Source organism: Erwinia aphidicola, assembly GCF_014773485.1.
GTDB lineage: Bacteria > Pseudomonadota > Gammaproteobacteria > Enterobacterales > Enterobacteriaceae > Erwinia > Erwinia aphidicola.
Genome location: NZ_JACXBP010000003.1, coordinates 459,765 through 517,435, shown reverse-complemented (window position 1 = coordinate 517,435; position 57,671 = coordinate 459,765). Strand labels below are relative to the sequence as shown.

The following is a 57,671-nucleotide window of genomic DNA, read 5'->3' as shown; positions in this document are numbered from 1 at the left end:
GCCAGCTATGCCAGCCTGAAAGTGGTGCAGGTGGACATGCTGAAGATCGACGGCAGTTTTATCCGCAACATGCTGAATAACAGCCTTGATTACCAGATTATCGAGTCAATCTGCATGGTGGCCCGCCTCAAGCGCATGCAGATCGTTGCCGAATCGGTGGAAAACGAGGAGACCGCAAGCGCGCTGCGCAAGCTGGGCGTGGATTATCTGCAGGGCGTCGCCATCGGTGAAGCGCTGCCGTTGCAGGATCTGGCGACGTCCGCCCTGAGCAAGTAATTACGCTTTCACGCTGGCCTTCTGCGCCAGCAGGGTGGCAAAGCGCAGGGAGATGCGCTGACCATTCTCATCCTTGCGGTGCAGCTGCCCGACATGCTCGTTGTATTTCACGATGTGCCACTTGCGGTAATAGTGGCTCAGTTCACCGGACTTAAAGGCAAAGGGGAAACCCTGATCGCATGGGTAGTCCTGGGTATCCATCGCGGCGACGATCAGGTTGTAACCGTCGCGCACCGTGCTGGCCTGCATGTCGGCAATCAGCTGTGGGATCGTTTCCGGCTGTAGAAACATCATCACCACCGTCGACAGCACCAGATTATAGGCGCCGTTAAAACGATGCTGGTTGAGATCCTGAATAGAGGGATGGATACCGCTAAGGTTTTCCGCGCTGATAATCTGCTCCAGCCGCGCCAGCGAAGCCGGGTTAATGTCCCAGGCCGTGACGTCAAAGCCGCGATTGTTGAGATAAAGCGTGTTGCGACCGCTGCCGCAGCCGACGTCCAGGGCTTTGCCGCCATCCAGATACGGCATGGCTGCGACGACTTCGGAATGCGGCGCGGTGAGCGAGTATTTTTCGCTAAAGTAGCTGTCTGTACGTAAGGTCATAGGATCAATTTTGCGTGGTCATTTAAGCCTGAGCGAAAAAAAGTTTACATGTAGGGGCCGATCCTCTGTTCCGATCGGCCCTGGTTCTGTCGGGGCCGATCTTCTGTTCCGATCGGCCCCGTCAACGGTTACGCTTCTTCCTGAATGGTCAGCTGCCAGCCGGTGATGTCATTCCAGTAAGTCTGTTCGCGCTCAAGGTCGAGCTGAACCAGGTTGTTCTGGCTGAAGTAGTCACGCGGGAACGTCAGGGTCCAGTGACCCTCATCGGTTTCCAGCTTCAGATCCTCAGGTTTCGAGGTCGCCTGGCGCTGGTTATTCAGCAGCGTACCCAGGCGCAACAGGAACACCAGCGGCAGAAACTGTTTACGTTTAAACAGCGTCAGGCGCGGCATCTCATCCACTTTCACCGCCTTACGGTGATAGCGTACCAGCGTGGCCAGCAGCGTCTGCTGATCCTGATTAAACCCCGGCATATTGGTGTTTTGCAGGATATAGGCGGAGTGGCGCTGCATGCCGCTGTGGTTAATCGTCAGACCCACTTCGTGTAGCATCGCCGCCCACTTCAGCAGCGCATCCAGCTGCGGATTGGCCTGCTTGCTGTTCTGGTCGCGCCACTGGTTGTAGAGCAGTTCAGTGGTTTCCAGCACGCGGCGCGCCTGATCGCTGTCGATGGCGTAGTGGTTTGCCAGGCTCTGTGCGGTACGGCTGCGGATATCCTGATGGCGGAAGCGGCCTTCCATTTCATACAGCACGCCTTCGCGCAGCGCACCGTCGGACAGGCGCAGTTCGCGGATCGCCAGCGCATCGAATACGCCACAAAGAATGGCGAGACCCGGCACAAACACCCCTTTACGCTCTTCCGACAGGCCCGGCAGGCTAAGGGCATCAAACGATTTGTGCTTGATCACCTCGTCATACAGCTTTTCCAGCCGCTCCGGCGTAATCAGCTTGTCTTTCTCGCCCATTGCCTGCAGCACTTCACAGGTGGCCTTAATGGTGCCGGAGGCACCGAGCGCATACTGCCAGCCCATCAGACGGTACTGCCATGCCAGCGTTTCCAGTTTCTGCACCGCAGCCAGGCGCGCCCGGCGGAAGTTCTCTTTGCTGATGGCGCCGCCCGGGAAGTAGAGATTGGCAAAGCTGACGCAGCCCATGCGGCGGCTTTCGACCAGTTTTGGCTCGAAGTCTTCACCAATCACCAGCTCGGTTGAGCCGCCGCCGATATCGATCACCAGCTTGCGGCCTTTTTCCGGCTGGGTATGTTCCACACCCATAAAGATCAGGCGCGCTTCTTCGTGGCCGGAGATCACCTCAATCGGGTAGGGGATAACGTCGGCGGCACGCTGCAGGAAATCTTCGGCGTTAACCGCCTGGCGCAGGGTATGGGTGCCGACGATGGTGACATTGGCCGGGCTGAAGCCCTGCAAACGTTCGGCAAACAGCGCCAGGCAGGTCAGTCCGCGCTCGATGGCTTCTTCGCTCAGCACGTTGTTACTGTCCAGCCCGTCAGCCAGGTGCACGCGCTGCTTCAGACGGCCAAGCACCTGCATCGCCCCGTCCACTACGCGGGCAATCACCATGTGAAAACTGTTCGAACCCAGGTCGATGGCAGCAAATTCCTGCGGTTTCGGCGTACTTTTATGGGAAATTGGCATAGTGATTAATCAGGTTGCTCAAGTGATTTAATGTAATCGTAGATGGCCAGCTGGGCGCGCACCTTGCGGCGGTTACCGCGTGGAACATAGCGGTTGCTCAACTCTTTATCGACGAAACGGGCCTTCAGCGTATCACTTAACAGGATGGCGATAATATCCAGGATGCGCTGTTTCAGAATAGGGTCAAGGATGGCGACGGCCACTTCGATGCGATAATCGATGTTGCGCGTCATCCAGTCAGCGGACGAGAGGAACACTTTTTTATCGCCGCCGTTATCAAAAATATAGACGCGATCGTGTTCCAAATAGCGGTCGACAATACTAATAACGCGAATATTTTCGCTGATGCCTTCCAGATTCGGGATCAGCGAGCACATGCCGCGCACCAGCAGCTCGACCTTCACACCGACGCTGGACGCGGTATAAAGGCGGTCCACCAGGCCTTTGTCGACCAGGTTGTTAATCTTCAGGGTGATACCGGCAGGAATGCCTTTCTGCGCATTGGCGATCTCATTATCAATCAGCTGATACAGCATCTTGCGCGAGTTCTGCGGCGAGACCATCAGATGTTCGAAAGTCACCGGGCGATACGGGTTTTCGATAAAGTTAAACACCCGGCGCACTTCGTTGGTGATACGCGCATCGGCGGTCAGCAGCGAGTAGTCGGTATAAATACGCGCGGTTTTTTCGTTAAAGTTACCGGTGCCGATATGCGCATAGCGCGCAATCTCGCCGTTTTCATGGCGCGAAATGAGGAACAGCTTGGCGTGAATCTTCAGGCCGGGCGCGGAGAAGATCACATGCACGCCGGCTTCGGTCAGCCGCTTGGCCCAGTGAATATTGGCCTCTTCATCGAAGCGCGCCTGAAGCTCCACCACCACGGTGACTTTCTTGCCGTTATAGGCGGCGTGGATCATCGCATCGATAATGCGTGAGTCCTTCGCCACGCGGTAGATATTGATTTTGATCGCCAGCACCGCTGGGTCAAAGGAGGCCTGGCGCAGCAGCTCCAGCACGTGCTCAAAGGTGTGATAAGGGTAGTAGAGCAGCACATCGCGATTACGGATGGCGTCAAAGCCATTGCGGAAGCGGTCAAACCAGATATGGCGCAGCTGCGGCAGCGGTTTATTGACCAGGTTCGCTTTGCCCACGTTCGGGAAGCCAATAAAGTCTTTAAAGTTATGGTAGCGGCCGCCGGGAACAATCGAGTCATAGTTGGTGATGTTGAGCTTTTTACCCAGCATTTGCACCATGGCATCCGGCATATCGCGCTGATAAACAAAGCGCACGGGTTCGGCCGTCAGGCGCTGCTTCAGGCTGGAAGACATCAGCTCCAGCAGGCTCGACTCCATCTCGGTGACCAAATCATATTCCGCATCGCGCGTCATCTTCATCGAGTAGGCGTTAAGCGCGTCGTAGTCGAAGAAGCCACGGAAAATATCGCCCAGGCAGTAGCGCAGAATGTTATCCAACAGGATCATCGGCTTGCGGCGGCGCGGCGTCTCCGGCGGCAGGTTAACGAAGCGCGGCACTTTATCGGAGGGGATCTCCAGCAGCGCATAGCGAATATCTTCGCCGCGAATAATCTCCACTGCCAGATAGGTGTAGTCGTCTTTCAGGAACTCAATCAGGTCAGTGTCGTGGTTAATCAAGATCGGAGTAATGTGCTGGCGCAGATGGTGCTTAAAGTAGTGACGCAGCCAGCTCTGCTGATTGGGGGAGAGCTGGCGTTCATTAATCAGGAAGATTTGGTTACGCGCCATCTCCAGCAGCAGGTCATTGTAGAGGCTGTCGAACTCCTGATCGGCTTTCAGTACGCGCGCCTGGATTTTTTTTAGCAGGTGGCGCGGCGTATTCGGGGAGCCTTGCTCCTCGCCGATCAGAATGCGGCGTTTCAGGTCAGCAAAGCGGACTTTATAAAACTCTTCCAGATTATTGGAATAGATACCCAGAAAGCGCATACGCTCAATCAGCGGGTTAGTTTTATCGGCAGCTTCCTGCAACACGCGTTCATTGAAGGATAACCAACTTAACTCTTTCTCTATATACAGCTTTTCCTGACCCATTTTTACTCCGTTGGCTGATTCAGGATGAAGGTATCCATTGTTCTGCAACATTATGGCGAGAGTATGGCAGCATTGTCCAACGCCCGGTGAATGTTGATTGTCTTATTAACTACATACGGGCAACATAGCGGCTTCGAAGCACAATGGAAACCCACGTTGATATGACTGACCGCCCAATCCCTGTTCACGACAACGCCGGGCGCCGCCGCTTTATCGATCGGCTGACGCGGCGCGTGGTCACGGCATGCGGTGTGGCCATTCTGCTGGTAATGATGCTGCTGTTTTTCTGGCTGATTTGGGTCGTCGTTCCGCTGTTCGTCTCCCCCGCGATCCACGCCGGGAACGAAATCAAACTGTGGCAGCATCAGCCTGCGGTTGCGCTGGGGATGGACCGGCAGCAGCAATGGGGCTGGCGCATTGATGATCAGGGCAACGGCTATTTTATCCCGCTGAATGCTGAGCCGCCGATGAGCCCGTTCCCGCTAATGCGCAGCGCGGTCAGAGCCAGCAGCAGTAGCGATAACGGCAGCACGCTGCTGCTGTCAGCACAGGGCTCAATGGTGCTGGTAAAACCTGAGTTTATCCCCGGTGAAGCGCCGCGCTGGAAGTTCCCGCTGGGCGATCTGCCGCTCTCCAGCGGTGAAACGACCATCAACCAGTTCAGCCTGGCGCAAAGTGGTGAAAACCGCTGGCAGGTAGCGCTGGCGACCCCCGACCATATCACGCTATGGCAGCTGCAATCCCAGCTCCCTGCACAAAATTATCGTCTGGACATCCGCGACGTCAGCCAGCTGCTGCTGTCACCGGATGGCCGCCTGCTGTTTGCGCTGGCCGGTTCACAGCTGCGCGTCTGGAACATCGGCAGCGGTGCGCCTCAACTGCGCGACGTGCTGACGCTGACGCAGCCGGTGAAAAGCATCGCGATGCTGAGCGGCGGCAGTTCGCTACTGATCGCCGATGAAGACGGTATCAGCCAGTGGTTTGATATCGCCAGCCCGAGCGGCCCGCACCTGCGCCAGATCCGCCGTTTTGCGGGGGCAGAGTGGCAGCCGCTGATCGTCACTGAAGCACACCGCCGGGTGTTTGCCACGCTTAGCCCGCAGGGCGAGCTTAAGCTGTTTGCCAGCAAGCAGCAGGGCGCTATCCTCAGCCATCAGCTCACACCGGGTATCACCCGAGCGCAGTTCTCTCCGGAAGGCGATGGGCTGCTGGTGGAGCGGGACGGGCGCTGGCAGCACTTTCAGCTGACCAATCCATGGCCGGACATCAGCTGGCGTAACCTGTGGCAGAAAGTCTGGTACGAGCACTATCCTTCCCCGGACTATGTCTGGCAGTCGACCTCTGCCAATGACTACTATCAGGGGAAATATAGCCTGGTGCCGATGGTGGTGGGAACCCTGAAAGCCGCCGGGCTGGCGATGCTGTTTGCCACGCCGCTGGCGCTGGCAGCGGCGATGTACACCGCCTGGTTTATGACGCCGGCACTGCGGCGCTGGGTCAAACCTGCCATCGAGATGATGGGGGCGCTGCCCAGCGTGGTGATCGGCCTGATCGCCGGGTTGTGGCTGGCCCCGCGCATTGCCGACAGGCTCCCGGGCGTGCTGCTGCTGCCGCTGGCGCTGGCCGCCGTGCTGCTGCTGTGCGGCTGGGCAATGCAAAAATTACCGGCGCACTGGCGCAAGCGCTGGCTGTCCGAAGGGCGTGAAGTGCTGATTCTGCTGCCTGTCCTGCTGCTGACCGCCGCGGCAACCCTGTGGCTGGTGCCGCTGGTCACCCAGGCGCTGTGGGGGCAGCAGTTGGCTGACGTCATCAGCACCCGTTATCAGCAGCGCAATCTGCTGGTGGCCGGGGTGGCGATGGGCTTTGCGCTGGTGCCGCTGATCTTTACCCTGGCGGAAGATGCCATCTTCAGCGTTCCGGCGGAACTCGGGCAAGGCTCGCTGGCGCTGGGGGCGACGCAGTGGCAAACCCTGACGCGCGTGGTGCTGCCGGGAGCTTCCTCCGGCATCTTTGCCGCATTAATGATTGGCTTTGGCCGCGCGATAGGAGAAACCATGATCGTGCTGATGGCGACAGGCAATACCCCGGTGACGCACGGCGGCCTGTTCGAGGGGCTGCGCTCGCTGGCAGCGAACGTGGCGGTGGAGATGCCTGAAGCCGCGGCGGGTAGCGCTCACTATCGTATTCTGTTCCTCTCTGCACTGGTGCTGCTGGTGTTCACCCTGGTGGTCAACACCCTTGCGGAGATGGTGCGTCAGCGCCTGCGCCAGCGTTACAGCCAGCAGGAGATTCAGGGATGATCAACGCGGCACGCAATAATCACCGCTGGCGCTGGCTGACCGGCGGCGCGGTAGCGCTCAGCCTGCTGGCCTTCCTGCTGTTGATTGCGCTGTTGGCCTGGCAGGGGCTGCGCTATTTCTGGCCGCAGCCGCTGGTGCAGTTCACGCTGAAAACGGCACACGGTGAAGTGCAGATGCTGGGCGAAGTGGCGCAACAGCAGACGGTCTCGCGCCAGCAGCTTCTGGCCAGCGGGCAGCCGCTGGTAGGGGAGACGCCGAAACAGGTTACGCGCTATCTGATCAAAACCGGCAACCGCGATTTTAACGCGCCGGATTTTCACACTCTTCTCTCCAGCCAGATTGTGCAGCAGGATAAGCCGGGCCAGGCGATCGTGCTGCAGCGGCGCAGCGGCGGCAACGCCTACGGCTGGTTTGACGGCCTGCTGGAAGATAACCAGCCGCTGACGGCACAGGATCTCGGCCAGGCGCTGCAGCAGCGTTTAGTGCAGACGCGCCAGCGTATCGAGGAAGCGGAAAAGCTGCGCCGGGTGAATATGGCGCGGCTAAATGCGCAGATGGAAGAGCTGGAGCGCCAGCGGCAGAAGCAGCGCGACGAGCAGCGCTACACGGCAGAGGCGCAGTCGATGTATGAGGCAGACCGTGCCGAACTGCAGCGCCAGTTTGGCCGCCAGGCCGCACGTCTGTCGGCACTGCAGCGTGAAAGTAACAGTACCGTGCTGCTGTTGCGCGATGCAGGCGGCGTGCAGCATCCGATCTCCCTGGCGCAGATTGTCGCTGCCTGGCAGCCGAATGCCATGACGCTGGCGCAGAAGTGGCAGCATTTCGGCAGCCAGCTATGGCACTTCGTCAGCGACGCTAAAGGTGACAGCCAGGGCGACGGCGGCATCTTCCCGGCGATCTTTGGCACCGTGCTGATGGTATTGCTGATGTCGGTGGTGGTGATGCCGCTCGGCGTGATTGCCGCCGTCTGGCTGCATGAGTACGCCGGGCGCAACCTGCTGACGCGGCTGGTGCGCATTGCCGTGGTCAATCTTGCCGGCGTGCCGTCGATTGTCTATGGCGTGTTTGGCCTCGGGTTCTTTGTCTGGCTGATGGGCGGTAGCCTCGACCGCCTGTTCTTCGCCTCGTCGTTACCGAACCCAACCTTTGGTACACCGGGGCTGCTGTGGGCTTCGCTGACGCTGGCTCTGCTGACCCTGCCGGTGGTAATTGTTGCCACCGAAGAGGGACTGTCGCGCATTCCGCCCTCGCTGCGCCAGGGCTCCCTCGCGCTCGGCGCAACGCGGGCAGAGACCCTGTGGCACGTCACGCTGCCGCTGGCGTTACCGGCGATGCTGACCGGGCTGATTCTGGCCGTCGCGCGCGCCGCCGGGGAGACCGCGCCGCTGATGCTGGTCGGCGTGGTGAAGATGGTGCCCGAGCTGCCGATTGACTCACTGTTCCCTTATTTACACCTCGATCGTAAATTTATGCATCTCGGCTTTCAGATTTACGATCTGGCTTTTCAAAGCCCCAATGCCGAAGCTGACCGCCCGCTGGTGTTTGCCACCGCGCTGCTGCTGGTATTGCTGATTCTGGGCTTAAATTTAATGGCGATGGTCCTGCGCCATCGTCTGCGCGAGCGCTACCGTGCGCTGATGCATTAACACGGAATTCTTTATGACCAATGTCACCTTTGACGATGCGGATACCGCGCTGGAGCTGGATAAACTCAGCCTGTGGTACGGGAAAAAACCCGCCCTGAATGCCATCAGCCTGCGGGTGCCGAAAAATCGCATCACCGCGTTAATCGGCCCCTCAGGCTGCGGCAAATCGACCCTGCTGCGCTGCTTTAACCGCATGAATGATACGATTGACGGCTGCCGTATCGAAGGGGATATCCGGCTGCAGCAGCACTCAATCCTCGCCCCGCAGCAGGATCTTTCTGCGCTGCGCCGCCGCGTGGGGATGGTGTTCCAGCGTCCTAACCCGTTCCCCAAAACTATCTATGACAACGTGGTGTATGGCCTGCGCCTGCAGGGCGTGCGTGACCGACGCGTACTGGATGAAGCGGTTGAGCGGGCGCTGCGTGCGGCGGCACTGTGGCCGGAAGTGAAAGATAATCTGTGGCAGAATGCGCTGACGCTCTCCAGCGGGCAGCAGCAGCGGCTGGTGATCGCCCGGGCGATAGCGATTGAGCCAGAAATCTTACTGCTGGATGAGCCAACGTCGGCGCTCGATCCCATCTCCACGCTGGTGATTGAGGAGCTGATGAGCACGTTAAAGCAGCACTTCACGCTGATTCTGGTCACCCATAACATGCAGCAGGCTGCCCGCGTGTCGGACTATACCGCGTTTATGCATCAGGGAAGTGTGGTGGAGTTTGGTCTGACCGACGAACTGTTTACTGCGCCGCGTCAGCGCCGTACGGAAGATTATATTACCGGCAGATATGGCTAGGGGTCAGGCATGCCCGACCCGCAAACGCTTATTCGAACGCATGCCCTTCAACAGGCAGTTGCTGGCCGTCCAGCCACGCCGCACCCTCGCGCATCGCCAGGCGACCATCAACAAACCAGCTCACCACCAACGGGTAGATCGCGTGTTCCTGATGCTGCACGCGCGCCGTGACATCCTCTTCGCTGTCGTCGCTGAATACCGGCACTTTCGCCTGCAAAATCACCGGACCGCCGTCCAGCTCTTCAGTGACAAAATGCACCGAGGTGCCATGCTCTTCATCGCCATTTTCAATCGCCTGGCGATGGGTGTGCAGACCGGGATATTTTGGCAGCAGGGAAGGGTGGATATTCAGCATCCGTCCGGCGTAGCGCTGGACGAATTCGGCGCTGAGGATGCGCATATAGCCGGCTAATACCACCAGATCGGGCGCATAGGCGTCGATCTCCAGCATCAGCTGACGATCAAACGCGGCGCGGTCAGCAAATTGCGCAGCCGCCAGCGCATGCGCCGGCACTTCTGCTGCGCGTGCGCGTTCCAGCCCAAAAGCCTCAGCTTTGTTGCTGAAAACGGCAGCGACGCTGCCGTTGATCCGTCCCTGCTGGCAGGCGTCCAGGATTGCCTGTAAGTTGCTTCCATTACCGGAAACCAGCACGACTATGCGCTTCATGCGTTAATAACCACACGTTCTTCAGAGTCAGAGGCTTTGATCACGCCGATTTTCCACGCTTTCTCGCCGGCATCATTCATCAGCTGTACGGCCTTATCGGCTTCAGCCGCGCTCAGCGCGATCACCATGCCGACGCCGCAGTTGAAGGTGCGGTACATTTCGAAGCTGCTGACGTTACCCGCCTGCTGCATCCAGCCAAACACCGCTGGCCACTCCCAGCTTGACTCTTCGAGCACGGCCTGGGTGTTATCCGGCAGGACGCGCGGGATGTTTTCCCAGAAGCCGCCGCCGGTCAGGTGGGCGATGGCGTGAACATCAACTTGTTCAATCAGGCTCAGGATGTTTTTCACGTAGATGCGGGTCGGTGCCAGCAGGTGGTCAGAGAGTGATTTGCCTGCAAGCGTCGTGGTTTCCGGGTCAGTGTTGCTGACTTCCAGAATCTTACGCACCAGCGAGTAGCCGTTAGAGTGCGGGCCGCTGGAACCCAGGGCAATCAGCACGTCGCCATCGGTCACTTTGCTGCCGTCGATGATTTCGGATTTCTCAACCACACCGACGCAGAAGCCGGCCACGTCGTAATCTTCGCCGTGGTACATGCCCGGCATTTCAGCGGTTTCGCCGCCTACCAGCGCACAGCCAGACTGTGAACAGCCTTCAGCGATGCCGGTGATAACGCTGGCTGCGGTATCCACATCCAGTTTGCCGGTGGCATAATAATCAAGGAAAAACAGGGGCTCAGCACCCTGAACCACCAGATCGTTAACGCACATCGCGACCAGGTCGATACCGATGGTATCGTGGCGTTTCAGGTCCATCGCCAGACGCAGCTTGGTGCCGACGCCGTCAGTGCCGGAAACCAGAATCGGTTCGCGGTATTTTTGCGGCAGCGCACAAAGCGCACCGAAACCGCCCAGTCCACCCATCACTTCCGGGCGACGAGTCTTTTTCACTACGCCTTTGATACGGTCGACTAAAGCATTACCCGCATCGATATCTACGCCGGCGTCTTTATAGCTGAGAGAGGTTTTGTCGGTCACTGCGAATCCCCACGCGGTTTGCGGTTGGTGTGGTGGTAAAAATAAAGCGCCGCAATTCTAACAGTGCAGGCAAACGTTTGCGAGTGCCTTCTTGCACGCATTGCAGATAGCCGGATTTTAGCTAATCCTTAGGAATAATGCTGAGGGTGTGCAAACTATTGCACTAAGTCATATGGCGCCGCGCCTAAATGGCGCTATAATCTCGCGATTTTTTTTTGCAGCTTAACACTCCGGGAGTACAACAATGAAGATCGTGGAAGTCAAACACCCGCTGGTCAAACATAAACTGGGTCTGATGCGTGAACATGACGTAAGCACCAAACGTTTCCGTGAACTCGCGTCAGAAGTGGGAAGTCTGCTGACTTATGAAGCCACCGCCGATCTGGAAACTGAAAAGGTCACTATCGAAGGCTGGAACGGTCCGGTAGAAATCGATCAGATCAAAGGTAAGAAAATTACCGTGGTGCCAATCCTGCGTGCCGGTCTCGGCATGATGGAAGGGGTGCTGGAGCACGTACCGAGTGCGCGCATCAGCGTGGTTGGCGTCTATCGTGATGAAGAGACGCTGGAGCCGGTGCCCTATTTCCAGAAGCTGGTCTCTAACATTGAAGAGCGCATGGCGCTGGTGGTAGACCCAATGCTGGCAACCGGTGGTTCGATGATCGCCACCATCGACCTGCTGAAGAAAGCGGGCTGTACCAGCATCAAGGTGCTGGTGCTGGTTGCGGCACCGGAAGGGCTGGCGGCGCTGGAGAAAGCGCACGCGGATGTGGAAGTGTACACCGCGTCTATCGACCAGGGCCTGAACGAGAAGGGCTATATCATCCCAGGCCTGGGCGATGCCGGCGATAAGATTTTTGGTACTAAATAATTTTGCTACGGGCGAGGCATGCCTCGCCCCTACGACAAAATGTACCGGGTTCAATCAGCATTTTATCGGGTGTGTTTTGTAGGGGACGGGCGCGCCCGACCCGAAAGCGTTAAACCGACCGCAGAGTCGGTTTTTTTATAGCAAAGGCAAACTCAAGGGGTAACAACATCATGACGCGTCGCGCAATTGGCGTAAGCGAGCGGCCACCGCTGCTGCAAACCATTCCACTCAGCTTCCAGCACCTGTTCGCCATGTTCGGTGCCACCGTGCTGGTGCCGATCCTGTTCCACATCAATCCGGCCACGGTACTGTTGTTCAACGGTATCGGTACGCTGCTGTATCTGTTTATCTGTAAAGGCAAAATCCCGGCCTACCTCGGTTCCAGCTTCGCCTTTATCTCCCCGGTGCTGCTGCTGCTGCCGCTGGGTTATGAAGTGGCGCTGGGCGGTTTTATCATGTGCGGCGTGCTGTTCTGCCTGGTGGCGCTGATTGTCAAAAAGGCCGGTACCGGCTGGCTGGACGTGATGTTTCCGCCGGCAGCGATGGGGGCGATTGTCGCGGTTATCGGGCTGGAACTGGCGGGCGTGGCGGCAAATATGGCCGGTCTGCTGCCGGCGGATGGCACTTCACCCGACAGTAAAACCGTGATTATTTCGATGGTGACGCTGGGCGTAACTATCTTCGGTTCGGTGATGTTCCGCGGCTTTATGGCGATTATCCCGATTCTGATCGGCGTGCTGGTCGGTTACGCGCTCTCCTGGGGCATGGGTATCGTCGACTGGACGCCGGTGCGCGAAGCCCACTGGTTTGCGCTGCCGACTTTCTACACCCCGCGCTTTGAGTGGTATGCCATCTTTACCATCCTGCCAGCGGCGCTGGTGGTGATTGCCGAGCATATCGGTCACCTGGTGGTGACGGCCAACATCGTGAAAAAAGATCTGCTGAAAGATCCGGGCCTGCATCGTTCGATGTTTGCCAACGGCGTCTCGACCATTTTCTCCGGCTTCTTCGGCTCCACGCCGAATACCACCTACGGCGAGAATATTGGCGTGATGGCGATCACCCGCGTATACAGCACCTGGGTGATCGGCGGCGCGGCGATACTGGCGATCCTGCTCTCCTGCGTCGGCAAGCTGGCGGCGGCGATTCAGGCGATCCCGGTGCCGGTGATGGGCGGCGTTTCGCTGCTGCTGTATGGGGTGATTGGCGCTTCCGGTATTCGCGTACTGATTGAATCGAAAGTGGATTACAACAAAGCGCAGAACCTGATCCTCACCTCGGTGATCCTGATTATCGGCGTAAGCGGGGCGAAGGTGCATATTGGCGCGGCTGAGCTGAAAGGCATGGCGCTGGCGACCGTAGTGGGCGTTGGGCTTAGCCTGATCTTCAAAGTTATCAGCCTGTGCAGCCGCGAAGAAGAGGTGATCGACGTGCCGGACGAACGCACGGACGGTAAGTAAGGGATTGTAAGGGCGAGCTTTATGCTCGCCCTTAACGTAATGACTATTCCAGCCGCTGCTGCTGCACCACTATCCAGTTTTTATCGGCATCAGGGGTTACCCCTGCCTGCTGTTGCTCACTGACCATCTTTTTAATCAGCCCATCAAGCTTTTTACGCGTATTGTCACTGCGGCTAATCCACAGTCGCTGCCCGCCGCTGGCCACATCAGTGCTGTTGAGCAGCATGTAAGTATCCGAATAGAGGGTGTCTCCGCCAACCAGAATCGGTTTGCGCCACTGATCGATGTACGCCAGCATGCTGCCCGCTTTACCTTCATACCAGGTCATTGGGTTCATCAGATAGGAGGTCATCTGCAACTGCTGATTCTGTTCGGGCCGATAGCGGCCCTCGCGGATCTGTTTGCGTGCGGTCGTGAGTTCGCCAGTGACGGTATTTCTTAGCAGGGTATTAATACCTAATACATTTTCCGCTTTGACGTTATAGCCATAGTGAGGGTCGCTGGCCACCATGCGCGCCAACTCCTCATGTGCGGCGCTCATGATATACACGCGGATACCGTTCTCCTGCAGTTTGGCAAAAAGCTCCTGCATTCCGCGCAGCATTCTCGGCGGCTCTACCGCCGTAATGACCTGCTGACCATCCTGATTCAGGGAGGCCGGGATAGCCTCCTGCTGCGCCAGCATGGCATCCACCTGCTGCTTCAGCTGCTGCAAAGTAAAACCGGAAAAAATCTGTGCTGCCCAGGGATAGCAAATCAGCTCATCAATATGACAAAGGCGGTGATAATAGCTGTAAAGGCTCTCGGGTTTGCCCGGCAGGTCGTTGAAAGGGATCAGCTTAAGCGCAGGATCGAGCGTCTCCCGCGTCAGCAGTTTCTGATTCTCCAGCCACGGTATTAACGCCTCTTCCAGATCGTTCTTATAGGTGGTGTTATCCATATCGAACACCGCATAGTTGCCTTTGTTACGATGCTGTTCGATCAGCTGATTCAGTTTTTCCGCCTGCGGCTGCGGCCAGTGCTGCAGCTCGGTGGCCTGGCTTGCGAGACAGGCTAACAGGCCGGCAGTGAGGATACTCAGGCGAATTTTGCGGGTGACCGGCATATAACGACTCCATGTTATTGAATAAAAAAACTGGCCCAAGGCTAATGATTTTTAAACCATTATGCTATCCAGTAAGCGCTAATCGCACTTTTTGCTGCGTATTGTGACGATCCGCGACGATCGCTTACCGCTAAGCGTTTCATGATCCTGACCGAGTTGTGTTAGAATTTTTGGCGATTTCTGCCTGCTAAACCCTGAGGTGATTCTGAACACGCCGGCACAGCTTTCATTGCCACTTTACCTGCCCGACGACGAAACCTTCGCCAGCTTCTGGCCGGGGGAAAATCCGTCGCTGCTGGCTGCGCTGCAGGGCGCTCTGCATCAGGAACACGGTAGCTACTTCTATTTCTGGTCACGTGAAGGTGGCGGGCGCAGCCATCTGCTGCACGCGGCCTGCGCGGAACTGTCGGCCAAAGGCGAAGCGGTGGGCTATGTGCCGCTGGATAAGCGCACCTGGTTTGTGCCGGAAGTGCTGGACGGCATGGAGCAGCTGGCGCTGATCTGCATCGATAATATTGAGTGCATTGCCGGGGATGAACCCTGGGAGATGGCGATCTTCGACCTGTATAACCGTATTCTGGAAACCGGAAAAACCCGGCTGCTGATCACTGGGGATCGCCCACCGCGCCAGCTTAACCTCAAGCTGGCCGATCTGGCTTCGCGCCTCGACTGGGGCCAGATCTATAAACTGCAGCCGCTCTCCGACGAAGATAAGCTGCAGGCGCTACAGCTGCGTGCCCGCCTGCGCGGATTCGAACTGCCGGAAGACGTTGGCCGCTTCCTGCTTAAACGTCTCGATCGTGAGATGCGCACGCTGTTTTTGACGCTCGATCAGCTGGATCGCGCATCAATCAGCGCTCAGCGCAAGCTGACCATCCCGTTTGTTAAAGAAGCCCTCAGCCTTTAGAACGCAATAAAATCTCCAGCACCTGCTCAGGCGGGCGGCCGATGCGCGCCTGGCCATTGGCCACCACAATTGGCCGCTCAATCAGCTTCGGTTCTGCCACCATCGCCGCCAGCAGCTGCTGCTCGCTCAGGCTTGTATCCCCGAGTCCGGCCGCTTTATAAGCTTCCTCTTTATGACGCATGAGCTGGCGTGCGCTGCTGAAACCCAGCTGCTGCAGGAGCGCTTGCAGCGTGGCGCTATCCGGTGGCGTCTCCAGGTAGAGGATCACTTCGGGTTCAATGCCGTGCGCCTGCAGCAGCGCCAGGGTTTCGCGGCTTTTGGAGCAGCGTGGATTGTGGTAAATCTTTACTTCAGCCATTCATCCTCTCCTTATGATTTCTGATACTGGCGGAAACGTTCCTGTAAATGGCGCAGCTGATCGATACGGGCGTCGTAACGCGCCTGTTTCAGGCTGCCAAGCGGCACGGCGGCGCTGGCGCTGCTCAGGCTGCGGATCGCCTGGTCGAGCTGGCCGGCCAGCGCCAGGCTCTCGGCGCGCGCGGCCTGCTCTTCATCGCTCAGACCCTGCGCGGCAGAAGCCTGAGCCAGCAGGTCCCAGCCGTTAGGATCGTCCTTATTTGCCCAGGTGTAGCGGTACAGTACTTTGCTGGCATTAGCCGGCTGTTTCGCTTCGACATAGGCGTTCGCCAGGTTGATTTGCAATACCGGGATCGTATTGACGCCTTTCACCGCCAGCAGGCGGTTAATGGCCTGCTGCGGCTGTTTCAGCCCGATATCAATGTCGGTCATGATATCGAGATACCAGACGTTATCCGGCTGCTTTGCCAGCAGCGGGGTGATGATATTGCGCGCTTCGGCAAATTTATTCTCGCCCAGCAACAGCACGGCTTTACCATAATGCGCAGCGGCCTGTTCACGGCTGTTGCCGTGCGACAGTGGGATCAGCAGATCGTCATTTAGCTGGTTCTGCCCGGTGGAGAACATGCCCAGCGCCCTGACTTTTGCCATATAGAAATCCTGTGAGGATTGCACCACCACCGGCTTCATCTGATTGGCACGGTTGCGCGCATCGGCGAGGCGGCTGTCGGGCAGCGGGTGCGTCAGCAGTATTTCCGGTGGTTTGGAGGCGAAGCGCGACTCATCCGCCAGCTTTTGCAGAAAGTTTGGCATGGCTTCCGGGTCAAATCCGGAGCGCTGAAGCACCTGAATGCCAATACGGTCGGCTTCCTGTTCGTTCTGCTGGGTAAAGCTGATCATCCCCTGCTGTGTTCCGGCCAGCGTGCCGGTCAGCGCCGCCATTCCGGCCTGCGGGCTGGCCATCGCCAGCAGAATTGAACCCAGCGCACCCACCCAGGTAAGCGGGGCGTTGCGCTGCTGATCTTCCATCGCACGCGCCAGATGGCGCTGGGTCACGTGCGAGATTTCGTGCGCCATTACCGAAGCCAGCTGGCTTTCATTATCGGCGTAGCGGAACAGCGCGGAGTGCAGCACCACATTGCCGCCGAAGAAGGCGAAGGCGTTAATTTCATCATTACGGATCAGGAAGAAATGGAACGGGGTTTTGACCGACCAGGCATGGGACACCAGGCGCTGGCCGAGGCCGTTAATATACTGATTTAACAGCGGGTCATTGATGATTGGCGCACTGGCGCGCAGCTGGCGCACGTAGAAATCGCCCATTGCCAGTTCCTGATTAATCGACAGGGTTCCGCCCGCGGTGGTGCCAATATCCGGTAGATTATCGCTCACGTCCGCACGTGCTGGCAGCGTCTGGGCTGCGAGCAGCGTCACTATCAGGGAAGCCAGCAGGCCTCGGTTGAATCGGATTAACATATCGCAATCCCTAACAAGGAAGTCCAGATTTTGACCGGCAAAGTGCCGAAATGTTCTTCTGCGGGCATAAGATAGCCACACTAAGAAGCCATCTTAACCAGTGCCCGTGGGGAATGAAATGCCTTAATTACCGCTGTTGCACCTGCCGGGGCGCGCAGGGTGGGATTTTGCGGTAAAAAACTGAACGCAGCGGATAGCCAGCCGCAGCACTAATCGACTGCTGGCGTTAGAGAAGTTATCGGGGCATTGCCCCTCTTTGTTTAAAGTTAGGTAAATTTATTCAAATTTACTGATGGTGGCATGCCGTTTGATAGGAGTTACTCTGAAAAATTGCCCGAGACGGTTGCCGCGAGATCTTCTGATACTTAAGCTAAATTTCACTTGAAATCACAGGCGAATAAATAATCAGGTCCAGTGATAAAAATACCGGAATGGCTCAGGTGGGCGTGAAGCTTTCTAAACGCTCGCAACATGCCGTGACCCTGCGGATTACGACGCTAGATGCATGCCTTGACCCTGCGGATTTCGCTGGGCTTGTTCGAAATCGGACCCCAATGCCCATTGGTCATTTTAGCTATACAGTAGTGAATACATATTATTTCAATATGAAACTAATAAGCCACCAGGCGAAAAATAGCCGGTAAAGCTTTCCCTAAAGCCTGTGTTATATCTCACTCATTACTGTGCTCTTACGGAGAAGTGGTTATGCGTCCTGTGGTTTCTTATGTCCTGATTGCGGCTGTAGCTGGTTTTGTCGGCGCCAGCTTTTCTAAAGCGCCTGAACTGATCGATAAAATTGCCAGTCGTGCCGATCCGGCCAGCGACCCGGCGGGTTTCTGGTCGACGCCAGCGATTGAAGGCTATGGCAAAATGCACTACGAGCCGAACGTGGCTTACAAGCCGAACGTCAACGACAGCAATAAAATTGTCTTCCAGATAACCAAAGCGGAGAACGGCCCGAACGATCCGAACCTCGGTTTGGAGCGCGTGGCGCGCGTGGTCAATCTGTACGTGGCTTCCGGCGTTCCAGCAGAAAAACTGAAGTTTGTGGTTTCTGTCACCGGCGACGGCACGCCAGCAATGCTGAACAACGAGCAGTATCATAAGCAGTTCGGTATGGATAACCCGAACCTGAAGCTGATTGCTGCGCTGCGCGAGAAGGGCGTGGACGTATCGGTGTGCGACCAGTCCGTGGCTTTCCACCACTATAAACCCGAGTGGATTGATAAATCCGTTACCCATGCGCTCTCCAGCCCGACGACCGTTTCCACCCTCGAAAACCAGGGCTACGCCTTCCTGTCAATGTAACCCCGCGCTGCGGGCCACCTGGCCCGCTTCTTCTGATAAATTCCTTTTTCGATTTAAGTGAAATATTTCCTGGACCTGATAGCGTCAGATTATTCCCAAAACGGCTGAGAGGTGTACAATTGGCAGGTGCTTTACCAGGGCATAACTCGCACTTTTAAACATACCCTCCATCTTGCACGCTGCAGGTGTGTTGGCTGCACTCGCTCACCCCGGTCACTTACTGGAGTAAGCTCCCGGGGATCTCCTCACTTGCCGCCTTCCTGCAACATGAAATTTATTGGGTATCAACGCGCATAAAAAATTATAAGGCGCTGATGATGATGCTTCTCACCGAGGTGAGTCCATGCTGAGGCTTACCCGCCCCAAAACGGACTTGCGCACGCTTATAACCTTGCTGGCGGTCGCCAGCATTGTGATCACTCTCGCCAATTCTCTGTACGCCAGCTGGCGTGTGCAGCGCGATGTGCTGATCGGTAATACGCTGGAAGCCAACCGGGTTTACGCCACCAAGCTGGCGTCGACCACCGAGGTGTTTTTCCAGCTGGCGCAATCACAGCTCTCTTACAGCGCTAAAGTGCTGGGCAGCGGGCTGGAAGATGACGACAGGCTACAGCAGGAAGTGGATCGCCTGCGCGAGCAAACCAACAGCTTTAACTCGGTGGTGATTGTTGATGCTAACGGCTGGGTGCGCGCTATTTCGCCGGAATCACTGATGCTGAAGGGCATGCACCTCAGTTCGGCTGCGGCAAAACAGGCGCTGGCCGAGCGCAAACCGCTGATCAGCCAGCCGAGCATGTCTGCTGCCAATAATCTGCTGGTGTTTGTCTCCTGGCCAATCTGGTCAAAAACCGGCACGTATCTCGGCTATGTTGGCGGCTCTATCTATCTGAAGAAAAAAAGCATTCTGAACGTGCTGCTCGGTGAGCAGTTCTATCGTGATGGCTCAACGCTGTACGTCATCGACGGTAAAAATCAGGTGCTGTATCACCAGGACCGTCAGATGGTCGGCAAAACCATCAACCCGTTAATCAGCAATGACCAGCGCAGTAAAGCCAGCAACGGCAACAGGGAAGTTAGCGCTGATAATGGTGAAGCGATGCTGGCAGGTTACGCTAACGTCCCGACCGCTGGCTGGACCATCGTCACGCTCAAGCCGACGCTGGCTACGCTGGCGCCGCTCAACAGCCTGCTGCTGCAGGTGCTGAAACATTCGGTGCCGTTTGCTCTGCTGACGCTGATTCTGGCCCTGATCCTCGCCCAGCGCATTGCGCTACCGCTGTGGCAGCTGGCGCGTAAAGCCAGCCAGATGGATACGCAAAACGTTTCGAAAGAGATCAACAGCATCCGCTCCTGGTATTACGAAGCCTCGCAGATTAAGCGGGCAATGCTGGCGGGGATCGCCCTGATGCAGGACAAAATCGGCCGACTGAAAAGCGAAGTGCAGACCGACCCGATGACCGAACTGCTGAATCGCCGTGGCCTGAATGCGGTGCTGGAATACTTCCAGGCCACCAGCCAGTCGTTCGCGGTACTGGCGCTGGATATCGACTACTTTAAGCGGGTTAATGACACCTTTGGTCATGATGCGGGCGATACGGTGATTAAAACCGTGGCGCGCCAGTTGCAGCAGGGGGCCAGACAGACTGATGTCATCTGTCGTAACGGCGGCGAAGAGTTTCTGATGATCCTGCCGGGCGCCGATCGCGAAGTGGCCATGATGATCGCGGAGCGCGTGCGCTGCCGTATTGAAGGGTTCAATCTGGAACAGGTCGGGCATATCACCATTTCTGTCGGAGTGGCATTTTGGGCCGCGAAAAATGCCGTCGCCATGGAGTATACCTTCAAGCAGGCTGATGATGCGCTTTACCGGGCTAAAAACGCCGGGCGCAATCAGGTGATTGTGGCAAAAAACAGCACCGAACAGCCTGCTGTTGTACACCCCCTTCCGCATTAAGCGTTCGCGCGCAGCGCCCCAGACGACACTGCAGGGGCGCTGCGTTTCAGGTACACTTTCCCCCACTCATTCTCAGGCAAGGACTTACCATGCTGGAACTTATAATGCAGTGGTATCGCCGCCGTTTTAGCGATCCCCAGGCCATTGCGCTGCTGGCGATCCTGATCGCTGCTTTCTGCATCCTGTTTTTCTTTAATGGCCTGCTGGCGCCGCTGCTGGTGGCAATCGTATTGGCTTTCCTGCTGGAGTGGCCCACGGTCAGGCTAGAGCGGCTTGGCTGCTCGCGTACCTGGGCGGTGACGCTGGTACTGATCGTCTTTGCCACCCTGATCCTGATATTGCTGCTGGTGGTGGTGCCGGTCGCCTGGCAGCAGGGCATCAACCTCGCCCATGAGATGCCGACCATGCTGACGCGGCTGTATCAGTTCGCTACCCGTCTGCCGGAGCGTTTCCCAACGCTGATGGATGTCGGCATTATCGATATTGTGGTGGAAAATCTGCGCAGCCGCCTGAGCGGCATGGGCGACCAGCTGGTGAAATATTCTCTGGCTTCGCTGGTTGGGCTGATGACGCTGGCTATCTATCTGGTGCTGGTGCCGCTGATGGTGTTCTTCCTGCTGAAGGACAAAGATCAGATGCTGGACGCCATTCGCCGCGTGCTGCCGCGCAATCGCGGTCTTGCCGGGCAGGTATGGGTTGAGATGAACCAGCAGGTGTCGAACTACATTCGCGGCAAGGTGCTGGAGATGGTGGTGGTCGGCATCGCCAGCTGGATTGGCTTCCTCGCTATCGGTATGAACTATGCGCTGCTGATGGGCGTGCTGGTCGGTATCTCGGTGCTGATCCCCTACGTCGGGGCAATGGCGGTCACCATTCCGGTGATTGGCGTGGGGCTGGGCCAGTGGGGGCTGTCCGGAGATTTCTGGACCATGATTATCGTCTATCTGGTGATTCAGGCGCTGGATGGCAATGTACTGGTGCCGATACTGTTCTCAGAAGCGGTAAACCTGCATCCGCTGGTGATCATTCTGTCGGTGGTGATTTTCGGCGGGCTATGGGGATTCTGGGGAGTGTTCTTTGCCATACCGCTCGCCACGCTGGTGAAAGCGGTGGTGCATGCCTGGCCGGATGAACTGGCTAAATCGTAGAAGGTTTATCAAGGGCCGATCGAAAAGACGATCGGCCCCGACGTTTGCGGGTCGGCCCGCAGGTTCAAATCACGCCGACTGCAGGTAATCCATCACGATATCGTGGTGGTTACTGGTCTTGAAATCATCGAAAACTTTCTCAACTTTGCCATCAGTGCCGATCAGGAAACTGATGCGGTGGATGCCGTCATAGGTCTTGCCCATAAAGGTTTTTTCGCCCCAGATACCAAACTGCTCGCATACCTGATGGTCTTCATCAGACAGCAGAGTGAAGTTCAGCAGCTCTTTCTCGACGAAGCGTGAGAGCTTCTCCGGCTTATCGGTGCTGATACCTAATACTTCAACCCCGGATTTTTTCAGCTCGTCCATGCTATCGCGCAGACCGCATGCCTGTACGGTACAGCCTGGCGTCATCGCTTTCGGGTAGAAATATACCAGAACGCGCTGTCCCTGGAAGTCGGTTAAATTTACCTGTTCGCCGTCCTGGTCGGGCAAGCTAAATTTCGGTGCAGTATCACCGGCTTTCAGTGGATTCATCACTACTCTCCATTTTTATCATCATGCTAGGGGTAAAATTCACGCGCTTCCCACGTGCAGGTTAAGGATTACGCGCCGTGGTGAGAAACCGCCTTAATAGTGCCTTGAGCATGGAGTTCTGTACATAGCCGGTTGAACGCTTGCTCGATTAATGACGCATCCTGGCTGGCCGGGCTATGGGCGGTTAACTGAATATAGAGCAAAGGCGGCTGGTTTTCTTGTGCAGGCTGTGTGCGTGACACCAGCTCGGCAATATTCATCTGATGCGAATCAAACAGATCGGTAAAGCGCTCAATGATGTGCGGGGAGTCGATGACCTCCACCTGCACCCACACCGTGGCGGGCAGGGGGGGGCGCGTACTGGCGCTGGTGCGCTTCATCACAATCAGCAGCTCCAGCTCTGCCCCTTTTAACGGCAGCGTCGATTCAATCAGGGTGATGGCGTTCCAGCTGCCGGACAGCAGCATGATAAAGGTAAACTCGTCACCCAGCATAGCCAGCCGGCTATCTTCAATATTGCACCCGCAGCTGCTGACGTGACGGGTGATAGTATTGACGATCCCCGGGCGGTCAACCCCAAGGGCAGTGATAACCAAATGGTGTTGCGATGACTGCGACAAAATCAATCTTCCTGTGCAAATGCTAATAACCATAAGGTAAACATAAAAAAAACTGCTGACAAGCGCTTGAGCCGTGCTGCGCGCTTGCTTTTACTGCACGGTCAAACGTACCATGAAGCACTTGTTTGTCGAGGGGATGGCTAATGTTCACGGGAAGTATTGTTGCACTCGTAACGCCGATGGATGACAAAGGTAATGTCTGCCGTGCGAGTCTGAAAAAACTGATTGATTACCATATTGCCAGCGGCACCGCGGCAATTGTTTCTGTAGGAACGACCGGCGAGTCCGCCACCCTGAGCCATGATGAACATGGTGACGTGGTGATGTTGACACTGGAACTGGCCGATGGCCGTATCCCTGTTATTGCCGGCACCGGTGCAAACGCCACTGCGGAAGGCGTCTCTCTGACCAAACGTTTCGAAAATTCTGGCGTTGTTGGCTGCCTGACCGTCACGCCGTACTACAACCGTCCGACGCAGGAAGGGTTGTATCAGCACTTCAAAACCATCGCGGAAAGCACCGAGCTGCCGCAGATGCTGTACAACGTACCGTCACGTACCGGCACGGATTTACTGCCGGAAACCGTCGGTCGCCTGGCCAAAATTAAAAATATTATCGGAATCAAAGAGGCCACCGGGAACTTATCGCGGGTTAGTCAGATCCAAGAGCGGGTAAATGAAGACTTTATTCTGGTGAGCGGCGATGATGCCACCTCGCTCGACTTCATGCATCTGGGCGGGCACGGCGTGATTTCCGTTACGGCAAACATTGCCGCACGTGAAATGGTCGAGCTTTGCGCTCTGGCGCAGCAGGGCAACTTTGCCGAAGCGCGCATTCTGAACCAGCGCCTGATGCATCTGCATCACAAGCTGTTTGCTGAACCGAATCCTATCCCGGTGAAATGGGCCGCGAAACGATTAGGATTAATAGCAACCGATACGCTGCGTCTGCCAATGACGCCGCTGACCGATGCCGGTCGTCCGGTTGTTGAGCAGGCACTGAAAAACGCTGGCCTGCTTTAAATTTAGGGAGAATTAATGGCTTACTCAGTACAAAAGTCCACGGTAGCGAAAGTGGTGGGACTGTCGTTGGTTATGCTGCTGGCAGCATGTTCTAACGACCAGCGTTACAAGCGTCAGGTGAGCGGTGACGAATCCTACCTGCAGGCAGCCGATCTTAGCGATCTGCGCGCGCCTGCTGGCATGATCCTGCCGATTCAAAATGGCGACTTTGATATTCCGTCGGTCAACCCTAATGGGCAGGTAGGCAAGCAGCTGGACATTCGTCCGCCAGCGCAGACGCTGGCACTGATGAACGGCACCCGCAGCCAGTTTGCCGGTAACACCGGTACGCTGATGGTCGACAGCCGCAGCGCTATCTGGCCGCAGGTTGTTGACGCGGTGCAGTCACTGAAGTTCCCGATTGCCGACCGTCAGGATGCGCGTCAATCCCTGACCACCGACTGGGTACAGTGGAACCGTGCTGATGAAGATAATCAGTACCGTGGCCGCTATCAGCTGAGCGTGCAGCCGCAGGCAGGCCAGCAGGTTCTGATGGTGAAACTGCTTGAGCTGCAGCAGCAGGATAAAGCAGTGACTTCGCCAGTGCAGATCCAGCGTTACACCGCTCAGATGCTTAACGAAATCAGTGCCACCATGGATAAGGTTGAAACCACACGTGAAGATGCCGCTGCCAGCCGCAGCCCAACGCAAATTGACGTGCAGAGCGGTGCCGATGATACTGGCCTGCCTAATCTGATCCTGCGTGCACCGTTCAACGTGGTCTGGCAGCGCCTGCCGGCAACGCTGAAGCGCGTTGGTATGGAAGTGACCGACAACAACCGCTCACAGGGTAGCCTGAACGTGACTTATAAAGCGCCAGGCAGCAATACCTTCGACGAACTGGGTGCCAAGGATCCAGAACTGAAAAACGGCGACTACAAACTTCAGGTCGGCGACCTCGATAACCGTAGCAGCCTGCAGTTCCTCGACCCTAAAGGTCACCCGCTCACCCAGTCGCAGAACGATGCGCTGGTGGCGGTGTTCCAGGCCGCATTCAGCAAGTAAGCCACAAGGCCGGATACTTCCGGCCTTTTTATTTACGTCTGACGTAAACGATTGCTTCGGTTTTTTACCCGCGGAACATATAATTCCGCCAGGCAAAATATTAACGGCCCGGTTCAGCCGGTCCGACAGTAACAGTTCATTATCGTTTGGAGTTAAACAAGATGCAGAAAAAAGCTGAGTTGTATCGCGGCAAAGCGAAAACCGTTTACAGCACCGAAAACCCGGATCTGTTGGTACTCGAATTCCGTAACGATACGTCAGCGCTGGACGGTGAGCGCATCGAACAGTTTGACCGTAAGGGAATGATTAACAACAAGTTCAATTATTTCATCATGACCAAACTGCAGGAAGCCGGTATCCCAACGCAGATGGAAGCCCTGCTCTCTGACAACGAAGCGCTGGTGAAGAAGCTGGATATGGTGCCGGTTGAGTGTGTGGTCCGTAACCGTGCGGCTGGCTCGCTGGTAAAACGTCTGGGCGTGGAAGAGGGGATGATCCTCAACCCACCGCTGTTTGACCTGTTCCTGAAAGACGATGCGAAACACGATCCGATGGTGAATGAGTCCTACTGTGAAACCTTCGGCTGGGTAAACAGAGAGAACCTGGCGCGCATGCGTGAGCTGACCTACAAAGCGAACGACGTACTGAGCAAGCTGTTCTCTGACGCTGGCCTGATCCTCGTTGACTTCAAGCTGGAGTTTGGCCTGTTCAAAGGCGAAGTGGTGCTGGGCGATGAGTTCTCCCCGGACGGTGCACGCCTGTGGGACAAAGAGACGCTGAACAAGATGGATAAAGACCGCTACCGTCAGAGCCTCGGTGGCCTGATTGAAGCCTATGAAGAAGTGGCTAATCGTCTGGGCGTGAAGCTCGACTAACCCGCTATTTTGAGGTCGGGTGCGCCCGGCCTTCCTCAGCCTTTTGCGCAAAATCCTCTTCCATTTCCGCGTTTTCTGGTTTTCCCCGCTGCGTCAGACTAAAATCCACATACGCTGTTTTGAGCGATCATGAGGATAACTGTATGCGTTGGCAAGGGCGTCGCGAAAGCGACAATGTAGAAGATCGCCGTAACGAGTCCGGAACCGTCGGCGGTGGGCGTATGCGTATTCCCCGTGGTAAAGGCGGAATTATTCTGCTTATCGTGGTGGTGGTGGCCAGCTATTACGGTTACGACCTCTCGCCGCTGTTGGGCGGGGACGGCACGCAGATGACACAAACTTCCCAGCAGCAGCGCAAGGCCAGCCCGAAAGAGGATGAAGCGGCGCAGTTTACCCGCACCATCTTTGCCATGACTGAAGATACCTGGCAGCAGCTGTTCCAGCAGATGGGGAAACAGTGGAAAGCCCCTACGCTGGTGATGTACCGCAATCAGACGCAGACCGCCTGCGGCGGCGGCCAGGCGGCGATGGGGCCGTTCTACTGCCCCGGCGACAGCAAAGTCTATATCGACCTCTCTTTCTATGACGAAATGAAAAATAAACTCGGTGCGGGTGGAGAATTCGCCCAGGGCTACGTGATCGCCCATGAAGTTGGTCACCACGTCCAGCACCTGCTTGGCATTGAGCAGAAAGTTCGCCAGATGCAGCAGGGTGCCAGCCAGACTCAGGTGAATCAGCTGTCGGTGAAGATGGAACTGCAGGCGGACTGTTTTGCCGGCGTCTGGGGCCACTATATGCAGCAGCAGAACGTGCTGGAAACCGGTGACCTCGAATCGGCCCTGAATGCAGCCCAGGCGATCGGTGACGATCGTCTGCAGCAGCGCGGCCAGGGGCGCGTGGTGCCGGACAGCTTTACCCACGGCACTTCACAGCAGCGCTACACCTGGTTTAAAAAAGGCTTCGATGGCGGAAATCCTGGCCAGTGTAATACCTTTGCCGGTTAAACGCGGGTGAGTGAGTGGCGCGACGGCACGGCTCGGCTGCAGTGCCAGTGCTGGCGACGACTGCTGGTGCTCAGCGGGACAGCGCAATGGAGTGAACAGCAGGCTGCAGGATTGATGGAACAGCTGCCCGGCGACTGGTTGTGGGTTGGCGAGCCGTCGCATAGCGTGCAAAGCTGCGCGCCATCTGCTATTCGCACGCTGCTGGGGCGCGAGTTCCACCACGCGGTATTTGACGCCCGCAGCGGTTTTCACGCCGAAGCGCTGGCCGCCCTGGCCGGAACGCTACAGGCGGGCAGCTGGCTGCTGCTGCTGGTCCCGGAGTGGGACCACTGGGCGCAGCAGCCTGACGAGGATTCACTGCGCTGGAGCGAGCGCGATGCGCCGTGCGCCACCCCGCGTTTTATTCAGCGTCTGCAGCAGCTGATACAGGCCGATGCCCGGGCCGTGCTCTGGCGAGAAAATCACCCCCTGATATTACCCGTCGCTGAAGCCGTGCCGCAGTGGCTGCCGGACGATGGCAGCCTGCAGCAGCAGCAAATCCTGGCAAAACTTCTGCACGCGTCTCCTGGTGTTCAGGCGATCACCGCTGCGCGCGGGCGCGGCAAGTCTGCGCTGGCGGGCATGCTGGCCGCGCGCTGGCCGGGGCGCTGCCTGGTCACCGCGCCGGGCAAGGTGTCCACCGAGGTACTGGCGCAGTTTGCCGGTGATGCCTTTCATTTTATCGCGCCCGACCGCCTGCTGGCCGAAGCGGCGCTGCATCAGCCCGGCGTGGACTGGCTGCTGATTGACGAGGCGGCGGCGATTCCCGCGCCGCTGCTCCACCAGCTGGTTGCGCTGTTTCCGCGCGTGCTGCTGACCACCACGGTGCAGGGTTACGAAGGCACCGGGCGTGGCTTCCTGCTGAAATTCTGCGCCGCGCTGCCCAATGTGACGCTGCATCAGCTTGATACTCCACTACGCTGGGCGGCGAACGATCCGCTGGAGTCTTTTATCAGCGATGCGCTGCTGTTTGATGACCGGGAGGTCGAGCCGCAGCATGGCAGCATGGATTACGTGGCGCTGGAACAGCCCGACTGGGGGCGGCAGCCTGCGCGAATGGCAGCGGTATATCAGCTGCTGACCAGCGCGCACTACCGCACTTCGCCGCTCGATCTGCGGCGCATGATGGATGCGCCCGGCATGCATTTTAGCGCTGCGCTGCAGGGCGACAGCGTGCAGGGAGCGCTATGGCTGGTGGATGAGGGCGGCCTGAGCGCGGCGCTGTCCAGCGCCGTCTGGGCCGGAACCCGCCGCCCGCGTGGCAATCTGGTGGCGCAGTCGCTGGCGGCGCATGCCGGGCAGATCGACGCGCCGCAGCTGCGCTCCAGGCGCATCAGCCGGATTGCGGTCGCCGCCGCGCTGCGCGGGCAGGGCATCGGTCAGCAGCTGGTGGCGGGCTGTCAGCAGCAGGCGCAGGGGCTGGATTATCTGTCAGTCAGCTTTGGCTTCACCTCAGCGCTCTGGCAGTTCTGGCAGCGCTGCGGTTTTCAGCTGGTGCGTATCGGCAGCGTGCGCGAGGCCAGCAGCGGCTGCTTCAGCGCGATGGCGATTCTGCCGCTCAGCCCCGCTGGACAGCAGCTGGCACAGCGTGCCGCGCAGCGCTTCGAGCGGGCAGGGGCGTGGTTACGTCGTCAGCTGCCCGGAGAAGAGCTGCCGCTCGCGACGCACTGCTATGCTGATATTGATGAGGATGACTGGCGTGAGCTGGCCGGTTTCGCCTGGGCACAGCGGCCGTTTGAAGCCAGCCTGGCCGCGCTGGGCAGGCTGGTCAGCCAGCGGCCCTGCGCACTGCCGCTGCTAAGTGCCGCTCTTCTGCAGCAACAACGCAGTGCTGAAGTGATAGCCAGGGCGAAACTCTCCGGGCGTAAAGCGCTGCTGGCCGCACAGCGCCAGGAAGCCCGGCAGGGGCTGATGGCGCTGGATGCTCAGCAGGCCGATCGGTGGCGCCAGTGGCTTGACTCGTTGCAATAAATTCAACGTCATCGTCAAAAACCGTTCATTTTCTCCCGCGCTCCACCTGATCCACGGCGACGATGACAGGACGCTGCCGCTCTCTCACGCGGTTGCGGCGGAAGCGCGTTTAACGGCGCTGGGAGGGGATGTAACCCTGGATATCGTCGACGATCTACCGCATGCGGTGGATGACCGCGCGATGCAGTTGGCGCTCGATCGCCTGCGGTTTACCGTGCCGCGCCGCTATTTTGACGAAGCCCTGGGCGGCGCAACGCCGGGCGAGGATGATGTGATTGCGTTGATGTAGGTTTATGCCGGGCAGTACAGCTACCCGGCATCGCTATTTTCCTTCATTGCCCATGGCTTCACGCAGAATGTTATTGATACGCGTCTGATAGCCCGGCCCTTTGCTCTCAAGCCAGTAAAGAACATCTGCGTCGATACGCACCGTTTTTTGTACTTTTTTTGGCCGATAAAACCTGCCGCGTTCAGCCGTTGACCATGCTTTGTCCTTTAACTCTGGCGCATCGCTGGTATCAATGTCTTTGGCCTGAATCGTTGCCAGCTCATTCAGTTGCTCTAGCTTTCCTACCATTGTCTGTATCTCCCGATCTCTTTTGGCAGCGCTTTACGAGCGGAAATTATCCGTATGTTGTCGTTCCGATCGGTGCTGACAACCAGCAAAACCACGCAGCCTTTAATTTCACCCAAATGCTGCCATCTTTCTTCGCCATAAATTTCAGACAGATCGCGGGTAGAGAGAATGTTGGGATCGTCAAAGACCTCACAGGCAAGCTCAAAGCTTATTTTGTGCTTATCTAAATTGTGCTGTGCTTTCTTTGAGTCCCACTCGTAAGTGTACCCATGGTGTAAGTATAGCAAAGGCATTCCCTATCCCTGTAGTGACATTCCTGTCACTACAAAATAGAGCAAATTTTATGCGCAGCAACGCCAGCCCCGGATAAAAAAAAGGGGCTGAGCGGAGTTTCACAAATTGAAATTAAATGCGGGTAGTAGGCTACTTCTTTTTCGGCCAGTCGTCTTCATCATCCCACTTATCGTTGAAATCACGATGCGGAGGCAGCTCAGGCTTGTTATCGAGAAACTTTTTATGGTCGATTCGCTTCAGGTCTTTGTAGACATTCATCAGAATGCCGACCATCAGCAGGATCACCAGTATCCACCAGTAATGCTTCAAAAATTCCATATCTTCACCCCAGATCGCTTAGGCGATCAGCTGTTCCATAATCCGCTGATACATGCGGCTTAACAGCTGCAGATCGGCGGCTTTTACACACTCATTGATCTTATGAATGGTTGCGTTCACCGGACCCAGTTCTACTACCTGTGCGCCCATGCGGGCAATAAAGCGCCCGTCAGAGGTGCCACCGGTGGTGAGCAGCTGCGGTCTGATCTCATTATAGTGCTCAACCGCGTTAACTACCGCATCCACCAGCTTACCGCGTGAGGTCAGGAACGGCTGACCGGACACTTTCCACTCAATGCTGTAGCGCAGCTGATGGCGGTCCAGCAGTTCCTGCACGCGCTGAACGATCAGCTCGTCGGTCAGTTCGGTGCTGAAGCGGAAATTGAACTGCACAAAGCAGTCACCGGGGATGACGTTATTGCTACCGGTGCCGGCCTGCACGTTGGCAATCTGCATGCTGGTCGGCGGGAAGAATTCATTGCCCTGGTCCCACTCGGTGGCCACCAGCTCATTCAGCGCGGGCATGGCACGGTGTACCGGGTTATCGGCGAGGTGCGGATAAGCCACATGGCCCTGCACACCGTGAATGGTCAGATTGGCGGTCATGGAGCCGCGACGGCCATTTTTCACCACGTCGCCCACCACTTCGGTGCTCGACGGCTCGCCCACCAGACAGTAATCCATGCGTTCGTTGCGCGCCATCAGCGCTTCCACTACCTTCACCGTGCCGTTAGTGGCGCTGGCCTCTTCATCAGAGGTGATCAGGAAAGCCAGGCGGCCCTTGTGGTTTGGATGCGCGGCGACAAAGCGCTCGGCGGCCACGGTCATCGCTGCCAGTGAACCTTTCATATCAGCCGCGCCGCGGCCAAACAGCATGCCGTCGCGGATGGTGGGTTCAAACGGCGGGTTGATCCAGCGGTTAGCATCGCCGGTCGGCACCACGTCGGTGTGGCCGGCAAACGCCAGGGTTTCACCCTGACCGCGCCATGCCCAGAAGTTCAGGGTATCGCCGATGTTCATCGGCTCAATAGTGAAGCCCAGCGCCTGCAGGCGGGCAATCAGAATAGCCTGACAACCGGCATCATCCGGGCTGAGGGAAGGGCGACGAATAAGCTGCTGCGTCAGCTCAATGACCGGACAGTACATGATTATGACTTCTCCTGAATAAACGGCTGCCAGGTGGCTTCGCTGAAGCCCAGCAGCATAGTGCCGTCCGGCGCACAGAGCAACGGACGTTTGATGATTGCCGGCTGTGCCAGCATCAGATCGCGTGCGGCTGCGGGATTATTCACCGCATTACGCACCACCTCATCCAGCTTGCGCCAGGTGGTGCCGCGCGTATTAAGCAGCGCTTCCCATCCCAGGGTGTCAATAAAGGACTGCAACAGGGCCGCATCCAGCCCGTCGGCGCGGTAGTCGTGGAACTGATAGTCCACGCCCTGTGCTTCCAGATATTTGCGGGCTTTCTTGATGGTGTCGCAGTTTTTGATGCCGTACATCGTCAGCGAGGTTTTTGCGGTGCTGTCTGTCATAACGCGGGTCCCTGTACTTGAGGCGGCGCGGTGAGCGTATTTAAGGGGCCACGGTCACCGCACCTTGCTAATCAGTTAATTAGCAAATAATGCCTCAGTACGGGGTTTCGATCCAGACTGCCAGCGTTACGGCCTTCTGAACAGCGCAAAGCTGCGTCCCTCCAGCTCAAAATCCTTCTCGCGGGTAATCACCATGCCGGGTTGTGCCGTGGAGCTGGTGGTGATCTCCAGCACCCAGCCGCCTTCGCCAAACTGCGGGATGCGGAAGGGAACGTTGCCTTCAAACGGGTTGAACAGCATCAGCACGTCATGCCAGATCCCTTCCTCCTGCTGTAGGTCGGCGCGTGAGAGATAGACGCCCAGCGTGGTGCCATGCTCCCAGTGCTCGGGCAGCTGGAAGCCGCCCCCGGCGTTAAACCATTTTATCTCCATACCGTCGCGCCAGCTCTCGCGCCGCAGCAGCGGTTGCGCAGCGCGCAGCGTCAGCAGATGGCGGGTGTATTCATGTAACTCATCGTCAGCTGGGCGGCGATTTTCCCAGTGGACCCACGAGATCTCGCTGTCCTGACAGTAGCCGTTGTTGTTGCCCTGTTGGCTGCGGCCAAACTCGTCGCCCGCCAGCAGCATCGGCGTGCCGTGGGAGAACAGCAGCGTGGCGAGGAAGTTGCGTTTCTGCCGGTCGCGCAGGGCATTGATGGTCTCATCGTCGGTTGGCCCTTCGGCGCCGAAGTTATATGAACGGTTGTCGTTGTGGCCGTCGTTATTGTCCTCGCCGTTGGCTTCATTGTGCTTCTCATTCCAGCAAACAAGGTCATTGAGAGTAAAGCCATCATGGGCGGTGATAAAGTTGATGCTGGCCGACGGGCGGCGCCCGCGCTGGTCGTACAGATCGCCGGAGCCGAGCAGGCGTGCGGCAAAATCGCTGGAGACATTGTCGCCGTGCCAGTATTCGCGCACGGTGTCGCGATACTTGTCGTTCCATTCGCCCCAGCCCGGCGGGAAGCCGCCAACCTGATAACCCCCGGGACCGATGTCCCACGGCTCGCCAATCAGCTTCAGTTTTGACAGCACCGGGTCCTGCATAATGGCGTCGAAGAAGCCGCCGCGCGGGTCGAAGCCCTGCGGTTCGCGCCCGAGAATCGTCCCCAGGTCGAAGCGGAATCCGTCAATATGCATCGATTCCGCCCAGAAGCGCAGAGAGTCCAGCACCATCTGCAGCACGCGCGGATGCGAGGTATTCACGGTGTTGCCGGTGCCGGTGTCATTGATGTAATAGCGATGTTCTTCCGGCAGCGTGCGGTAGTAGGAGTAGTTGTCGATGCCCTTAAAAGAGAGCGTCGGGCCAAGCTCGTTGCCCTCCGCCGTGTGGTTATACACCACGTCAAGGATCACCTCGACACCCGCATCATGGAAGGCGCGCACCATATCGCGGAAGCCCTGAATACCCGCCGGCCCGTAATAGCGTGAGGCCGGGGCAAAGAACGCCAGCGTGTTATAGCCCCAGAAGTTTTTCAGCCCTTTATCCAACAGGTGCTGATCGTCCGGGAACCAGTGCACCGGCAGCAGCTCCACCGAGGTAATGCCGAGGTTTTTGATGTAGTCGACGGTTGCCGGGTGCCCCATGCCTTCATAGGTGCCGCGCAGGGCTTCTGGCAGCGCCGGATTAAGCTGGGTGAAGCCTTTGACGTGCGCCTCATAGATCACCGCATCCGACCAGGCAATCACCGGGCGATTTTCGTCGTGCCAGTTGAACTCATCCGGGTCGATCACTTTGCACTTGGGCATAAACGGCCCGCTGTCGCGCGTGTCAAAGGTCAGGTCCTTATCTTCGTGCTCAAGATCGTAGGCAAAGCAGGCTGCATCCCATTCAATGTCGCCCACCAGCTCGCGCGCGTAAGGGTCAATCAGCAGCTTGTGGTGATTAAAGCGATGGCCGTTTTCCGGCTCATAAGGACCGTAGACGCGGTAGCCATACAGCGCTCCCGCCTGCAGGCCCGGCACAAAGCCGTGCCACACCTCGTTGGTGTATTCCGGCAGCGTCAGGCGTGCAATTTCGTTTTTGCCGCTGGCGTCATACAGGCAAAGTTCTACCCGTTCGGCGTGAGCGGAGAACAGGGCGAAATTCACCCCGTTCTCCTCAACGTTGGCACCCAGACGATAGCTGTAACCCGCGGTTATTTCATAAAGCTGACTGTCTGACATGCTCTCTCCCCATCGTGCAAGTTATGTAGCGACGTTGACGCTGATAGAGGTCAGCGTATGGCGATGAAAATGGCCGGGAAAAGTCCGGTCATGGTGGTTTCTAAACGTTCGCTGCTGGTTATCTCCTCGCCGTTGAAAATATTACGGTAGCGGCGCTGGGTTAGCCCGGCAGGCAGTGCGATATCGACGTTAACCTGGGACGTAGCGGCAAAACCGTTTTGCACGGCGCTGAACACCAGGCGCGGCGCGATGGCGATCAGCGCGTCGCTGGCGTCCACTCTTGCCCAGGCGATGAGATGATCCTGCTCAGCATTGGCGGCGGCGAGCGGCAGATAGTCACCGCGGCGAAACAGCGCCGGCAACTGCTGGCGGATTGCCAGCAGGCTGGCGATCGCGTGCTGGTTTAGCTGCCCGCTCAGCCAGCTTGCCTCCCCGGTTGATATCGGGAACTGCTGCCCGGCCAGCATGCGCTCCAGCGCAGGATAATCGGGTTCGCGGCGGTTATCGGGGTCGATCAGGCTGAAGTCCAGAGTTTCGCTGCCCTGATAGATATCCGGCACGCCCGGCGCCGTCAGTTTTACCACCGTCTGCGTCAGGCTGTTGACCAGCCCGGCGCGCACAAAGGGCTGCAGCGAGCGGGTAAAGTCCTGCAAAAATGTCAGGTTAGCCGGGGAGAGCAGGTGGTGGGCGTAATCGAGCACCGCCTTTTCATAGGCATCATTGCTGTCAACCCAGCTGGTGCGCAGTTTGGCTTCGCGCAGCGCTTTCTCCACGTAGGCCTGGAAGCGTTCATCCAGCGCCCTGAGCCCCGCTTCGTCATCCGGCTGCAGCGTGGCGGGCCAGACGCCGGCCAGCGCCTGGTACAGCATCCACTCTCCGGCGGGTTTCGGCGCCGGGCCGTCGGCCAGCAGCGTGACCTGGGCCTGATTCATCTGGCGCCAGCGCATAACGCAGGCTGCCCAAATGTCCGGGGCTTCGGTTAGGGTGTAGAGCCGCGCGCGGGCATCTTCGCCGCGCTTGGTATCGTGGGTGGTGGTGCCGGACAGCGCATCCGGCTGGCGCGCCAGCCGCGTCTGCATCTCCGTGTGGAAGCGGTCGATAGAGAAGGTGCGCGGCAGCGGTTCAGCACCCACTTCATTCAGCGCCAGCGCCATGTTCTGGCGAAAGAACAGCGTATCCTCCACCGATTTTGCCATCAGCGGCCCGGTGAGCTGCTGAAAACGGCTGCGCAACTCATCCGCCGTGGCGCGCTGTTCGTCTGCCACTTCTCCGTTCAGCACCCGCAGCAGAAATGCCAGCGCGCTGGCCTCCGGCGCATATGCGCTGGCGCTGAGTTTTTGCGCAGTCTGCTGTAGCAGTGCGCGGCTGTCGCCAGGCATGCCCTGCGGGGTGCCGTAAGTGCGGTACACCGGGAAGGCAATCAGCAGCTCACGCAGCGCCAGGCGCAAGGCCTGCGCATCCGGTGCCTGGCCGTCGGCAGCGGCGATATTGCCGAGCAGCGTCGCCAGCCGGGTGAACTCTCCGGCAAAGTTGTTCTCGACCATCAGCAGCTTGGCGGCCCGCAGTTCGGCGGCCATATTGACCGGTTTGCCGACTACTTCCTGATAAATTTTGCGTAATGCGGGTAGCTTCGCATTATCGACCAGCGCATCGGAGAGCGACGCCATAAAGTCATAGCCGGTGGTGCCGGAAATCGGCCACTCGGCGGGAATATGCTCCTCCTCCGCGAGGATTTTCTCCACCGTGATGTAGCAGTCTGCTCCGGCCTGCTGGCGCAGCGTTTCAAGGTAGCCCTGGGGATCGGCCAGGCCGTCGACGTGATCGACCCGCAGCCCGTTGACCGCGCCGCTGTGAACCAGTTCGAGGATCAGGCGATGCGTATCGGTAAACACCTGGGGATCTTCAACCCGCACGCCCACTAGGCCGGTAATCTCAAAGAAACGTCGGTAAGAGAGGTTGCTGGCCGCCTCGCGCCAGTTCATCAGCCGCCACGGCTGGCTGTCATGCAGTGCGCTGATGGCAGCCCGATCGGTCAGCTGCAACACCTCGGCCTCGCGCCCCTGCCAGCTGGCGGATGACAGCGGGTAGAAGCTGTCGTAGCAGGCGAGGGCCGGTTTACCGGTGGTGGGGTCTGGCTTGACCGCAATCTGGCCATTTTCCAGCTCGTGTTCAAAGTCGTCGCCGAGGAAGGGCAGCGTCAGCCGCCTTGACCAGTCAATATCAAAATGGTGGGCATAACGGCTGTCAGCGCCGTGTTCGATCACGTCATACCACCAGGCGTTTTCCAGCGAGGCGGCCATATGGTTGGGTACGATATCGAGGATAAGCCCCAGCCCGGCGCGATGCAGCGCCTCAACCATGCGATCAAATCCGGCGCGGCCGCCGATCGACGGTTCGATTTCGTTGGCGTCCGTCACGTCGTAGCCGTGCGTTGAGTCGTGCGTGGCGGTGAAGATCGGCGAGGCATAAAGATGGCTGATACCGAGCCGCTGCAGATAGGGTACCAGCGCGGCGGCGCGGTCAAAGGTCATACCATTGCGAAACTGGATGCGATAAGTGGCGATCGGGATAGTCATGCTGCTTCCTCCTTTGCCAGCCGGACGATAATGGCATTCGGTGCCAGTTCCTCTGCGGCTTCAGGCCAGGCGAACAGGGTGCTGCCGGGCAGTTCAGGCAGGGCGTGTGCGCGCTCTCCTGTGTTCAGCGCCATCGACAGCGTTGCCTGCGGCCACTTCCAGCTGACGGCGAGGAAGCCGGGCGCGGTTTCAATCACACTGCCGCAATTGCCAGGGGCGTGGGCCAGCAGCGGCACCAGATGCTGGTGGCGGATGGCCAGCAGCTGCCGCGTCAGCGCCAGCCACTGCGCTCCTGCGCTGCTCTCAGGCTTCTGCCAGTCGAGCTTCGAGCTGATAAAGGTTGATTCAGCGTTCGGGTCGGGCACGCTCTCATCCATATGATCCTCGTGGCCGGCAAACTCTCTGGCGCGCCCTTCGCGCACCGCTCTGGCCAGCTCGCCGTGAAAATCGGTGAAGAACATAAACGGGTTAGTTTCGCCGTACTCCTCGCCCATAAACAGCAGCGGAATATGCGGCGACAGCAGCAGGGCAGCGTACATAACCTGAGTACGCTCGCTGCCGGCCAGGCTAATCAGCCGATCGCCGCACGCGCGGTTGCCGGTTTGGTCGTGATTCTGAATAAAGTCGACAAAGGCCACCGGCGGCTGGCTGCGGCTATCGACACCGCGTTTCTCCCCGCTCTGCGGCGACACTTCGCCCTGATAAGCAAACCCTTCGGTCAGGACGCGGGCGAGCAGTTTCTCCGGCTGTTGGGCAAAATCCTGGTAATAAGCGTGGGTTTCGCCGGTTGCCAGCACGTGCATGGCATTGTGGAAATCATCGTTCCACTCCCCGCTGAACAGCGGCGTGGATCCATCCTGCGCCCGGCGATGCAGGAACGTGACGTTGCGGCAGTCTTCGGTGGTCAGGTGGATTGGGCGGCTGGTGATTTCAGCGCGGATGCGTTCGGCAATCTCAATCAGCACGTGCTTTGGCGAGCTATCGACAATCTGGTCAATGGCGTCGAAGCGTAATCCATCCAGCTGATACTCCTGCAGCCACCACAGCGGGGCATCGGCAATGTAGCGCCGCACCGCGTCAACGTGATAGGCGATGCCGGGTCCCCACGGTGTGTTACGCGATTGATCAAAAAAGTCCGGGGCCAGCAGCGGCAGATAGTTGCCCTCCGGGCCAAAATGGTTGAGCACGATATCCAGCACCACCGACAACCCAAGGCCGTGCGCCGCATCGACAAAGGCTTTCAGGTCGTCCGGCGTTCCGTAGGCGGAATGCGGCGCATACAGCAGCACGCCGTCATAGCCCCAGCCGCGCTCGCCGCCAAACTGCGACAGCGGCAGCAGCTCAATCACGGTGATGCCGAGTTCTGCCAGCTGCGGCAGTTTACCCATAGCGGCCTGCAAGGTGCCCTGCGGGGTAAAGGTGCCGACGTGCAGTTCATAGAACACGCTCTCTTCCCACGTTCGCCCCTGCCATCCGGCGTTTTGCCAGCGATAGCTGTGCGGATCGACGACCAGCGAAGGGCCGTTAACGTCCGTTTGCTGCGCGCGCGAAGCCGGGTCAGGCACGGCGGTGCCGTCCGCCAGCACAAACTGATAGGCGCTACCGGGTTTTACGTCTGCAAGCTGCAGCTCAAACCAGCCATCGCCGACGGTGTGCATCGGGTGCTCAACGTTATCCAGCTTCAGAGCGATTTTTTGCTGTCCGCTGGCCCAGAGACGAAAGTTCACCTGACCCGTTTCGTGATATTCGCTACCCCAACCCTTACCCAATGTGCTCGACTGCATTGAATCACCTCGTTATTGAGAACGCCACCAACAGCCGCTGCGCTAAAAATCAATCATAGACCAGATATGCCGACGCTGAAGTAAGAGGGGGCGTTTGATGCCCTGTATCAAAAGTCAGACTTCTGTACCCTTCTGTTATTTGTGGACTTCATCTATATTCGGAGGGGTAGAAACCCATGATAAAAGGAGGGGAGCGATGAACTATCTTAAAGAGTCGGCGGCGCACAAGGTCGAAGAGACCCAGTCAACGATTGTACTGACGCGCAAAAAAAATTCGCGCTGTGAAGAGTTTGCCCAGATCGTCGAGGCGGTGATGAGAGAGCACCCTGATGCCAAGACGCATATTGACAGTGAAAGCGGCGGCTATGACAAAGTGATCATCCTGAAATAACTGGCCCACCCGGTGGCATTCGCGCGCCGGGTCACTTTTCTGCGGATTTGTAAAATTCCAAAACCCGGCTATCTATTGACCGCCTGATAATTACCTTAGAAATCATTACCTGAGGAGTGTGCGCCAGCACACAAATTCAGCCAAACCCGATTAATCACGCTTTTGCCTGTGGCAGTAACTGGCCGCAATCACTTCCAATTGACTAGGAATCGTCCTAAAATGACCCCACAAAATAAGAGAGGGCATTATGATCGATTTAGAACTAGGGAACTGGAAAGACTTTATTGAAACCATGTTACGTAAGTAATGAGTTTCATTAAGAAAAGCACGGCGAGCCTGTCAACCGGCTTGATCTTCAGTATCCCAAATAAATAAAAGGCAGCCCTTTCAGGCTGCCTTTTTGCTGCGGACAATCTTCCGGGTTTGTCTCTTACAGCGGCTTCTCCTTCAGCGGGAAGCGCCTGCGCACCACCACGAAGAACAGCGGTACAAAGAAGATCGCCAGTACCGTCGCCGAAATCATCCCGCCCATCACGCCCGTGCCTACCGCATGCTGACTGCTGGAACCGGCACCGTTGCTGATGGCCATCGGCAGCACGCCGAAGATAAACGCCAGCGAGGTCATCAGAATCGGTCGCAGGCGCTGGCGTGATGCCTCCAGCGTTGATTCAATCAGATCGCCTCCGCGGGTATTGAGATCGTTAGCGAACTCTACGATCAGAATGGCGTTTTTCGCCGACAGCCCGATCACCGTCAGCAGACCCACCTGGAAGTAAACATCGTTTTCCAGCCCGCGCAGCCAGGTGGCGACCAGCGCACCGATGACCCCCAGCGGCACCACCAGCATCACCGAGAAGGGAATCGACCAGCTCTCATACAGCGCGGCGAGGCACAGGAACACCACCAGCAGCGACAGCGCGTACAGCGCAGGGGCCTGCGCGCCGGTCATGCGCTCCTGCAGTGACGCCCCGGTCCACTGCAGGCCGATGCCGGTTGGCAGCTGGCTCACCAGCTTCTCCATTACGTCCATGGCGGCACCGTTACTGACGCCCGCGGCCGATTCACCGACAATTTCCAGCGCCGAGTAGCCGTTATAACGCTCGAGGCGCGGCGAGCCGGTTTCCCAGTGGGTGGTGGCGAAGGCGGTAAACGGCACCATCTCCCCGTTGGTATTACGCACGTACCATTTACTGATGTCATCCGGCAGCATGCGGAACTTCGCGTCGGCCTGCACGTAAACTTTCTTGACGCGGCCACGGTCAAGGAAGTCATTGACGTAGGTCGAACCCCAGCCGGTTTGCAGGGTGGCGTTGATATCATCCAGCGAGACGGCCAGCGCCTGCGCCTTGCGCTGGTCGATATCAATGCGCAGCTGCGGGCTGTCATCCAGACCATTGTGGCGTACGCGGGTCAGCGCAGGGTTTTTCTGCGCCATCTCCAGCAGCGTATCGCGTGCGCTCATCAGGGCGTCGTGCCCCAGCCCGGCGTGGTCCTGCAGCTCCATATCGAAACCGGCGGAGTTACCCAGCCCGGTAATGGCCGGTGGGCTGCTGGCAATTACCCGTGCCTCCTTGATTTTACTCAAGGCTTTGGTGGCGCGTTCGATGATGGCAAAGGCGGAGTTTTCGCTGTCCTGCCGTTCTTTCCAGTCTTTCAGGCGCACAAACATACGCGCGACGTTCTGCCCGTTACCGCCCGGTCCCGAGCCGATAGTGGCAAACACCGACAGCACGTTTGTCTTCTCTTCGGTCAGGTAATACTTCTCAACTTTCTCCACCACTTTGGTGGTTTGCTGCAGCGTGGAACCCGGCGGCAGCTGGATCTGCGTGGTGAAGATACCGCGATCTTCCAGCGGCAGGAACGAGGTAGGCAGGCGCACAAACAGCAGGGCCATAATGGCGATCAGCGCCAGGTAGAGCAGCAGCCAGCGGCCACCTTTGGCGAGAATTCTGGCGACGCCGCGCTGGTAGCGTTGCGCTTGACTGTTGAACACGCGGTTAAACCAGCCGAAGAAGCCGCGACGACTGTGGTGATGCCCCTGCGCCAGCGGTTTCAGCAGGGTGGAGCACAGGGCAGGGGTAAGGATCATCGCCACCAGTACCGACAGCACCATGGCCGAAACAATTGTCACGGAGAACTGGCGGTAAATCGCACCGGTGGTGCCGCCGAAGAAGGCCATCGGCACAAAGACTGCCGACAGCACCAGCGCAATACCCACCAGCGCTCCCTGAATCTGGCCCATTGATTTGCGCGTCGCTTCCCGCGGTGACAGACCCTCCTCACTCATGATGCGCTCAACGTTCTCCACCACCACGATGGCATCGTCCACCAGCAGGCCTATTGCCAGCACCATCGCGAACATCGTCAGGGTGTTGATGCTGTAGCCAAAGGTGTAGAGCACGCCAAAGGTGCCCAGCAGCACCACGGGAACGGCAATGGTTGGGATCAGCGTGGCGCGGAAGTTTTGCAGGAACAGGTACATCACCAGGAACACCAGCAGCACCGCTTCGAACAGGGTTTTCACCACGTCCTCAATCGAGGCTTTAACAAATGGCGTGGTCTCATAAGCGATTTCGGTTTTCAGGCCGTGCGGAAAATAGTGTGACAGCTCTTCCAGGCGGGCGCGCACCAGCTTGTCGGTTTCCATTTCGTTGGCGCCGGATGCCAGCTTGATACCGAGACCAGAAGCGGGCAGGCCATTGTAGCGGCTGAGGAAGTCATATTTTTCGGCGCCCAGTTCGACTTTTGCCACCTGGCCGAGGGTAACCACCGAGCCGTCGGTATTCACTTTTAGCGTAATTTCGCGGAACTGCTCCGGGGTTTGCAGCAGCGACTGGGAGTTGATGGTGGCGTTCAGCGCCTGACGATCAACGGAGGGCAGGCCACCGAGCTGGCCGACGGCGACCTGGCTGTTCTGCGATTCGATGGCGCTGACCACATCGGCGGTGGTCAGCGCATAGTTAATCAGCTTATCCGGGTCGAGCCAGATACGCATCGCATACTGCGAGCCGTAAGCATCCACCTGACCGACGCCGTCAATACGGCTGAGGGGATCCTGGATATTACTGGCAACGTAGTCGGAGATATCCTGCTTGTCCATACTGCCGTCGGTGGAGACAAACGCCACCATCAGGATATTGCTGTCGCCGGTTTTATTGACGGTGACCCCCTGCGACTGCACGTCCTGCGGCAGTTTACGCAGGGCGGCCTGCAGCTGGTTCTGCACCTGCTGGCGCGCTTCATCCGGGTTGGTCCCGGCGGTAAAGGTGAGGGTGATGGTGGCCTGGCCGGTGTTACTGCTCTGCGATGACATGTACATCAGATTGTCGATGCCGGTCATGTTCTGTTCAATCACCTGAGTCACGGTGTTTTCCAGCGTTTCGGCAGAAGCACCCGGATAGTTAGCCGTAATGCGTACGTTGGGGGGAGCCAGATCGGGATACTGTTCAATCGGCAGCGAGACAATCGCCAGGCCGCCGGTTAAGCACAGCAGGATCGCCAGCACCCAGGCAAAAATGGGGCGGTCGATAAAGAAATTCGCCATCTCGAGCTCCGCAGCGTGTTATCTGAGTAAAGAGTAGAAGAAAAGAGTGCCGGTATTTCCTGCGGCGTTAGGCATATTGCGTCCAGCGCGGAGCAAAATTTTTAATTTATTCAACACGCTCCGGCAGTTAATCACTTTACCTGCCCGTGTGTCAGTAATCGTGGAGAAAATGAGGAGAATATGTAAATTATCGTACGAAAGCGGCCCCGGCCAGTTACAGGTTGGCGTGCGGGCTGGATAACCAGAGCACGGTGGCGGCCACGCGTGAGTGCACGTTTAGCTTACGCAGCACATTGCGGATGTGCACCTTCACGGTCTGCTCTGAAATCGCCAGGCAGTCGGCTATCTGACGGTTCGCCAACCCGCTGGCCACCTCACGCAAGACTTCACGCTCGCGCCCGGTGAGAATACTCAGCCGATCGGCCTGCTGTACTGCGGCGCCGTAAACCCCCTGCAGAGCCGCGCTCCAGGCCTTACCGCCCTGCGCAACCTTGACGATCTCTGCCAGCAGTGGCTCCGTTTCGGTGCGTTTTAGAATCACTCCCTGAACTCCGGAAGTCATCAGTGCCGAAAAGTCAGCGCACTGCTGGTTTATTAACACCGCAATCTGCGAATCGGCCGAAGCGCCGCGCAGCGCACTGATCGCATCCGGGTAGGGCATATCGCTGATTTCACGCTCCAGCAGGATCAGGGTGGGGCGCAGGCTGCGCGCTCTGCTCACCCCTTCGGCACCGCTTTTTGCCTCCACTATCAGCTTAAAACGCGGGTCTTGCGCCAGCAGGCTGTGCAGTCCGTAACGTACCAGCGGGTGGCTTTCGATAATCAATACGCTGAAATCATGATCTTCCATAACCTTCACTCCTTGCCTGCGGGCGGCGAATTGAGGGCAACGTACTCTCATCACCCTTTCAATCAAGTGGGTAGTGTAATGCCGGCAGGGAGTTTGCAGAAGTAGCAAAAGCGGGCACTTTCACGCCCTGTTACATCAGTTGGCTTTTGACATACTTCTTGACGTTTGGCGCCAGTTGGCTGGTTTTTCGTTGACAATGCTTTAACGCTTTTACCTAACCCTCACCCTGCTTTTCATTGAACCAGGCCATAATTAACCCATCAACCACGTTAAGTAGTGAGATTGACCGCAAGACCCCAGCATTACCCTCATCCCTGTATGTCCCTGTGTAGTACTTAGTGTTTTCACTGACCGACCGCAAATTGTGGTCGGTTTTTTTATGCGTTCTCCGACAAAAATCACAAAAGCTCACGATTTCGGTCGTGGATTTTTTGCGTCAGTTAATCAGAACGGTTAGGATGCATCGCCGCATTTTCCCTGCCTGCGTCAAGAATATAACTACAGCTGGCAGGGGAGTTGTTCAGACATGCGACAGTGTACGCAATCGTTTGGTCGGCATCTTCGAAAACAGATAAGAAAACAGGATACCCGGGACAGGTAGCCGCATCACTCTTTTGTGGACAGGACAACTAGGATAGAAAATGAAAGCTGATAAAAAATCTGGCGCAGACAAACGCGCTGCAAGAAGACGTTGGTTAAATTCTCATGATTCCGGCTACCATAAAGCTATGGACAACCGTCACGTTCAGATGATTGCCATCGGCGGCGCGATTGGTACGGGTCTGTTCCTCGGCGCAGGCGCCCGCCTGCAGGCAGCGGGGCCGGCGCTGGCGCTGGTCTATTTAGTCTGCGGTATCTTCTCCTTCTTCATTCTGCGCGCGCTTGGCGAACTGGTACTGCACCGCCCGTCAAGCGGCAGCTTCGTCTCCTACTCCCGTGAGTTCCTGGGTGAAAAAGCCTCTTACGTGGCGGGCTGGATGTACTTCGTCAACTGGGCGATGACCGGGATTGTGGATATCACCGCCGTGGCGCTCTACATGCACTACTGGGGCGCGTTCGGCGATGTGCCGCAGTGGGTGTTTGCCCTTGGTGCGCTGGCCATTGTCGGCACGATGAATATGATCGGCGTGAAGTGGTTCGCCGAAATGGAGTTCTGGTTTGCGCTGATTAAAGTGCTGGCGATCGTGATTTTCCTGGTGGTCGGTGTGGTGTTCCTCGGCAGCGGCAAGCCGCTGGACGGTAACGCGACCGGCTTCCATCTGATCACCGACAACGGCGGCTTCTTCCCCAATGGTCTGATGCCGGCGCTGGTGCTGGTGCAGGGGGTGGTGTTTGCCTTTGCCTCAATTGAGCTGGTGGGCACCGCAGCGGGCGAGTGTAAAGACCCGAAAACCATGCTGCCAAAAGCGATCAACAGCGTGATCTGGCGTATTGGCCTGTTCTACGTCGGCTCGGTAGTGCTGCTGGTGCTGCTGCTGCCGTGGAATGCCTATCAGGCCGGTCAAAGTCCGTTCGTGACCTTCTTTACCAAGCTGGGCGTGCCTTACGTCGGCAGCATTATGAATATCGTGGTACTGAGCGCAGCGCTTTCCAGCCTGAACTCCGGCCTCTATTCAACCGGGCGTATCCTGCGCTCGATGTCGATGGGCGGATCTGCGCCGAAGTTCATGTCGAAAATGAGCGGCCAGCAGGTGCCTTATATGGGGATTCTGGTCACCATCGGCGTATACATCATCGGCGTGTACCTGAACTACGTGGTGCCATCGCGCGTGTTTGAGATCGTACTGAACGTTGCGGCGCTGGGGATTATCTCCTCTTGGGCATTTATCGTGGTGTGCCAGATGCGCCTGCGTAAAGCCATCAAAGAGGGCAAGGCGGAAGATGTGAGCTTTAAAATGCCGTGGGCGCCGTTTACCTCCTGGCTGACGCTGCTGTTCCTGGCCAGCGTGCTGGTGCTGATGGCGTTTGACTACCCGAACGGCACCTACACCATTGCGGCTATCCCGCTGATTGCCGTGGTGCTGGTACTGGGCTGGTTTGGCGCCCGCAAGCGTGTGAATGCGCTGGCGCAGGAAGAACATAACCACTAATCGCCATCGGCGAAATGCTCAGGTCATCACGGTAAGGGTCAGGCATGCCTGACCCTTTGTCTTTCAGATAGTTTTCCCTCGCGTTGCGTTCTAAGATGGCAGACTCCCGATTCATCTCAACGGAGCCTGTATGTCAGCCAAGATCGACGTCATCAAAAATAAAATCCTGTCAGAAAACTGGTTCACCCTGCGCAACTTTACCTACGAGATCACCGCGAAGGACGGCTCCACCCTCCGCCACAAGCGCGAAGTGTACGATCGTGGCAACGGCGCCACTATCCTGCTGTACAACCGCGATAAAAACAGCGTGGTGCTGACGCGTCAGTTCCGCATTGCCACCTGGGTTAACGGCAATCCCAGCGGCATGCTGATTGAAGCCTGTGCCGGGCTGCTTGATGATGATTCGCCAGAAGACTGCATCCGTAAAGAAGCCATTGAAGAGACCGGTTACGCGGTGGGCGAAGTCGAAAAGCTGTATGAGCTCTACATGTCGCCGGGCGGCGTGACCGAGCTGATCCACTTTTTTGCCGCAGAATATAGCGATGCCCAGCGCGATAACGCCGGGGGCGGGGTAGAGGATGAGGATATCGACGTGCTGGAAGTGACCTTCCCGGAAGCCTGGGCGATGGTCAAAGATGGCCGCATCAAAGATGGTAAAACGGTAACCCTGTTACAGCATGCACTGATTGAAGGCTGGCTGCGTCTGAGTTGAATCTGACCACGACTGTCCGATAAATCCGATTGAGGCCCTGGGCGCAGCAACGCATGATGGAATCAGTGCACAGATCGTCTGTGCTAATATTCTTCTTTGCCTCACATCACCGGGACCCCTCGATCAATGCCTTACTGGACGAAATGGTCAGTGCTGCCCCTGTTTTTGTTTGCGGCAGCGTTGCAGGCCCAGCCGTTACAGAAGACTTTTTCTGACTGGCAGATTACCTGCAACAACCTCAACAGCTGCGAAGCGCGCAGTTTCCCTGGCGATAACGGGCTGGCAATGACGCTGGAGCGTGCGGCGGGGAATAATGCCCAGGCCGAACTGCGCATCGATTATGGCAACCGCTACAGTGGCGAACTGACGGGCGGCGCGCTGCGCGACAACCTGCTGCTGGATGGACGACGGCTGCAGCTCGACCTTAAACACTGGGATGTGGAGCCGCACCACCTGCTGACCCATCACGCTATCTCTATCGATGAATTCCTCGCTCAGGTGATGGATGCCGATGCCATCCAGCTGCTCTACCGGGCGGATGCCACGGTGTCGCTGCACGGCCTGAAGGCGGCGCTGCTGCTGATGGATGAGGTGCAGGGGCGCGTCAACGGTGCCAGTGCCTGGATTAAGCGTGGCGACCGCGCCGCGTGGGATGTACCGCCGGTGCCGGCGCTGCCGCAGGTTGCCCCGCCGCCGCGCCCGCCGCTGGCACTGACGCACGATGAAACCAGCGGGCTGATCGATTTCGGCACCTGGCGGGTTAACAGCGATAGCTGTTCGCTTAATCCGCAGCGGCGCGAGGTCAGCGTTTCTCCCTTGAACGATGAGAAGGCACTGCTGCTGGTGAGCTGTGAAATGGGGGCGTATAACACCATCGATCTCGCGTTTGAAGTGACGCGCAGCCAGCCTTATGTCTCCAAAAGCGTCACGCTGACGCTGCCGTTCGCACCGCCCGAGCAGAGCAGTAAACAGCTGGAGCTGGTCAATGCCGACTTTGATGCGGCACGCGGTGAGCTGCTGACCTACAGTAAGGATCGCGGCCTGGGCGACTGCGGTGTGGCGACCCGCTGGCAGTATAATGGTCGCGAGTTTGTGCTGGCGGAATACGCCCAGGAGAGCACCTGTGACGCCTGGCACAGCAGCGACCAGTGGCCGACGCTGTGGGTCAGTAATCATTCCCAGCCACCGGCTACTGCCAGCGTGGAAATGCAGCCTTAATTTCCTTTTCTTTACTCCCCGCTTAATTTCCTGCAGCCCATTGATGTGTCATGGGCTGCACGCCCGCGCCTGCTTATCCCCGCCCTGAAACTCTGTTGATATTAACGCTCTGAATTTCTGAACACCTGGCTATTCACTTTCTCACTATTTATTTATCCAGATTAGCTGGAAGGACCGACTTTTGCCTTATGCCGGTCGTCTGGCCGGGATGGTGGTTGGCATGCTGATCCCTTCCTCGCACTATTGTTCACACCATAAAAAAACCGCCTTGCGGCGGTTTTTTTTTCACATTTATTTCGCTATCAGTGTGGTTTCAGCAGCGCTTCGGCATGGCTGACGATGTTTTCCACCGTAAAGCCAAATTCCGGGAACAGCTTATCAGCGGGAGCCGACTCACCAAATCCGGTCATGCCAACAATAGCGCCGTTCAGGCCGACATATTTATACCAGTAGTCAGCAATTCCGGCTTCCACCGCGACGCGTTTCGTCACGCCGGAAGGCAGTACGGATTCACGGTAGGCGGCATCCTGCGCGTCGAACAGGTCGGTAGAGGGCAGGGAGACTACCCGTACTTTATGGCCGCTGGCCGTCAGTTTTTCAGCTGCGCCCAGGGTAATTTCTACCTCGGAACCGGTCGCGATCAGGATCACTTCCGGCGTGCCGTCGCTGTCTTTCAGCACATAGCCACCGCGTGAGATATTCTCCAGCTGCGCTGGAGTACGCTCCGGCTGCGCCAGGTTCTGACGCGAGAGGATCAGCGCGGTTGGGCCGTGATGACGCTCGACGGCATGCTTCCACGCCACGGCGGTTTCTACCTGGTCGCACGGGCGCCAGACGCTCATATTCGGCGTGACGCGCAGGCTCGCCAGCTGCTCGACCGGCTGGTGGGTTGGGCCATCTTCGCCCAGGCCGATGGAGTCGTGGGTATAAACCATAATCTGGCGCGCCTTCATCAGCGCCGCCATGCGCACCGCGTTACGCGCATATTCCACAAACATCAGGAAGGTGGCGGTATACGGAATAAAGCCGCCGTGATGAGCCAGACCATTGGCAATTGCCGTCATCCCGAACTCGCGCACGCCGTAGTGGATATAGTTACCGGCAAAGTCCTCTTTGATCGACTTTGAGCCTGACCAGATTGTCAGGTTGCTCGGTGCCAGGTCAGCGGAGCCGCCCAGGAACTCTTTCAGCAGCGGACCGTAGGCTTCCAGCGCGTTTTGTGAGGCTTTACGGCTGGCGATTTTCTGTGGATTAGCCTGCAGCTGTTCAATGTATTTCTGGGTCTCTGCCTGCCAGTTATCCGGCATGCCGCCATCCATACGACGAGTAAACTCTGCCGCCAGTTCCGGGTGCGCAGCCTGATAGGCGGCGAACTTTTCGTTCCAGCTTTTCTCGTGTTTCGCACCGGCTTCTTTCGCATCCCACTGCGCATAAATCTCTTTCGGGATCTCAAACGGCGGGTAGTTCCAGCCCAGTTCTTTGCGCGCCAGCGCCACTTCTTCCACGCCCAGCGCAGCACCGTGCGACTCTTCCTTACCGGCTTTATTCGGTGAACCGAAGCCGATAATGGTTTTACAAACGATCAGCGACGGTTTATCGGTGACGCTCTGCGCCTCTTTGATCGCCGCGGCAATGGCGTCCGGGTTATGGCCGTCGATGTCGTGGATCACATGCCAGTGATAGGCTTCAAAGCGTTTCGCCGTGTCGTCAGTAAACCAGCCGTCGGTCTCACCATCAATCGAGATGCCGTTATGGTCATAGAAACCAATCAGCTTGCCAAGGCCGAGCGTACCCGCCAGAGAACTGACTTCATGGGAGATGCCTTCCATCAGGCAGCCATCGCCCATAAATACGTAGGTGAAGTGGTCGACAATTTCGTGGTCAGGGCGGTTGAACTGGGCGCCCAGCGTGCGTTCGGCGATCGCCATCCCCACCGCATTGGCCAGACCCTGGCCCAGCGGGCCGGTGGTGGTTTCCACGCCCGGCGTATAGCCGATCTCCGGATGACCGGGGGTTTTGGAGTGCAGCTGACGGAAGTTTTTCAGCTCTTCTATCGGCAGGTCGTAGCCGCTGAGGTGCAGCAGGCTGTAAAGCAGCATCGAGGCATGACCGTTGGAGAGGATAAAGCGGTCGCGGTCGGCCCATGTTGGGTTGGCCGGGTTGTGATGCAGGAATTCACGCCACAGCACTTCCGCAATATCCGCCATGCCCATCGGTGCGCCAGGGTGGCCGGAATTGGCTTTTTGCACGGCGTCCATACTGAGTGCGCGGATTGCGTTAGCCAGTTCTCTACGTTGAGACATAATTTTCTCCCGAAAGTGGTGGAGGCGGGCCAGTGGCCCGCCTTAATAGAGGTAATAAAGAGGTTACAGCTTAGCGGCGAGCACATCTTCCAGCTTCTGCTGGTCGACGGCGAACTGACGAATACCTTCCGCCAGTTTTTCTACTGCCATTGGGTCCTGATTGTGTTCCCAGCGGAATTCAGATTCAGACAGCGAGGCTGGCTGATGGAAAGCTTCGGTTGATGGGGTCAGCTTGCGCTCCAGCGGCGCGTTGCTGGCCTGCAGTTCTTCCAGCAGATTAGGGGAGATGGTCAGGCGGTCACAGCCTGCCAGCGCAACAATTTGCTCGGTCTTACGGAAGCTGGCACCCATGATCACGGTGTTGTAGCGGTGCTGCTTATAGTATTCGTAGATCTTACGTACCGACTGCACGCCTGGATCTTCATCCACGTTATACGGGTCCAGCGGTTTGCGGCTGTTGTACCAGTCGTAGATACGGCCAACAAACGGGGAGATCAGGAACACGCCCGCTTCGGCACAGGCACGGGCCTGGGCGAAGGAGAACAGCAGCGTCAGGTTACACTGGATGCCGTTCTTTTCCAGCTCTTCCGCCGCTTTGATGCCTTCCCAGGTGGAAGCCAGTTTGATCAGGATGCGCGAGCGGTCAATGCCGTTCTCTTCATACATTCTTACCAGCTTCTCGGCTTTGGTCACGCACATACCGCGGTCAAAGGAGAGGCGCGCATCCACCTCGGTAGAAACACGGCCGGGAACGCTTTTCAGAATTTCCATACCGAGGTTGATGGCGACTTTGTCGCTGGCGTTAATGATCTGGGTCTCTTTACTGCCGCCCTGTTTTTTAGCGTAGTCGATGGCGTCAGTAATCAGATGCTTATAAGAGTCGAGGCCGGAGGCTTTCAGGATCAGAGACGGGTTAGTGGTAGCATCCTGCGGGTGGTAGTTACGAATCGATTCAATATCACCACTGTCTGCCACCACGGTGGTGAATTGTTTTAGTGCGTCTAGCTGGTTCATCTCTTTAAGCTCCTTGAATACCCTTGATACTTCAGGCTGCACAGGCGCTAAGTGCCTGCCTGCAACCCCAACTATTTTGGGTGTAACGATGATAAGAAAAATATCTCAGGCGGATCACAGTGCATCAGGCGCTGTCGAATAGGAATGCGCTTTTTCTGATTGTTGCAATGGGCCCGCCCAATGGGTGATGCCTTATCACTCTTAGCGGAAGTTTACGCCATCGCGGCGCTGACCTTTAACCGCCGGTAAGCTGCTCGTAGTAACCAATTCTTTCGATTTTAGGCGCCGAACGGCCCCCTTCAAATTCGGCTTTGAGCCAGGCTGCCACAATGGATTTTGCCAGCTCCAGCCCAATTACGCGGGCGCCCAACGTGATGATTTGCGCGTTATTGCTTTTACGCGCGCGCTCAGCTGAGTAAGTGTCATGACACTGAGCGGCGCGGATGCCGGGCACTTTATTCGCCGTGATACTCATTCCTATGCCCGTACCGCACACCAGGATGCCACGTTGATGCCGGCCAGTCTTGATGGCTTGTGCCACTGTCCAGGCAATATCAGGGTAGGCGCAACCGCTCTCCTGCTGCATGTCAGCACTGTAATCAGTGGTGGCAAAGCCCGCCTGCTGCAGGTAGTTGACCAGGATGTTTTTTAACTCAATGGCGGCATCATCAGCGCCAATCGCAATAGAAAGCATAGCAGATCTCCAAAATAACGTGACGGAAGCGGCGCGATCCCTGGGATCGCACCGGCACAGAAGTACCCTAATCGCAATAAAACAAATGTTCAATAGAAGTTCATTTGATTATTAGTTTTCTGGCTGTTCACAAAAATAAAATAGGGTCTTGTCACATTTTCAGGATCTGAAAACGAGTGTTAACCCACTAATTACGCGTTTTATGCACCAAATCACAATTTAAGCTCTCTCCGGTTGGCTTATCCATAAGCCCTGCGTACTGTTCAATTGTTACTTGGATGTGTAAATGATCAAAAGTTGAGGAGATGATTATGTGCCAGCAGTGTGAAGTGCAGAACCGCCGTAAAGAGGGAATTCCGTCACGGATGAAGGCTGTTGTGGCATTTGCGCCCGGAGACTACCGCCTGCAGGAAGTGGAGGTGCCGTCCATTGGCCCGGGCGAAATTCTGGTGAAGGTTGAGGCTTGCGGGATATGCGCAGGCGATGTCAAAGCCTGGGAGGGCGCGCCGAGCTTCTGGGGCGATGACAAGCAGCCTGCCTATATTAAGGCGCCAATGATCCCCGGCCATGAATTTATTGGTCATGTCGTGGCGCTGGCCGACGATGTTGAACAGTTTGCGCTAGGCGATAGGGTGATCTCCGAGCAGATTGTGCCGTGCTGGGGCTGCCGTTTCTGCAATCGCGGTCAGTACTGGATGTGTGAAAAACACGATCTGTACGGTTTCCAGAACAACGTCAATGGCGGTATGGCGCAGTATATGAAGTTCACCAAAGAGGCGATCAACTACCACGTGCCCGCTGAGCTGCCAATTGAAGATGCCATTCTGATTGAGCCTTACGCCTGTTCGTTCCACGCCGTGCAGCGTGCCAACATCAAGCTGGGCGATGTGGTGGTGCTGGCAGGAGCGGGGACGCTGGGCCTGGGAATGATCGGGGCAATCAAGAAATCCGGCCCGGCGAAACTGGTGGTGCTGGACCTTTCTGACGACCGTCTGGAACTGGCAAAGCGCTTCGGCGCCGATATGGTCATTAACCCCGCGCGTCAGGACGCGGAGAAAATCGTTAAGGAGATGACTGAAGGATACGGCTGCGACATCTATATCGAAGCGACCGGTGCAGGAAAATCTGTTGAGCAGGGGCTGGCGATGATCCGCAAGCTCGGCACGTTCGTCGAATTCTCGGTATTCAAAGATCCGGTCAGTATCGACTGGAGCATTATCAGCGATCGCAAAGAGCTTGACGTGCTCGGTTCCCACCTTGGTCCTTACTGTTACCCGCTGGTCATTGAGGGCATTCGTGACGGATCGCTGCCGACCCGTGGCGTGGTGACACACACCTTGCCGCTTGAACGTTTTGCTGAAGGATTTGACCTGATGAAGCGCGGTGTTGATTCCATCAAAGTGGTGCTCAATCCCAATCTTTAAACCAAATCTCACGGTGCGGTCGTCCCGCTTAATCCGGGCGCACTTCCTGACATTTTTTCCAGGGGGTTGTATGTTGCAACGAATGATTGACCGCATTGGCCTGTCGCCGAAGCTGCTGTTGGGCTATGCCGGGGTACTGATCTTTATGATGGGTGAGGGGCTGGAGCAGGGCTGGCTGTCGCCTTATCTGATTGAGAATGGCATGACCGTTCAGCAGTCTGCGCTGCTGTTTAGCGTTTACGGTTTTGCCGCCGCGATTGCCGCGTGGTTCTCTGGCGTGCTGGCAGAGATCTTCACCGCCAGGCGGGTGATGCTGGCCGGGCTGGTGATGTTTATGATCGGCTCTGTGCTGTTCCTCACTTTCGGTCTGCCCAGCCATCATCTGGCAACCATGATCCCGACTTACGCGTTGCGTGGCCTGGGTTATCCGCTGTTTGCCTACGGTTTTCTGGTGTGGGTCGCGTATGAGGCACCGAAAGAGCGCCTCGGCTCGGCGGTGGGCATCTTCTGGTTTGTCTACAGCGGCGGCCTGAGCGTGCTCGGGGTGCTTTACTCCAGCATTGCCTTGCCCTGGCTCGGGGAGATCCACACGCTATGGAGTGCACTGATTTTTGTCATGCTCGGTGCGATGATCGCCCTGTTCCTCAACCGCGGCGGTGAGACGGTAGAGGAAAAACGCGAGAAACCGTCGCTGGCATATGTATTGAAGGGCATCACCATTGCCTTTGAAAATCCGAAGATTGGCCTTGGCGGTATCGTGCGCACTATCAATACCTCGGCGGCGTATGGCTTCGTGGTGTTTATGCCGACCTACATGATGGACCTGGGCTTTACCCGCACCGACTGGCTGCACATGTACGCCGCGCTGTGGGGCGTCAATATCATCTTCAACCTGCTGTTCGGCATTGTCAGTGACGGTTTAGGCTGGCGCAACGTGGTGATGTGGTTTGGCTGCATCGGCTGCGCGATGACTACCCTGTTGTTCTTCTATATGCCGCAGTGGATTGGCCCCAACTACTGGGCTACCGTCACTATGGCCGGGCTGTTCGGCGCCTGCCTGGCGGCATTTGTGCCCTTGTCAGCCCTGATGCCCACCCTGGCACCTGAAAATAAAGGTGCCGCGATGTCGATTCTCAATCTGGGCGCAGGGCTGAGTACCTTTGTCGGCCCGGCGGTGGTCGGGCTGTTTATCGGTTCGCTCGGCGCTACCGGGGTGATCTGGATTTACACCGGTCTCTATCTGGTGGCGGCGCTGCTGATGAAGTTCGTCACGCTGCCTGCGGGTTCATCGCACCCGGTACCTTCGGCCTCCGGCCCGCTGATTAAACAAAAAGGAGCTTCATGATGAAACTGCCATTAGACGGCAAAGTTGCGCTAATTACCGGTGGTGCGGCAGGCATTGGTTATGCCATCGCCCAGGAATTTTTGCAGCAGGGAGCGCGAGTGGCGCTGCTGGATCGTGACGACCGTGTGGGGCACATTGCCGCCGCATTAAACGCTGAACACGCGCTGGGTATAGCGTTGGATGTGACTGTACCCACGGCGGTTAACGCGGCGGTGGCAGAGGTGATTAGCCACTTTGGTGCGCTGGATATTGCCGTCAACTGTGCCGGCGTGGCGCTGCTTGGGCCGGCGGAAGCGCTCAGTGAAGCAGACTGGGACCGAACGCTGGATATCAATCTTAAAGGCACGTTTTTAGTGTGTCAGGCGGCGGGGCAGTATTTCCTGCGTCAGCAAAGCGGCAACATTATCAATATGGCCTCGCAGGCAAGCGTGGTAGCGCTGCCGCAGCACATTGCCTACTGCGCCAGTAAAGCGGCGGTGGTGGGGTTAACCCAGGTGCTGGCGCTGGAGTGGGGACCGCACAATATCAACGTCAACGCCATCTCTCCGACCGTGGTGCTGACCGAGCTGGGCGCGAAAGCCTGGGCAGGCGAAGCCGGGGAAGCCCACAAAAAACAGATCCCGCTGCGTCGCTTTGCTGAGCCAGCGCACATTGCCGCTACCGCACTGTTCCTTGCCAGCCCTGGAGCGGCAATGATGAACGGCGCCAATGTGGTGGTCGACGGTGGTTTCACCATCTGCTGAGGTGCCACAGGCGCATCAATAATAAGGAGTGACAATGAATCGCATTATTAACGACCCCGATTATGTTGTAGAGGATGCCATCCAGGGCTATCTGAAAGCGCATCCAGCGGTGTATCAGGCGACTGAAAATCCGCGCGTACTGAAGCGCCCGCAGGCCCCCATCAAGGGGAAAGTCGGGGTAATCACCGGCGGAGGTTCCGGGCATGAACCCGCATTCCTCGGCTATATGGGAGAGAACATGCTCGATGCCGTGGCGATTGGTGAAGTGTTCTCCTCGCCAACGGCAGGTGCTTTCCTCGACGCGTGCAAAGCGGCGGACGGCGGTGCGGGTGTCGCCTGTCTGTACGGTAACTACGCGGGCGATAATATGAACGTCAAAATGGCAATCAAAAAAGCGACCGCTGCGGGCATTGAGGTAAAAACCGTGGTGGCGAACGATGATGTCGCCTCCGCTCCGGCCAGTGAAAAAGCACGACGTCGCGGCGTAGCGGGCGAAATTCTGATGTGGAAAGTCGGGGCGGCGGCGGCGGCTCTGGGATATGACCTCGATGGCGTGATCGGCGTAGCGCAAAAGGCGATCGATAACTGTCGTTCCATCGGCGTCGGTTTGAGTTCCTGCACGATTCCTGCAGTGGGTAAACCGAATTTCCATATTGAGCCGGGCACGATGGAGATTGGCATCGGCCATCACGGTGAACCTGGGATCGAAGTGGTTCCGACTCAGAGCGCACGTGAGATCGCGGCCACCATGCTGAACTTTGTGCTGGAGGAGCCTGTAAGCGGCCCACATCCGGAGGTGGTGGTGCTGGCGTCCGGTCTTGGGGCCACGCCGGTAATGGAACTCTATATTTATTACGCCGAAGTAGAGAGGCTGCTGACGGAAAAAGGTATTCGGGTCCACCGGGCGCTAGTCGGTAACTACTTTACCTCGCTGGAGATGATGGGCGTGACGCTAACAGTGATGACGCTGGACGATGAACTGAAGAAACTGGTGGACCTGCCAACGCAGGCGCCGGGTTTAACCCACATGGAGTGAGATCATGACACAATTTTCGACGCAGCACGGCGACATCCTCGTGAACGATCTGGTTAGCGTTATTCGGCAAAATCGTGATTACCTGAGCGAGATTGACGGGGCTATCGGCGATGGCGATCACGGCATCAATATGGCTAAGGGATTCACTCAGTGTGGGGAGAAACTCTCGCCACAGCATTCGCTGGCGCAGGCGTTCGACAAGCTTTCAGATGCGCTGATGGAGGGGATCGGCGGATCGATGGGGCCGTTATACGGTAGCCTGTTTATGGGAATGGCCGACAGCATCCGCGACAAGTCCGCGCTGAGCGCCCCCGAGTTTGCCGCCATGCTGCGGGCTGGGCTTAGCGAGCTGCAGGATATCAGTGAGGCGGGCGTTGGCGACAAATGCCTGATGGATACGCTGATCCCGGCGGTGGAAGCGGCAGAGGCGACGGCGGCAAACGGTTATCCTGCCATGTTAGCCGCGCTGACGCAGGCGGCGGTTAAAGGGCGAGACTCAACCAAAGATCTGGTGGCGAAAATCGGCCGCGCCAGCCGTCTTGGTGAACGCTCTCGCGGCGTGCTGGATGCTGGCGCAGTCTCCTGCTGTCTGCTGTTGACGCAGATGGCAGATTGCGTCGAGCGTTCCTTAAGTACGGAAACAGCCTAATTTGACGAGAGAGAAATCCGCCCGGTCAAAGTAAAAAATGGTGTAAATTGTTGCCTGAGGCGCGGTGAGTTCTTCCGCGCCAGCACCTCAAACCGACAAGAGAGACGACTGCCCGGATGGAAAAAAACACGCTATCTCAGGACACTGAACTGCTGACGGAAATTGCCGTTGCATATTATCAGGATGAAATCACCCAAGAAGAGATTGCGCGTAAATTTGGTATCTCCCGTATTAAAGTGGGGCGCCTGCTCAAGCGGGCGAAAGAAGAGGGCATCGTTGAGATTAACGTGCGTTATCACCCGGTGTTCAGTACCCGGCTGGAGCAGCAGCTGCTGGAGCGCTTCCCGCTGCAGCGGGCGCTGATCGCCCTCGACCATCAGGATGAAGAAGAGCAGCGCCGTCAGGTGGCAGCCCTGGTGGCGATGCATCTCTCGCAGTCGCTAAAAGATAACGCGGTGGTGGCGGTCGGGCAGGGGCGCAATATCGCGGCGGTGGCGGACCACCCTGGCAGCGTTCCCACCCGCAGCTGCCACTTTATCAGCGGCATTGGCGGCACCCACCGTCCCGGTGATGCCATTAACGCCGACCATATTAGCCGCCGCCTGGCGAAAAAATTTGGCGGGATCAGCGAAACGCTTTACGCCCCGGCCTATGTGGAAAACCGGGCGTTGAAAGCGGCTTTTATGCAGAACGGCACCATTAAAGAGACGCTGGACCGCGCCCGTAAAGCGGATGTGGCACTGGTCGGTATCGGCGATATGAACGAAAATAGCTATATGGTAAAGCTCGGCTGGTTCACCCCGCATGAGATCATTGATGCCAGCCTTAATCAGGGCGTGATCGGCGACATCGCTGGTTATGACTTCTTCAACGCGCACGGTCAGCATGTGGATACGGTAATGAACGATCGGGTGATTGGCCTGAGCATTGATGAACTGCGTAAAATTCCCTGCGTGATTGCCATCGCCTCCGAAAACACCAAAGCGATGGCGATTCTCGGTGCATTGCGCACTGGCGCGATCGATATTATTGCCACTTCCGCACAGAATATCCGTACGTTATTGAATATGACCAAATAATGTTTCGCGGGCTGAGCGAAAAAGAGGGTCAGCCCTACTGTAGGGGGCGATCCTCTTTTTCGATCGGCCCTTATCATGCGATTGCCAATTCTATGCACTCCCTCAAGTTTTTCCCCCGTCCGCCCCTTCTATACTGGGATGTTTGTACCCTCAGAAAAGAAAAGGATCCTGCGAATGGACGATCAGTTAAAACAGAGTGCGCTCGATTTTCATCAGTTCCCGGTCCCGGGAAAAATTCAGGTTTCCCCGACTAAGCCGCTCGCCACCCAGCGCGATCTGGCGCTGGCCTACTCCCCTGGCGTGGCTGCGCCTTGCCTGGAGATTGCCGCCGATCCGCTGGCGGCGGATAAATACACCGCCCGTGCCAACCTGGTGGCGGTGATCTCCAACGGTACGGCAGTGCTCGGGCTGGGCAATATCGGCGCGCTGGCGAGTAAGCCGGTGATGGAGGGGAAGGGCGTACTGTTTAAGAAATTCGCCGGGATCGACGTGTTTGATATCGAAGTGGACGAGCTGGATCCCGACAGGCTGATCGACGTGGTGGCGGCGCTG

The 57,671-nt window shown here is 57.4% G+C and carries 50 protein-coding genes and 1 pseudogene (2 of these 51 cut by a window edge); 28 read left to right on the top strand and 23 right to left on the bottom strand.

Annotated features, from left to right (window positions below):
* Window positions 1-276: the 3' portion of an EAL domain-containing protein gene (locus tag ID864_RS09645; protein WP_191149765.1), read on the top strand. It extends 1,953 nt beyond the left edge of the window; the window shows 276 of its 2,229 coding nt (coding positions 1,954-2,229); the start codon falls outside the window, past its left edge; its stop codon occupies window positions 274-276.
* On the opposite strand, the gene tehB is transcribed toward ID864_RS09645, so the two are convergent.
* From tehB to ppk1, 3 genes are all read right to left on the bottom strand, one after another.
* Window positions 277-882: a tellurite resistance methyltransferase TehB gene (tehB, locus tag ID864_RS09640; RefSeq protein WP_048915204.1), complete on the bottom strand. Its 606-nt coding sequence runs from the start codon at window positions 880-882 to the stop codon at window positions 277-279. It abuts the gene before it with no gap.
* Between the two features lie 128 nt (window positions 883-1,010).
* Window positions 1,011-2,537, bottom strand: a complete 1,527-nt coding sequence (gene ppx, locus ID864_RS09635; RefSeq protein ID WP_048915205.1) for an exopolyphosphatase — start codon at window positions 2,535-2,537, stop codon at window positions 1,011-1,013.
* Between the two features lie 5 nt (window positions 2,538-2,542).
* The gene (gene ppk1 / locus ID864_RS09630; protein WP_048915206.1) at window positions 2,543-4,603 is read right to left on the bottom strand and encodes a polyphosphate kinase 1; all 2,061 of its coding nucleotides are present in this window, start codon (window positions 4,601-4,603) and stop codon (window positions 2,543-2,545) included.
* A gap of 143 nt (window positions 4,604-4,746) precedes the next feature.
* Here ppk1 and ID864_RS09625 point away from each other — a divergent pair, with 143 nt between their 5' ends.
* Genes ID864_RS09625 through pstB form a run of 3 tightly spaced genes read left to right on the top strand, consistent with a single transcriptional unit; the run spans window position 4,747 to window position 9,342 of the window.
* On the top strand, window positions 4,747-6,903 hold the full coding sequence (locus ID864_RS09625; protein ID WP_191149764.1) for an ABC transporter permease subunit: 2,157 nt from the start codon (window positions 4,747-4,749) through the stop codon (window positions 6,901-6,903).
* Window positions 6,900-8,549: a phosphate ABC transporter permease PstA gene (gene pstA, locus ID864_RS09620; RefSeq protein ID WP_191149763.1), complete on the top strand. Its 1,650-nt coding sequence runs from the start codon at window positions 6,900-6,902 to the stop codon at window positions 8,547-8,549. Before ID864_RS09625 ends, pstA begins: the two co-directional genes overlap by 4 nt.
* 13 nt (window positions 8,550-8,562) lie before the next feature.
* Window positions 8,563-9,342 (top strand): phosphate ABC transporter ATP-binding protein PstB, encoded by a 780-nt coding sequence (pstB, locus tag ID864_RS09615; protein WP_099754794.1) that lies wholly within the window; start codon window positions 8,563-8,565, stop codon window positions 9,340-9,342.
* A 28-nt stretch (window positions 9,343-9,370) separates the two neighbouring features.
* Here the strand turns inward: pstB and purN are convergent, their stop codons facing one another.
* Both purN and purM read right to left on the bottom strand, forming a co-directional pair.
* Window positions 9,371-10,009: a phosphoribosylglycinamide formyltransferase gene (gene purN / locus ID864_RS09610; RefSeq protein ID WP_048915210.1), complete on the bottom strand. Its 639-nt coding sequence runs from the start codon at window positions 10,007-10,009 to the stop codon at window positions 9,371-9,373.
* Window positions 10,006-11,046: a phosphoribosylformylglycinamidine cyclo-ligase gene (purM, locus tag ID864_RS09605; protein ID WP_048915211.1), complete on the bottom strand. Its 1,041-nt coding sequence runs from the start codon at window positions 11,044-11,046 to the stop codon at window positions 10,006-10,008. Before purM ends, purN begins: the two co-directional genes overlap by 4 nt.
* A gap of 244 nt (window positions 11,047-11,290) precedes the next feature.
* On the opposite strand from purM, the gene upp reads away from it, so the two are divergent.
* Both upp and uraA read left to right on the top strand, forming a co-directional pair.
* Window positions 11,291-11,917 (top strand): uracil phosphoribosyltransferase, encoded by a 627-nt coding sequence (upp, locus tag ID864_RS09600; protein ID WP_048915212.1) that lies wholly within the window; start codon window positions 11,291-11,293, stop codon window positions 11,915-11,917.
* A gap of 170 nt (window positions 11,918-12,087) precedes the next feature.
* On the top strand, window positions 12,088-13,377 hold the full coding sequence (gene uraA / locus ID864_RS09595) for a uracil permease (RefSeq protein WP_048915213.1): 1,290 nt from the start codon (window positions 12,088-12,090) through the stop codon (window positions 13,375-13,377).
* A gap of 43 nt (window positions 13,378-13,420) precedes the next feature.
* On the opposite strand, the gene ID864_RS09590 is transcribed toward uraA, so the two are convergent.
* Window positions 13,421-14,482: a haloacid dehalogenase-like hydrolase gene (locus ID864_RS09590; protein WP_048915214.1), complete on the bottom strand. Its 1,062-nt coding sequence runs from the start codon at window positions 14,480-14,482 to the stop codon at window positions 13,421-13,423.
* A 199-nt stretch (window positions 14,483-14,681) separates the two neighbouring features.
* Between ID864_RS09590 and hda the strand changes: the two genes are divergently transcribed.
* The gene (gene hda, locus ID864_RS09585) at window positions 14,682-15,389 is read left to right on the top strand and encodes a DnaA inactivator Hda (RefSeq protein WP_048915215.1); all 708 of its coding nucleotides are present in this window, start codon (window positions 14,682-14,684) and stop codon (window positions 15,387-15,389) included.
* Here hda and arsC read toward each other — a convergent pair.
* Both arsC and bepA read right to left on the bottom strand, forming a co-directional pair.
* Window positions 15,379-15,747, bottom strand: a complete 369-nt coding sequence (gene arsC, locus ID864_RS09580; RefSeq protein ID WP_048915216.1) for an arsenate reductase (glutaredoxin) — start codon at window positions 15,745-15,747, stop codon at window positions 15,379-15,381. The two genes, hda and arsC, sit on opposite strands and share 11 nt — an antisense overlap.
* A gap of 11 nt (window positions 15,748-15,758) precedes the next feature.
* On the bottom strand, window positions 15,759-17,222 hold the full coding sequence (gene bepA, locus ID864_RS09575; protein ID WP_048915217.1) for a beta-barrel assembly-enhancing protease: 1,464 nt from the start codon (window positions 17,220-17,222) through the stop codon (window positions 15,759-15,761).
* A 705-nt stretch (window positions 17,223-17,927) separates the two neighbouring features.
* Between bepA and ID864_RS09570 the strand changes: the two genes are divergently transcribed.
* The 3 genes from ID864_RS09570 (at window position 17,928) to ID864_RS09560 (ending at window position 21,632) form a co-directional block, all read left to right on the top strand.
* Window positions 17,928-18,530: a DsrE family protein gene (locus ID864_RS09570; RefSeq protein ID WP_048915218.1), complete on the top strand. Its 603-nt coding sequence runs from the start codon at window positions 17,928-17,930 to the stop codon at window positions 18,528-18,530.
* 343 nt (window positions 18,531-18,873) lie between these two features.
* Window positions 18,874-20,484, top strand: a complete 1,611-nt coding sequence (locus ID864_RS09565; protein WP_099753419.1) for a sensor domain-containing diguanylate cyclase — start codon at window positions 18,874-18,876, stop codon at window positions 20,482-20,484.
* Window positions 20,485-20,573: 89 nt separating this feature from the next.
* Window positions 20,574-21,632 (top strand): AI-2E family transporter, encoded by a 1,059-nt coding sequence (locus tag ID864_RS09560; protein ID WP_048915220.1) that lies wholly within the window; start codon window positions 20,574-20,576, stop codon window positions 21,630-21,632.
* A gap of 69 nt (window positions 21,633-21,701) precedes the next feature.
* On the opposite strand, the gene bcp is transcribed toward ID864_RS09560, so the two are convergent.
* On the bottom strand, window positions 21,702-22,169 hold the full coding sequence (gene bcp / locus ID864_RS09555) for a thioredoxin-dependent thiol peroxidase (protein ID WP_048915221.1): 468 nt from the start codon (window positions 22,167-22,169) through the stop codon (window positions 21,702-21,704).
* Between the two features lie 68 nt (window positions 22,170-22,237).
* Window positions 22,238-22,789: a glycine cleavage system transcriptional repressor gene (locus tag ID864_RS09550; RefSeq protein WP_048915222.1), complete on the bottom strand. Its 552-nt coding sequence runs from the start codon at window positions 22,787-22,789 to the stop codon at window positions 22,238-22,240.
* 143 nt (window positions 22,790-22,932) lie between these two features.
* Between ID864_RS09550 and dapA the strand changes: the two genes are divergently transcribed.
* From dapA to ID864_RS09520, 6 genes and pseudogenes are all read left to right on the top strand, one after another.
* Window positions 22,933-23,811 carry a 4-hydroxy-tetrahydrodipicolinate synthase gene (gene dapA / locus ID864_RS09545; RefSeq protein ID WP_048915223.1) on the top strand — a complete coding sequence of 293 codons (879 nt, stop codon included), beginning with the start codon at window positions 22,933-22,935 and terminating at the stop codon, window positions 23,809-23,811.
* A gap of 15 nt (window positions 23,812-23,826) precedes the next feature.
* Window positions 23,827-24,855 carry an outer membrane protein assembly factor BamC gene (bamC, locus tag ID864_RS09540; RefSeq protein WP_048915224.1) on the top strand — a complete coding sequence of 343 codons (1,029 nt, stop codon included), beginning with the start codon at window positions 23,827-23,829 and terminating at the stop codon, window positions 24,853-24,855.
* A gap of 161 nt (window positions 24,856-25,016) precedes the next feature.
* Complete coding sequence (purC, locus tag ID864_RS09535) at window positions 25,017-25,730, top strand: phosphoribosylaminoimidazolesuccinocarboxamide synthase (protein WP_048915225.1); 714 nt, start codon at window positions 25,017-25,019, stop codon at window positions 25,728-25,730.
* Window positions 25,731-25,873: 143 nt separating this feature from the next.
* The gene (gene ypfJ / locus ID864_RS09530) at window positions 25,874-26,734 is read left to right on the top strand and encodes a KPN_02809 family neutral zinc metallopeptidase (RefSeq protein ID WP_048915226.1); all 861 of its coding nucleotides are present in this window, start codon (window positions 25,874-25,876) and stop codon (window positions 26,732-26,734) included.
* Window positions 26,735-26,740: 6 nt separating this feature from the next.
* Entirely contained in the window at window positions 26,741-28,744 is a 2,004-nt protein-coding gene (locus ID864_RS09525) for a tRNA(Met) cytidine acetyltransferase TmcA (RefSeq protein WP_318153230.1), read from the top strand.
* Between the two features lie 40 nt (window positions 28,745-28,784).
* Window positions 28,785-29,033, top strand: a pseudogene (locus tag ID864_RS09520) (esterase); the annotation flags it as partial.
* A 33-nt stretch (window positions 29,034-29,066) separates the two neighbouring features.
* Here the strand turns inward: ID864_RS09520 and ID864_RS09515 are convergent.
* The 8 genes from ID864_RS09515 to treZ form a co-directional block, all read right to left on the bottom strand.
* Window positions 29,067-29,321, bottom strand: coding sequence for a BrnA antitoxin family protein (locus ID864_RS09515; protein WP_048915228.1), 255 nt, complete (start codon window positions 29,319-29,321; stop codon window positions 29,067-29,069).
* Complete coding sequence (locus tag ID864_RS09510) at window positions 29,315-29,614, bottom strand: BrnT family toxin (protein ID WP_048915229.1); 300 nt, start codon at window positions 29,612-29,614, stop codon at window positions 29,315-29,317. The genes ID864_RS09515 and ID864_RS09510 overlap by 7 nt, the downstream gene beginning before the upstream one ends.
* A 130-nt stretch (window positions 29,615-29,744) precedes the next feature.
* Entirely contained in the window at window positions 29,745-29,933 is a 189-nt protein-coding gene (locus ID864_RS09505; protein WP_048915230.1) for a YpfN family protein, read from the bottom strand.
* 18 nt (window positions 29,934-29,951) lie between these two features.
* Window positions 29,952-31,079 carry a succinyl-diaminopimelate desuccinylase gene (gene dapE, locus ID864_RS09500; protein WP_048915231.1) on the bottom strand — a complete coding sequence of 376 codons (1,128 nt, stop codon included), beginning with the start codon at window positions 31,077-31,079 and terminating at the stop codon, window positions 29,952-29,954.
* A 2-nt stretch (window positions 31,080-31,081) separates the two neighbouring features.
* A complete protein-coding gene (locus tag ID864_RS09495; RefSeq protein ID WP_048915232.1) occupies window positions 31,082-31,465 on the bottom strand; it encodes an ArsC family reductase in 384 nt (127 codons plus the stop codon).
* Between the two features lie 126 nt (window positions 31,466-31,591).
* Entirely contained in the window at window positions 31,592-33,667 is a 2,076-nt protein-coding gene (gene glgX, locus ID864_RS09490; protein WP_048915233.1) for a glycogen debranching protein GlgX, read from the bottom strand.
* Window positions 33,668-33,717: 50 nt separating this feature from the next.
* Window positions 33,718-36,243, bottom strand: a complete 2,526-nt coding sequence (treY, locus tag ID864_RS09485) for a malto-oligosyltrehalose synthase (RefSeq protein WP_191149762.1) — start codon at window positions 36,241-36,243, stop codon at window positions 33,718-33,720.
* Entirely contained in the window at window positions 36,240-38,027 is a 1,788-nt protein-coding gene (gene treZ / locus ID864_RS09480) for a malto-oligosyltrehalose trehalohydrolase (RefSeq protein ID WP_191149761.1), read from the bottom strand. Before treZ ends, treY begins: the two co-directional genes overlap by 4 nt.
* 196 nt (window positions 38,028-38,223) lie before the next feature.
* Here treZ and ID864_RS09475 point away from each other — a divergent pair, with 196 nt between their 5' ends.
* Window positions 38,224-38,418: a hypothetical protein gene (locus ID864_RS09475; protein WP_048915236.1), complete on the top strand. Its 195-nt coding sequence runs from the start codon at window positions 38,224-38,226 to the stop codon at window positions 38,416-38,418.
* A gap of 247 nt (window positions 38,419-38,665) precedes the next feature.
* Window positions 38,666-38,725: a protein YpfM gene (ypfM, locus tag ID864_RS09470; RefSeq protein WP_118665656.1), complete on the top strand. Its 60-nt coding sequence runs from the start codon at window positions 38,666-38,668 to the stop codon at window positions 38,723-38,725.
* Between the two features lie 123 nt (window positions 38,726-38,848).
* On the opposite strand, the gene acrD is transcribed toward ypfM, so the two are convergent.
* Window positions 38,849-41,962 carry a multidrug efflux RND transporter permease AcrD gene (gene acrD, locus ID864_RS09465; protein WP_048915237.1) on the bottom strand — a complete coding sequence of 1,038 codons (3,114 nt, stop codon included), beginning with the start codon at window positions 41,960-41,962 and terminating at the stop codon, window positions 38,849-38,851.
* A 214-nt stretch (window positions 41,963-42,176) separates the two neighbouring features.
* Window positions 42,177-42,812 carry a LuxR C-terminal-related transcriptional regulator gene (locus ID864_RS09460; RefSeq protein WP_099753425.1) on the bottom strand — a complete coding sequence of 212 codons (636 nt, stop codon included), beginning with the start codon at window positions 42,810-42,812 and terminating at the stop codon, window positions 42,177-42,179.
* A 641-nt stretch (window positions 42,813-43,453) separates the two neighbouring features.
* Between ID864_RS09460 and ansP the strand changes: the two genes are divergently transcribed.
* The 3 genes from ansP to ID864_RS09445 all read left to right on the top strand — a co-directional run bounded on the left by ansP (window position 43,454) and on the right by ID864_RS09445 (window position 46,832).
* Entirely contained in the window at window positions 43,454-44,902 is a 1,449-nt protein-coding gene (gene ansP, locus ID864_RS09455) for an L-asparagine permease (RefSeq protein ID WP_099753426.1), read from the top strand.
* A gap of 130 nt (window positions 44,903-45,032) precedes the next feature.
* On the top strand, window positions 45,033-45,614 hold the full coding sequence (nudK, locus tag ID864_RS09450; RefSeq protein WP_048915240.1) for a GDP-mannose pyrophosphatase NudK: 582 nt from the start codon (window positions 45,033-45,035) through the stop codon (window positions 45,612-45,614).
* Between the two features lie 126 nt (window positions 45,615-45,740).
* Entirely contained in the window at window positions 45,741-46,832 is a 1,092-nt protein-coding gene (locus ID864_RS09445; RefSeq protein WP_048915241.1) for a DUF1176 domain-containing protein, read from the top strand.
* A 302-nt stretch (window positions 46,833-47,134) separates the two neighbouring features.
* On the opposite strand, the gene tkt is transcribed toward ID864_RS09445, so the two are convergent.
* From tkt to rpiB, 3 genes are all read right to left on the bottom strand, one after another.
* Window positions 47,135-49,135: a transketolase gene (gene tkt / locus ID864_RS09440; protein ID WP_099753428.1), complete on the bottom strand. Its 2,001-nt coding sequence runs from the start codon at window positions 49,133-49,135 to the stop codon at window positions 47,135-47,137.
* Window positions 49,136-49,198: 63 nt separating this feature from the next.
* On the bottom strand, window positions 49,199-50,149 hold the full coding sequence (gene tal / locus ID864_RS09435; protein WP_048915243.1) for a transaldolase: 951 nt from the start codon (window positions 50,147-50,149) through the stop codon (window positions 49,199-49,201).
* A 235-nt stretch (window positions 50,150-50,384) separates the two neighbouring features.
* Window positions 50,385-50,843 carry a ribose 5-phosphate isomerase B gene (rpiB, locus tag ID864_RS09430; protein WP_048915244.1) on the bottom strand — a complete coding sequence of 153 codons (459 nt, stop codon included), beginning with the start codon at window positions 50,841-50,843 and terminating at the stop codon, window positions 50,385-50,387.
* Window positions 50,844-51,154: 311 nt separating this feature from the next.
* On the opposite strand from rpiB, the gene ID864_RS09425 reads away from it, so the two are divergent.
* The 7 genes from ID864_RS09425 to maeB form a co-directional block, all read left to right on the top strand.
* Complete coding sequence (locus tag ID864_RS09425) at window positions 51,155-52,267, top strand: MDR/zinc-dependent alcohol dehydrogenase-like family protein (RefSeq protein WP_099753429.1); 1,113 nt, start codon at window positions 51,155-51,157, stop codon at window positions 52,265-52,267.
* Window positions 52,268-52,337: 70 nt separating this feature from the next.
* Window positions 52,338-53,612: an MFS transporter gene (locus ID864_RS09420; RefSeq protein WP_191149760.1), complete on the top strand. Its 1,275-nt coding sequence runs from the start codon at window positions 52,338-52,340 to the stop codon at window positions 53,610-53,612.
* Entirely contained in the window at window positions 53,609-54,355 is a 747-nt protein-coding gene (locus ID864_RS09415) for an SDR family oxidoreductase (RefSeq protein WP_099753431.1), read from the top strand. Before ID864_RS09420 ends, ID864_RS09415 begins: the two co-directional genes overlap by 4 nt.
* Before the next feature lie 34 nt (window positions 54,356-54,389).
* Complete coding sequence (locus ID864_RS09410; RefSeq protein WP_048915248.1) at window positions 54,390-55,391, top strand: dihydroxyacetone kinase subunit DhaK; 1,002 nt, start codon at window positions 54,390-54,392, stop codon at window positions 55,389-55,391.
* Window positions 55,392-55,395: 4 nt separating this feature from the next.
* The gene (gene dhaL / locus ID864_RS09405) at window positions 55,396-56,040 is read left to right on the top strand and encodes a dihydroxyacetone kinase subunit DhaL (protein WP_099753433.1); all 645 of its coding nucleotides are present in this window, start codon (window positions 55,396-55,398) and stop codon (window positions 56,038-56,040) included.
* Window positions 56,041-56,156: 116 nt separating this feature from the next.
* Complete coding sequence (locus ID864_RS09400) at window positions 56,157-57,119, top strand: sugar-binding transcriptional regulator (protein ID WP_048915250.1); 963 nt, start codon at window positions 56,157-56,159, stop codon at window positions 57,117-57,119.
* 174 nt (window positions 57,120-57,293) lie between these two features.
* A protein-coding gene (gene maeB / locus ID864_RS09395) for an NADP-dependent oxaloacetate-decarboxylating malate dehydrogenase (protein ID WP_191149759.1) crosses the window boundary here: on the top strand, window positions 57,294-57,671 show its beginning. It continues 1,902 nt past the right edge of the window; only the first 378 of its 2,280 coding nucleotides appear in the window; it begins with the start codon at window positions 57,294-57,296; its stop codon lies beyond the right edge, outside the window.

Coding starts and splice junctions, on each gene's coding strand:
- tehB (WP_048915204.1), bottom strand. CDS start 882: ATGACCTTACGTACAGACAGCTACTTTAGCGAAAAATACTCGCTCACC.
- ppx (WP_048915205.1), bottom strand. CDS start 2,537: ATGCCAATTTCCCATAAAAGTACGCCGAAACCGCAGGAATTTGCTGCC.
- ppk1 (WP_048915206.1), bottom strand. CDS start 4,603: ATGGGTCAGGAAAAGCTGTATATAGAGAAAGAGTTAAGTTGGTTATCC.
- ID864_RS09625 (WP_191149764.1), top strand. CDS start 4,747: ATGGAAACCCACGTTGATATGACTGACCGCCCAATCCCTGTTCACGAC.
- pstA (WP_191149763.1), top strand. CDS start 6,900: ATGATCAACGCGGCACGCAATAATCACCGCTGGCGCTGGCTGACCGGC.
- pstB (WP_099754794.1), top strand. CDS start 8,563: ATGACCAATGTCACCTTTGACGATGCGGATACCGCGCTGGAGCTGGAT.
- purN (WP_048915210.1), bottom strand. CDS start 10,009: ATGAAGCGCATAGTCGTGCTGGTTTCCGGTAATGGAAGCAACTTACAG.
- upp (WP_048915212.1), top strand. CDS start 11,291: ATGAAGATCGTGGAAGTCAAACACCCGCTGGTCAAACATAAACTGGGT.
- uraA (WP_048915213.1), top strand. CDS start 12,088: ATGACGCGTCGCGCAATTGGCGTAAGCGAGCGGCCACCGCTGCTGCAA.
- ID864_RS09590 (WP_048915214.1), bottom strand. CDS start 14,482: ATGCCGGTCACCCGCAAAATTCGCCTGAGTATCCTCACTGCCGGCCTG.
- arsC (WP_048915216.1), bottom strand. CDS start 15,747: ATGGCTGAAGTAAAGATTTACCACAATCCACGCTGCTCCAAAAGCCGC.
- bepA (WP_048915217.1), bottom strand. CDS start 17,222: ATGTTAATCCGATTCAACCGAGGCCTGCTGGCTTCCCTGATAGTGACG.
- ID864_RS09570 (WP_048915218.1), top strand. CDS start 17,928: ATGCGTCCTGTGGTTTCTTATGTCCTGATTGCGGCTGTAGCTGGTTTT.
- ID864_RS09565 (WP_099753419.1), top strand. CDS start 18,874: ATGCTGAGGCTTACCCGCCCCAAAACGGACTTGCGCACGCTTATAACC.
- ID864_RS09560 (WP_048915220.1), top strand. CDS start 20,574: ATGCTGGAACTTATAATGCAGTGGTATCGCCGCCGTTTTAGCGATCCC.
- bcp (WP_048915221.1), bottom strand. CDS start 22,169: ATGAATCCACTGAAAGCCGGTGATACTGCACCGAAATTTAGCTTGCCC.
- dapA (WP_048915223.1), top strand. CDS start 22,933: ATGTTCACGGGAAGTATTGTTGCACTCGTAACGCCGATGGATGACAAA.
- bamC (WP_048915224.1), top strand. CDS start 23,827: ATGGCTTACTCAGTACAAAAGTCCACGGTAGCGAAAGTGGTGGGACTG.
- purC (WP_048915225.1), top strand. CDS start 25,017: ATGCAGAAAAAAGCTGAGTTGTATCGCGGCAAAGCGAAAACCGTTTAC.
- ypfJ (WP_048915226.1), top strand. CDS start 25,874: ATGCGTTGGCAAGGGCGTCGCGAAAGCGACAATGTAGAAGATCGCCGT.
- ID864_RS09515 (WP_048915228.1), bottom strand. CDS start 29,321: ATGGTAGGAAAGCTAGAGCAACTGAATGAGCTGGCAACGATTCAGGCC.
- ID864_RS09510 (WP_048915229.1), bottom strand. CDS start 29,614: ATGCCTTTGCTATACTTACACCATGGGTACACTTACGAGTGGGACTCA.
- ID864_RS09505 (WP_048915230.1), bottom strand. CDS start 29,933: ATGGAATTTTTGAAGCATTACTGGTGGATACTGGTGATCCTGCTGATG.
- dapE (WP_048915231.1), bottom strand. CDS start 31,079: ATGTACTGTCCGGTCATTGAGCTGACGCAGCAGCTTATTCGTCGCCCT.
- ID864_RS09495 (WP_048915232.1), bottom strand. CDS start 31,465: ATGACAGACAGCACCGCAAAAACCTCGCTGACGATGTACGGCATCAAA.
- glgX (WP_048915233.1), bottom strand. CDS start 33,667: ATGTCAGACAGTCAGCTTTATGAAATAACCGCGGGTTACAGCTATCGT.
- treY (WP_191149762.1), bottom strand. CDS start 36,243: ATGACTATCCCGATCGCCACTTATCGCATCCAGTTTCGCAATGGTATG.
- treZ (WP_191149761.1), bottom strand. CDS start 38,027: ATGCAGTCGAGCACATTGGGTAAGGGTTGGGGTAGCGAATATCACGAA.
- ID864_RS09475 (WP_048915236.1), top strand. CDS start 38,224: ATGAACTATCTTAAAGAGTCGGCGGCGCACAAGGTCGAAGAGACCCAG.
- acrD (WP_048915237.1), bottom strand. CDS start 41,962: ATGGCGAATTTCTTTATCGACCGCCCCATTTTTGCCTGGGTGCTGGCG.
- ID864_RS09460 (WP_099753425.1), bottom strand. CDS start 42,812: ATGGAAGATCATGATTTCAGCGTATTGATTATCGAAAGCCACCCGCTG.
- ansP (WP_099753426.1), top strand. CDS start 43,454: ATGAAAGCTGATAAAAAATCTGGCGCAGACAAACGCGCTGCAAGAAGA.
- nudK (WP_048915240.1), top strand. CDS start 45,033: ATGTCAGCCAAGATCGACGTCATCAAAAATAAAATCCTGTCAGAAAAC.
- ID864_RS09445 (WP_048915241.1), top strand. CDS start 45,741: ATGCCTTACTGGACGAAATGGTCAGTGCTGCCCCTGTTTTTGTTTGCG.
- tkt (WP_099753428.1), bottom strand. CDS start 49,135: ATGTCTCAACGTAGAGAACTGGCTAACGCAATCCGCGCACTCAGTATG.
- tal (WP_048915243.1), bottom strand. CDS start 50,149: ATGAACCAGCTAGACGCACTAAAACAATTCACCACCGTGGTGGCAGAC.
- rpiB (WP_048915244.1), bottom strand. CDS start 50,843: ATGCTTTCTATTGCGATTGGCGCTGATGATGCCGCCATTGAGTTAAAA.
- ID864_RS09425 (WP_099753429.1), top strand. CDS start 51,155: ATGTGCCAGCAGTGTGAAGTGCAGAACCGCCGTAAAGAGGGAATTCCG.
- ID864_RS09420 (WP_191149760.1), top strand. CDS start 52,338: ATGTTGCAACGAATGATTGACCGCATTGGCCTGTCGCCGAAGCTGCTG.
- ID864_RS09415 (WP_099753431.1), top strand. CDS start 53,609: ATGATGAAACTGCCATTAGACGGCAAAGTTGCGCTAATTACCGGTGGT.
- ID864_RS09410 (WP_048915248.1), top strand. CDS start 54,390: ATGAATCGCATTATTAACGACCCCGATTATGTTGTAGAGGATGCCATC.
- dhaL (WP_099753433.1), top strand. CDS start 55,396: ATGACACAATTTTCGACGCAGCACGGCGACATCCTCGTGAACGATCTG.
- ID864_RS09400 (WP_048915250.1), top strand. CDS start 56,157: ATGGAAAAAAACACGCTATCTCAGGACACTGAACTGCTGACGGAAATT.